55 protein-coding genes (1 of these 55 running past the window's edge) are annotated in these 57,671 nt (G+C 56.2%); 34 read left to right on the top strand and 21 right to left on the bottom strand.

Annotated features, from left to right (window positions below; translation table 11 throughout):
* The 3 genes from lon to Q7U76_05880 all read right to left on the bottom strand — a co-directional run.
* Window positions 1-2,083, bottom strand: partial view of an endopeptidase La gene (gene lon, locus Q7U76_05890; GenBank protein ID MDO8355901.1) — the 5' portion only. Its footprint begins 308 nt before the window's first position; the window shows 2,083 of its 2,391 coding nt (coding positions 1-2,083); the start codon lies at window positions 2,081-2,083; its stop codon lies beyond the left edge, outside the window.
* 146 nt (window positions 2,084-2,229) lie between these two features.
* The gene (locus Q7U76_05885; protein MDO8355900.1) at window positions 2,230-4,248 is read right to left on the bottom strand and encodes a hypothetical protein; all 2,019 of its coding nucleotides are present in this window, start codon (window positions 4,246-4,248) and stop codon (window positions 2,230-2,232) included.
* 28 nt (window positions 4,249-4,276) lie between these two features.
* Window positions 4,277-5,455, bottom strand: coding sequence for a class I SAM-dependent RNA methyltransferase (locus Q7U76_05880; protein MDO8355899.1), 1,179 nt, complete (start codon window positions 5,453-5,455; stop codon window positions 4,277-4,279).
* 29 nt (window positions 5,456-5,484) lie between these two features.
* Between Q7U76_05880 and Q7U76_05875 the strand changes: the two genes are divergently transcribed.
* Window positions 5,485-6,024, top strand: coding sequence for an NUDIX hydrolase (locus Q7U76_05875; GenBank protein ID MDO8355898.1), 540 nt, complete (start codon window positions 5,485-5,487; stop codon window positions 6,022-6,024).
* Between the two features lie 196 nt (window positions 6,025-6,220).
* Here the strand turns inward: Q7U76_05875 and Q7U76_05870 are convergent, their stop codons facing one another.
* The 4 genes from Q7U76_05870 to Q7U76_05855 form a co-directional block, all read right to left on the bottom strand.
* Window positions 6,221-6,535: an iron-sulfur cluster biosynthesis family protein gene (locus Q7U76_05870; GenBank protein MDO8355897.1), complete on the bottom strand. Its 315-nt coding sequence runs from the start codon at window positions 6,533-6,535 to the stop codon at window positions 6,221-6,223.
* On the bottom strand, window positions 6,532-6,795 hold the full coding sequence (locus Q7U76_05865) for a type II toxin-antitoxin system RelE/ParE family toxin (GenBank protein ID MDO8355896.1): 264 nt from the start codon (window positions 6,793-6,795) through the stop codon (window positions 6,532-6,534). Before Q7U76_05865 ends, Q7U76_05870 begins: the two co-directional genes overlap by 4 nt.
* A 7-nt stretch (window positions 6,796-6,802) precedes the next feature.
* Window positions 6,803-7,006, bottom strand: a complete 204-nt coding sequence (locus Q7U76_05860; GenBank protein MDO8355895.1) for a hypothetical protein — start codon at window positions 7,004-7,006, stop codon at window positions 6,803-6,805.
* Window positions 7,007-7,231: 225 nt separating this feature from the next.
* Window positions 7,232-7,558 (bottom strand): PilZ domain-containing protein, encoded by a 327-nt coding sequence (locus tag Q7U76_05855; protein ID MDO8355894.1) that lies wholly within the window; start codon window positions 7,556-7,558, stop codon window positions 7,232-7,234.
* Between the two features lie 392 nt (window positions 7,559-7,950).
* Between Q7U76_05855 and Q7U76_05850 the strand changes: the two genes are divergently transcribed.
* The 4 genes from Q7U76_05850 (at window position 7,951) to Q7U76_05835 (ending at window position 10,415) form a co-directional block, all read left to right on the top strand.
* Window positions 7,951-8,448: a peptidylprolyl isomerase gene (locus Q7U76_05850; protein ID MDO8355893.1), complete on the top strand. Its 498-nt coding sequence runs from the start codon at window positions 7,951-7,953 to the stop codon at window positions 8,446-8,448.
* 110 nt (window positions 8,449-8,558) lie between these two features.
* Window positions 8,559-9,278 carry an A/G-specific adenine glycosylase gene (locus Q7U76_05845; protein ID MDO8355892.1) on the top strand — a complete coding sequence of 240 codons (720 nt, stop codon included), beginning with the start codon at window positions 8,559-8,561 and terminating at the stop codon, window positions 9,276-9,278.
* A gap of 19 nt (window positions 9,279-9,297) precedes the next feature.
* The gene (gene mutT, locus Q7U76_05840) at window positions 9,298-9,681 is read left to right on the top strand and encodes an 8-oxo-dGTP diphosphatase MutT (GenBank protein MDO8355891.1); all 384 of its coding nucleotides are present in this window, start codon (window positions 9,298-9,300) and stop codon (window positions 9,679-9,681) included.
* A gap of 17 nt (window positions 9,682-9,698) precedes the next feature.
* Window positions 9,699-10,415, top strand: coding sequence for a 3'-5' exonuclease (locus Q7U76_05835; protein MDO8355890.1), 717 nt, complete (start codon window positions 9,699-9,701; stop codon window positions 10,413-10,415).
* Window positions 10,416-10,421: 6 nt separating this feature from the next.
* Here Q7U76_05835 and Q7U76_05830 read toward each other — a convergent pair whose 3' ends face one another.
* The 3 genes from Q7U76_05830 to miaB all read right to left on the bottom strand — a co-directional run bounded on the left by Q7U76_05830 (window position 10,422) and on the right by miaB (window position 13,346).
* Entirely contained in the window at window positions 10,422-11,339 is a 918-nt protein-coding gene (locus Q7U76_05830) for a hypothetical protein (GenBank protein MDO8355889.1), read from the bottom strand.
* Window positions 11,340-11,412: 73 nt separating this feature from the next.
* A complete protein-coding gene (locus Q7U76_05825; GenBank protein MDO8355888.1) occupies window positions 11,413-11,544 on the bottom strand; it encodes a hypothetical protein in 132 nt (43 codons plus the stop codon).
* A 431-nt stretch (window positions 11,545-11,975) separates the two neighbouring features.
* Window positions 11,976-13,346 (bottom strand): tRNA (N6-isopentenyl adenosine(37)-C2)-methylthiotransferase MiaB, encoded by a 1,371-nt coding sequence (miaB, locus tag Q7U76_05820; GenBank protein ID MDO8355887.1) that lies wholly within the window; start codon window positions 13,344-13,346, stop codon window positions 11,976-11,978.
* 148 nt (window positions 13,347-13,494) lie between these two features.
* Here miaB and Q7U76_05815 point away from each other — a divergent pair, with 148 nt between their 5' ends.
* Together Q7U76_05815 and Q7U76_05810 are read left to right on the top strand one after the other, a co-directional pair.
* Window positions 13,495-13,902: a hypothetical protein gene (locus Q7U76_05815; protein MDO8355886.1), complete on the top strand. Its 408-nt coding sequence runs from the start codon at window positions 13,495-13,497 to the stop codon at window positions 13,900-13,902.
* A 137-nt stretch (window positions 13,903-14,039) separates the two neighbouring features.
* Window positions 14,040-15,308, top strand: a complete 1,269-nt coding sequence (locus Q7U76_05810) for an MFS transporter (protein MDO8355885.1) — start codon at window positions 14,040-14,042, stop codon at window positions 15,306-15,308.
* Here Q7U76_05810 and Q7U76_05805 read toward each other — a convergent pair.
* On the bottom strand, window positions 15,303-15,599 hold the full coding sequence (locus tag Q7U76_05805; protein ID MDO8355884.1) for a hypothetical protein: 297 nt from the start codon (window positions 15,597-15,599) through the stop codon (window positions 15,303-15,305). The two genes, Q7U76_05810 and Q7U76_05805, sit on opposite strands and share 6 nt — an antisense overlap.
* A 166-nt stretch (window positions 15,600-15,765) precedes the next feature.
* Between Q7U76_05805 and Q7U76_05800 the strand changes: the two genes are divergently transcribed.
* The 7 genes from Q7U76_05800 (at window position 15,766) to Q7U76_05770 (ending at window position 23,778) form a co-directional block, all read left to right on the top strand.
* The gene (locus Q7U76_05800; GenBank protein ID MDO8355883.1) at window positions 15,766-16,137 is read left to right on the top strand and encodes a DUF4359 domain-containing protein; all 372 of its coding nucleotides are present in this window, start codon (window positions 15,766-15,768) and stop codon (window positions 16,135-16,137) included.
* Between the two features lie 337 nt (window positions 16,138-16,474).
* On the top strand, window positions 16,475-20,014 hold the full coding sequence (locus tag Q7U76_05795; protein MDO8355882.1) for a vitamin B12-dependent ribonucleotide reductase: 3,540 nt from the start codon (window positions 16,475-16,477) through the stop codon (window positions 20,012-20,014).
* A 230-nt stretch (window positions 20,015-20,244) separates the two neighbouring features.
* Window positions 20,245-20,652, top strand: a complete 408-nt coding sequence (locus Q7U76_05790) for a hypothetical protein (GenBank protein ID MDO8355881.1) — start codon at window positions 20,245-20,247, stop codon at window positions 20,650-20,652.
* Between the two features lie 63 nt (window positions 20,653-20,715).
* Entirely contained in the window at window positions 20,716-21,078 is a 363-nt protein-coding gene (locus tag Q7U76_05785) for a hypothetical protein (protein MDO8355880.1), read from the top strand.
* A gap of 42 nt (window positions 21,079-21,120) precedes the next feature.
* Window positions 21,121-21,531, top strand: coding sequence for a hypothetical protein (locus Q7U76_05780; protein ID MDO8355879.1), 411 nt, complete (start codon window positions 21,121-21,123; stop codon window positions 21,529-21,531).
* 2 nt (window positions 21,532-21,533) lie between these two features.
* Window positions 21,534-22,211 carry a septal ring lytic transglycosylase RlpA family protein gene (locus Q7U76_05775; GenBank protein MDO8355878.1) on the top strand — a complete coding sequence of 226 codons (678 nt, stop codon included), beginning with the start codon at window positions 21,534-21,536 and terminating at the stop codon, window positions 22,209-22,211.
* A gap of 283 nt (window positions 22,212-22,494) precedes the next feature.
* Window positions 22,495-23,778, top strand: a complete 1,284-nt coding sequence (locus Q7U76_05770; protein MDO8355877.1) for a hemolysin family protein — start codon at window positions 22,495-22,497, stop codon at window positions 23,776-23,778.
* Here the strand turns inward: Q7U76_05770 and ligA are convergent.
* Window positions 23,771-25,798: an NAD-dependent DNA ligase LigA gene (gene ligA / locus Q7U76_05765; protein MDO8355876.1), complete on the bottom strand. Its 2,028-nt coding sequence runs from the start codon at window positions 25,796-25,798 to the stop codon at window positions 23,771-23,773. The genes Q7U76_05770 and ligA overlap by 8 nt on opposite strands.
* A gap of 221 nt (window positions 25,799-26,019) precedes the next feature.
* On the opposite strand from ligA, the gene Q7U76_05760 reads away from it, so the two are divergent.
* From Q7U76_05760 to trpA, 8 genes are all read left to right on the top strand, one after another.
* The gene (locus Q7U76_05760; GenBank protein MDO8355875.1) at window positions 26,020-26,673 is read left to right on the top strand and encodes a LysM peptidoglycan-binding domain-containing protein; all 654 of its coding nucleotides are present in this window, start codon (window positions 26,020-26,022) and stop codon (window positions 26,671-26,673) included.
* Between the two features lie 12 nt (window positions 26,674-26,685).
* Window positions 26,686-28,182 carry an anthranilate synthase component I gene (gene trpE / locus Q7U76_05755; GenBank protein ID MDO8355874.1) on the top strand — a complete coding sequence of 499 codons (1,497 nt, stop codon included), beginning with the start codon at window positions 26,686-26,688 and terminating at the stop codon, window positions 28,180-28,182.
* Between the two features lie 113 nt (window positions 28,183-28,295).
* Window positions 28,296-28,859 (top strand): aminodeoxychorismate/anthranilate synthase component II, encoded by a 564-nt coding sequence (locus Q7U76_05750; GenBank protein ID MDO8355873.1) that lies wholly within the window; start codon window positions 28,296-28,298, stop codon window positions 28,857-28,859.
* A gap of 24 nt (window positions 28,860-28,883) precedes the next feature.
* Window positions 28,884-29,897: an anthranilate phosphoribosyltransferase gene (trpD, locus tag Q7U76_05745; GenBank protein MDO8355872.1), complete on the top strand. Its 1,014-nt coding sequence runs from the start codon at window positions 28,884-28,886 to the stop codon at window positions 29,895-29,897.
* 7 nt (window positions 29,898-29,904) lie between these two features.
* Window positions 29,905-30,726 carry an indole-3-glycerol phosphate synthase TrpC gene (gene trpC / locus Q7U76_05740; protein MDO8355871.1) on the top strand — a complete coding sequence of 274 codons (822 nt, stop codon included), beginning with the start codon at window positions 29,905-29,907 and terminating at the stop codon, window positions 30,724-30,726.
* Between the two features lie 10 nt (window positions 30,727-30,736).
* Entirely contained in the window at window positions 30,737-31,369 is a 633-nt protein-coding gene (locus Q7U76_05735; GenBank protein ID MDO8355870.1) for a phosphoribosylanthranilate isomerase, read from the top strand.
* 243 nt (window positions 31,370-31,612) lie between these two features.
* Window positions 31,613-32,806: a tryptophan synthase subunit beta gene (gene trpB / locus Q7U76_05730; protein ID MDO8355869.1), complete on the top strand. Its 1,194-nt coding sequence runs from the start codon at window positions 31,613-31,615 to the stop codon at window positions 32,804-32,806.
* The gene (trpA, locus tag Q7U76_05725) at window positions 32,803-33,621 is read left to right on the top strand and encodes a tryptophan synthase subunit alpha (protein MDO8355868.1); all 819 of its coding nucleotides are present in this window, start codon (window positions 32,803-32,805) and stop codon (window positions 33,619-33,621) included. The genes trpB and trpA overlap by 4 nt, the downstream gene beginning before the upstream one ends.
* Window positions 33,622-33,730: 109 nt before the next feature.
* Here the strand turns inward: trpA and Q7U76_05720 are convergent, their stop codons facing one another.
* The 7 genes from Q7U76_05720 to lnt all read right to left on the bottom strand — a co-directional run bounded on the left by Q7U76_05720 (window position 33,731) and on the right by lnt (window position 41,948).
* A complete protein-coding gene (locus tag Q7U76_05720; protein ID MDO8355867.1) occupies window positions 33,731-34,333 on the bottom strand; it encodes a hypothetical protein in 603 nt (200 codons plus the stop codon).
* Between the two features lie 22 nt (window positions 34,334-34,355).
* Window positions 34,356-35,462, bottom strand: coding sequence for a conjugal transfer protein TraF (gene traF, locus Q7U76_05715; GenBank protein MDO8355866.1), 1,107 nt, complete (start codon window positions 35,460-35,462; stop codon window positions 34,356-34,358).
* Between the two features lie 193 nt (window positions 35,463-35,655).
* Entirely contained in the window at window positions 35,656-36,327 is a 672-nt protein-coding gene (locus Q7U76_05710) for an ABC transporter ATP-binding protein (protein ID MDO8355865.1), read from the bottom strand.
* Between the two features lie 23 nt (window positions 36,328-36,350).
* Window positions 36,351-37,631 carry a lipoprotein-releasing ABC transporter permease subunit gene (locus tag Q7U76_05705; GenBank protein ID MDO8355864.1) on the bottom strand — a complete coding sequence of 427 codons (1,281 nt, stop codon included), beginning with the start codon at window positions 37,629-37,631 and terminating at the stop codon, window positions 36,351-36,353.
* Window positions 37,628-39,115 carry a lysine--tRNA ligase gene (lysS, locus tag Q7U76_05700; protein ID MDO8355863.1) on the bottom strand — a complete coding sequence of 496 codons (1,488 nt, stop codon included), beginning with the start codon at window positions 39,113-39,115 and terminating at the stop codon, window positions 37,628-37,630. Before lysS ends, Q7U76_05705 begins: the two co-directional genes overlap by 4 nt.
* Before the next feature lie 31 nt (window positions 39,116-39,146).
* Window positions 39,147-40,296, bottom strand: a protein-coding gene (gene prfB / locus Q7U76_05695; GenBank protein MDO8355862.1) for a peptide chain release factor 2 whose coding sequence is annotated in 2 segments (ribosomal slippage) — window positions 39,147-40,226 and window positions 40,228-40,296 — 1,149 coding nt in all. Because the reading frame shifts where the segments join, the coding sequence is not laid out codon by codon here.
* Between the two features lie 17 nt (window positions 40,297-40,313).
* The gene (gene lnt, locus Q7U76_05690; GenBank protein MDO8355861.1) at window positions 40,314-41,948 is read right to left on the bottom strand and encodes an apolipoprotein N-acyltransferase; all 1,635 of its coding nucleotides are present in this window, start codon (window positions 41,946-41,948) and stop codon (window positions 40,314-40,316) included.
* A gap of 212 nt (window positions 41,949-42,160) precedes the next feature.
* Here lnt and Q7U76_05685 point away from each other — a divergent pair, with 212 nt between their 5' ends.
* From Q7U76_05685 to Q7U76_05665, 5 genes are all read left to right on the top strand, one after another.
* Window positions 42,161-42,751, top strand: coding sequence for an OmpA family protein (locus Q7U76_05685; protein MDO8355860.1), 591 nt, complete (start codon window positions 42,161-42,163; stop codon window positions 42,749-42,751).
* Between the two features lie 68 nt (window positions 42,752-42,819).
* Window positions 42,820-43,440 carry a hypothetical protein gene (locus Q7U76_05680; protein MDO8355859.1) on the top strand — a complete coding sequence of 207 codons (621 nt, stop codon included), beginning with the start codon at window positions 42,820-42,822 and terminating at the stop codon, window positions 43,438-43,440.
* A gap of 94 nt (window positions 43,441-43,534) precedes the next feature.
* The gene (locus Q7U76_05675; GenBank protein ID MDO8355858.1) at window positions 43,535-43,864 is read left to right on the top strand and encodes a PilZ domain-containing protein; all 330 of its coding nucleotides are present in this window, start codon (window positions 43,535-43,537) and stop codon (window positions 43,862-43,864) included.
* Between the two features lie 338 nt (window positions 43,865-44,202).
* Entirely contained in the window at window positions 44,203-46,263 is a 2,061-nt protein-coding gene (locus Q7U76_05670) for a DNA topoisomerase VI subunit B (protein MDO8355857.1), read from the top strand.
* Between the two features lie 8 nt (window positions 46,264-46,271).
* Window positions 46,272-47,378 (top strand): DNA topoisomerase IV subunit A, encoded by a 1,107-nt coding sequence (locus Q7U76_05665; GenBank protein MDO8355856.1) that lies wholly within the window; start codon window positions 46,272-46,274, stop codon window positions 47,376-47,378.
* Between the two features lie 38 nt (window positions 47,379-47,416).
* On the opposite strand, the gene Q7U76_05660 is transcribed toward Q7U76_05665, so the two are convergent.
* A complete protein-coding gene (locus Q7U76_05660; GenBank protein MDO8355855.1) occupies window positions 47,417-47,641 on the bottom strand; it encodes a hypothetical protein in 225 nt (74 codons plus the stop codon).
* A gap of 298 nt (window positions 47,642-47,939) precedes the next feature.
* Between Q7U76_05660 and Q7U76_05655 the strand changes: the two genes are divergently transcribed.
* From Q7U76_05655 to Q7U76_05630, 6 genes are all read left to right on the top strand, one after another.
* Window positions 47,940-48,203, top strand: a complete 264-nt coding sequence (locus tag Q7U76_05655) for a thioredoxin family protein (protein ID MDO8355854.1) — start codon at window positions 47,940-47,942, stop codon at window positions 48,201-48,203.
* Window positions 48,204-48,218: 15 nt separating this feature from the next.
* Window positions 48,219-48,383 carry a hypothetical protein gene (locus Q7U76_05650; GenBank protein MDO8355853.1) on the top strand — a complete coding sequence of 55 codons (165 nt, stop codon included), beginning with the start codon at window positions 48,219-48,221 and terminating at the stop codon, window positions 48,381-48,383.
* 119 nt (window positions 48,384-48,502) lie between these two features.
* Window positions 48,503-51,706: a PD-(D/E)XK nuclease family protein gene (locus Q7U76_05645; GenBank protein MDO8355852.1), complete on the top strand. Its 3,204-nt coding sequence runs from the start codon at window positions 48,503-48,505 to the stop codon at window positions 51,704-51,706.
* Window positions 51,699-55,049: a UvrD-helicase domain-containing protein gene (locus Q7U76_05640; protein MDO8355851.1), complete on the top strand. Its 3,351-nt coding sequence runs from the start codon at window positions 51,699-51,701 to the stop codon at window positions 55,047-55,049. The genes Q7U76_05645 and Q7U76_05640 overlap by 8 nt, the downstream gene beginning before the upstream one ends.
* A 13-nt stretch (window positions 55,050-55,062) precedes the next feature.
* On the top strand, window positions 55,063-55,467 hold the full coding sequence (locus Q7U76_05635; protein MDO8355850.1) for a tetratricopeptide repeat protein: 405 nt from the start codon (window positions 55,063-55,065) through the stop codon (window positions 55,465-55,467).
* Window positions 55,468-55,488: 21 nt separating this feature from the next.
* Window positions 55,489-55,875, top strand: a complete 387-nt coding sequence (locus Q7U76_05630; protein MDO8355849.1) for a metallopeptidase family protein — start codon at window positions 55,489-55,491, stop codon at window positions 55,873-55,875.
* A gap of 180 nt (window positions 55,876-56,055) precedes the next feature.
* On the opposite strand, the gene lgt is transcribed toward Q7U76_05630, so the two are convergent.
* Window positions 56,056-56,844, bottom strand: a complete 789-nt coding sequence (lgt, locus tag Q7U76_05625) for a prolipoprotein diacylglyceryl transferase (GenBank protein ID MDO8355848.1) — start codon at window positions 56,842-56,844, stop codon at window positions 56,056-56,058.
* Between the two features lie 360 nt (window positions 56,845-57,204).
* Here lgt and Q7U76_05620 point away from each other — a divergent pair, with 360 nt between their 5' ends.
* On the top strand, window positions 57,205-57,465 hold the full coding sequence (locus tag Q7U76_05620) for a YtxH domain-containing protein (GenBank protein ID MDO8355847.1): 261 nt from the start codon (window positions 57,205-57,207) through the stop codon (window positions 57,463-57,465).
* Window positions 57,466-57,671: the final 206 nt, after the last annotated feature.

Genomic DNA, 57,671 nt, shown 5'->3' with positions numbered 1-57,671 from the left:
ATGCGAGTGCGGTGGCCATGGTGATACCGGCCGATGGTCCGTCTTTCGGGATGGCACCGGATGGCACATGGATATGCAATCCGTTCCGCTTGAAGCGGGAGATATCGAGTCCCATGCTTTCCGCATGGGACCAGAGGTAGCTTCGCGCTGCGCGGGCAGATTCCTGCATGACGTCTCCCAATTGACCGGTGATCGTCAGTTCATGGCTGCCGGGGAGCAAGGTGGTCTCGATATAGAGGACATCTCCACCACTCGGAGTCCAGGCTAGCCCTGTGGCCACGCCAGGCGGCAAGACCTTGCGCGCTTCTTCCGGCATGAAACGCTCGGAGCCGAGCCAATCGGGAAGGACGGTCGGCTGAATGGACACAGGGACTCGCTCCTGACCCTCTGAAAGCTCCGCGAATGTCAGCGCAACCTTTCTGGTCAGGCGACCGAGCATCTGTTCGAGTTGGCGCACGCCGGCCTCACGCGTGTATCGGCTGATGACGAGATTCAAGACCTCATCCGACAGCAGGGCTTGGGTTGCATCTAAGCCTGCCTCCTTGAGCCGTCGCGGCCAGAGGTAGCGAATGGCGATCTCTGCCTTCTCCCGCTCGCTATATCCCTGAAGCCGGATGATTTCCATCCGGTCGAGTAGCGGCTGGCTGATCGTATCCAGCGTATTGGCGGTCGTAATGAAGAACACCTTGGACAGATCGAACGGGAGATCCAGGTAATGATCGCGGAATGTATGATTCTGCGCCGGATCCAGAACCTCCAGTAAGGCCGCAGCCGGATCGCCGCGGAAGTCGCGGCCCATCTTGTCGACTTCGTCCAACATCAAGACGGGGTTATTGACGCCGGCGCGGCGCATCGCCTGAATGATTCGTCCAGGCAGGGCTCCGACGTAGGTTCGGCGATGACCCCGTAATTCCCCTTCATCATGCACTCCACCCAGGCTGAGACGTTCGAACGTCCGTCCCATGGACCGGGCAATGGACTGGCCCAGGCTGGTTTTGCCCACGCCAGGAGGTCCGACGAGGCAGAGGATGGGGGCTTTGGCTGTGGGATTTAATTTCAGCACGGCCAAATGCTCGACGATTCGTTCCTTCACTTCTTTGATGCCGTAGTGATCCTCTTCCAGGACCTGACGAACCTTGCTCAACTCTAAACGGTCTTCCGAGGATTTCTTCCAGGGAAGCTCCATGACCAGTTCGAGATAGGTCCTGAGGACCTGATGGTCCGGCGAGGAAGGAGACACCTTGGCTAACTTGGCAATCTCCCGCTCCACTTCTTTGCGTATTGGGTCGGGAAGGTCGGCCTCCTGAATTTTCTTCTTCAGTTCAGAGACTTCGTTCTCTTCTCCCTCGCCTTCGCCGAGTTCCTGCTGAATGGCCTTTAATTGTTCGCGGAGGACATACTCTCGTTGGGTCTTCCCAATCTTGGCTGACGCCTCATTGGTGATTTTGTCCCGCAATTGCAGGATCTGGATTTCTTTCGATAGCGCGCCATAGAGCGATCTCAGCAGCTCGATCATGGATGAACTTTCGAGCAGCTTTTGTTCCTCTTGCACCGTGAGATTGATGAGTGAGGCGATGCGATAGGCCAGGGCCACGGGATTATCCTCGTTGCTGAACGCCGCCGCGGCTTCCTGAATACCGGGGGCCTGAATCAAGCGAGGCAGGTCCGTGACCAGTTCCTGGATAGCCCGATGCAGGGCCTGGACTTCGGTGCCCTCATCGGTTGGGCGATCGATCTGCCGGGCCTGGACGAGCAGAAAGGGTGTCGTCTGCTCGACCTTGATCAATGCGACACGCTCAAGACCCTGCACGAGCGCATGGATGGTGCCGTTTTCAGACCGGCCAATTTGTTTCACGATGGCTTTGGTGCCGATCGTGTAGAGGTCTTCGCGCCCCGGCTCTTCTGTCAGGGGATCGCGCTGTGCGACCACGAGAATCGTCTTCTCCTCTGTCTTCATCGCTGCCTCGACGGCAGCCATGGACCGTTCGCGCCCGACGGTCAAGGGCATCATGATCCCGGGAAACAGCACGGTGCGTTTAATGGGAAGGACAGGTAGTTGTACGGTCAATGTTTCATGATTCATATGGCATGATCCCTTCGCTCGGCCGGTGAAAGGAAATGAGATGTATAAGCGGTAGATAGCGTCCGTCGAGATGAAGTCAAGAGGAGGGATGAGGAAGTCTTGGCAACTCGTCGAAATCGTGGAGGGAGATTAGGATTCGTTCATCTTCAGCGATCGACGAAGACTCCACCTTGGGGATAGAAAAACAGTTTTCCATCGCCGGGACGAGTCTCGGCCGATATTGAAGGATCGGATAACGTATAGCTGTCGTTGCCCTCAAGGTCAAAGAAGCCTGCCGCACTTTTCTCCGAGGAGTCTCCCACCCCGGATTTGGCCTGGTATTGGTCGGCGCCTCCCTCGTCGATGAAGAGCCCCCAACTTGTATAGTCGGCTCGCCCAAGACCGGTCGAGCGGTCGAAGGCATAGGTGTCGTGGCCCGTGCCGGCATCGATCATCAGGCTCACGCTGCTATCCCACGCGACTCCGCCGTTATAGAAGGGGCCGGAGGAGCCATAGCGATCGTCTCCATGATGGTCGATGAAGAGGCCGACTCCGAAGTGCGCCGACGCGCCATGCCCATACCGAGCGGCCTGATGTTCGTCGTGACCCGCTAAGTCCAATTTCATGCCGGTGCCGAAAAAGTAGCCATGCCCTTGCGAAAAGTTGGCGCTCTCGTAATGATCCTGGCCTTGGATATCCAGCAGGAGTCCCCATCCACCGGCGAGGTTGTACGGTTGCCACTCCACTTTCTTTGTCAGAATCCGTTGTCCCGCTCCAGCGCCTAGTCCGAAGCAGTCGTACTGATAGAGGGGATCGCCGGGCTTTCCCGTGGGTGCGTCTTGGGCATTGTAGGCGCTGGGATAGGTGCCGCCGCACTGATAATGGTCGTCGCCGGTGACGTCGATGACGGCGCCGACACCCAAGGGACCGCCGAACCCGATGGCGAAGCCATGGCTGGTATACCGGTCGTTCCCTGCGGCATCGAGCAAGAGACCGAGTCCCCCAATGGCTGCGCCCTGGGTCAGGCGATTGCCCATATAGACATCGTTGCCCTTCGCGTCGAACAAGATCCCGAGACCTCCGAATCCCGCGCCTCCCGATCCCATGTCGAGCTGGTAGACATCGTCTCCGGCATGATCGATCAACAGGCCTACCCCCAGCCTGCCGGTAGCCAGTCCGAGCGGCGCTCCGTCATAGGTGTCGTCTCCGTTGAGGTCGATGACGACGGCATTTCCCTGATCTTCGTCTGTCGATGAGGCAATCATGCCTCGATAGAGATCGTTGCCGCCCACATCGATAATCAGGCCGATGCCCTTTCCCAACTCATAGGAATTGGGTCCCGGGCCACCAATGACGATCAGTCCGTAGGATGTTTCTTGAACGAACAGCACGTCGCCGGTCACGCCGTGCGGAGCGGAGGACGCGGGGAGGGGCGTTGTCCAGGCTGCGGCGACCTGGTGCAGCCAGCGCTCATTGGCCAGGCGAGCGAGTACCTGGGCTGCCGCAATGAGGCTGGCATAATCCACCTGTTCCTCAAGCAGTTGGGTAAACCGGAGATCGGCTTTGATCCGAGCGCCCGTCTGCTCCGATAGACTTGAAATCTGCGGGATGTAGTGTTTCGCCATCGACGCGGCATGCAGAAACAGGAAGTGCCGCTCTGCCTCGGTGAGATTCGTCAGCGCTTTGTCTCGATGGAGTGAGGCCTGTTCCAAACTTTCGGCCATGAAGGCCAGGAGGTCTCGGCGCGCGGAGGTGGTCGGCAGAGGGACAGGCTTGTAGAATGTAGAGGTGCGATCCATGCCGGCTTCTAACAGGTCGAGGAGGGCTGGAAGATTGACGGACCCGCCTTCAGCCATTTCCGCTAATAAGAGCCCTTGATGTTCCAAATCGGTGAGACCGTCCCAGGGCTGTTGCAACGCCTTGAGCGCCAGACGGCGTTTGAATTGGGCCGGAATTTTTTCGACTGTTTCATGTGCGGCGATCAGGTCTCGATGATGGGATCCCGTCAGTTGCTCGAAGTCCTTGCGCACGGTAGGAGCCAGTCGATCGAGTGCCGAGTCCCGCATGTGGCTGGTGGGCGTGGCTGCGGAAGGTCCTGGCAGCCCGAAGAATCCTTGCACTGCGCTGCAACCGGGCAGCCAGAGGAGGAAGGGCAGGCTTATGAGCAGCCGCAGGCATCGTGTCATCGTTTCTGTCTCCAGCAGGGGAGAGGGATCATGCCTGATGATCAGGTAATGGGCTCGTTTTGCGCATCGATCCCGACACTATCTGAAACTCATAAAGACGGCATTCCAGCGGACCATTGAAGAGCGGAATGCGTTTCGATGGTGCGAGGCCGATTAACTTCGGGACTCGTAAATCGCCGGTAAAGATATAGGCGCGCCATCCATTGAAGCGCTGTTTCAGCCAGTCGCCCAGCTTGGGATAGAACGCATCAAGTTCTTCGGGTCGGCTGAGTCGGACTCCATAGGGGGGATTGATCAGGATCACGCCCTGTTCAGCTGGTGCCTCAAGGGCGAGGACGTCGCTTTGTCGCAGGCGGATATCGAACGCGACTCCTGCCCCCTGAAAGGTCCGCTGGGCGATCTTCACCGCAGCGGGGTCCTGGTCGGACGCATAGATGGCCGCCGGTACCTCTGCCAGTTGTTTCACCCGTGAGGCTTCGCGCAGATGGCCCCATCGTTTGGGGTCGTGGACGATCAAGCGCTCGAACGCAAATGTCCGCGACTGCCCCGGTGCGATCCGGCGTGCCATCATCGCCGCTTCGAGTGGGATCGTGCCGCCGCCGCACATGGGGTCGAGCAACACCTCCTTGGGCGTCCACCCGGCGAGTCGCAGCAAGCCTGCCGCCAGGTTTTCTCGCAACGGGGCCTCGACGGACACCACTCGATGGCCTCGCTTAAAGAGCGGGTCACCAGAGGTGTCCAGATAGAAGGTCACCGTGGACTCATCGAGAAACGCGTCAATCCGGAGGTTCGGGTTATGGGTGTCGACATTCGGTCTCTTGTGCCGCACTGCCATGAACTTATCGCAGACGGCGTCTTTGATACGTAGTGTGATGAAGTCCAGGCTGGTGAGTGGACAACGGCGCGCACTCACTTTTACCTTGATGGTTTGTGACGAGGTGAACCAGTCTGGCCAGGCAAGACTATAGGCGGCGCGGTAGACATCGTCTTCCGAGAGATAGGGGGCCTGTCCGACTTCCCAGAGCACGCGGCTGGCAATGTGACTTTTGAGATTGACCCAGTACATCGTGGCCCAGGGAGCCAGGAATGCGATGCCTCCGTCCGTCTTTGTGGTCATCGGCACGCCAAGGTCGTGGAGTTCCTGTTCGAGGACGCCCTCCAGCCCACTCGGGCAGGGTGCAAAGAACCGTAGTTTTGTGCTATCCATTTGCGATCACCATCCCACTGAGCTTCGCGATGAACTATTGCAGCGCCTGCGGCACGTCTGTGACGAAGAAAATTCCAGCCGGAGACAATCGTCTGCGGTTTGTGTGCGATTCATGCCAGACTATTCATTACCATAATCCGAAAATCGTCGCAGGCTGTATTCCGGAGTGGGAAGACCAAATCCTTCTCTGCCGGCGCGGGATCGAACCCAAATCAGGCCTCTGGACCTTTCCTGCTGGCTTTATGGAAATCGGCGAAAGCACCGAACAGGCAGCCGCTCGGGAGACCTTCGAAGAAGCACAGGCTCGGGTGGAGCGGATTGCTCTCTTTGCGGTCCTGAGTCTCCCGCACATCGGCCAGGCATATCTGGTCTTTCGAGGGCCGATGGTTTCACCTGAATTCGGGGTTGGTGAAGAAAGTCTTGAAGTCCAATTGTTCACGCTCTCCGCCATTCCCTGGGATGAGATCGCCTTTCCTGTGGTGAAGGAAATTCTCCGCCGTTACGTCGATGACGTCACGCGGGGCACGTTCCAGGTCCATGTGGCGAGTCTTGCGGATCGACTCACCTAGCCGCTCTTAGGATGCTGAAACAGGCCTCCAGCTTCGTTCTCGCATCGTTCAGACCCTCAACGTACCACAAGGGTACGCCTCGGTCCTTCACTCGCTGCGGCCTTGCTGGAAGGCCTGTTTGAGCATCCTGCAGGCTTGTGCCATGTGGCCGTTGATATGCTTCAATAGCCATTCCGCAACCGACTAGAATTTTTCATCAGTTCAGTGTGGGAATCGTGAGAAGTGGCCGGCTGCGGCCTTCGCCGTCATGGAGAAATCGAAATCCGCCGGCTTCGGTGTAGTCGACTGTCACCCCCTCCATCCGTGGCGCACTGCGCCGATCCACTGCTATCGTGAGACCGTCGACTTCCTGAACGTCATCATCTGGCTTGGCCGCTGCTTCCAACGTAATATTGAAGCTTAAGCGTGACTCGTCCAGGTCTCGTACGGACACGCGGACGATTGGATCTTCAGGATGGTTGACTTGGATCGATTTCAGCTTTGCGATGGCGGCAACCGTGATGGCAATCATGCACGAAGCTCCCTCTGGCGAACGATGCGGTGAATGTCGACCAGGTGATCGTTCCGATCGATGGAGTAATAAATTCGCCATTCCTCGACCGCATATTTGGAAAGGCCTGGCAGATCCGGTGTGATCGGTTCGTGCCTCAAGTTATCGATGTTGGAGGCAATCCATTTGGTTTTGTCCAGGAGCCGTTGTGCCATGGCCGGATCAAGGTTCGTCAGATCGTGGAGCACCGCTGGTCGATAGGCGAGTCGGTACCAGGCCATGATGTGCTTACCAGCGGAGCCCGAGCTGATCCGCGAGGTCTTCGCCGGAGAGTCTTTCCGTGCTGGAGAGGGATTCTTTCAAGCGGGCACGCAGCTCCTCGCTCAGCTGGAGTCCGAGGTCGGGATCGCCCAGCAATTCACGCAGGCGATCGTCGACAATCCCGCGTACGAGTTCTTTGAGTTGTGTCGGGGAAAGTTGGGCAAGGTCCATAGAGACGGAGGATACGGAGGCTGATGCCTAAAATGCAACTAGCTGGCTGTTGATAAAGGCCGCCAGCGGCGTGCTCGCGGTGCGCAGAGGCTCAACGTACTGCCGAGAGTACGTTGAGCCTCTGCGCTTGCTGCGGCCTTTCTGAACAGCCTGCGACTCTTCTGGTATGCGCATTCCCGCAGTGGCCTGGTCGTTTATCGACAATCTTGCTAGGGAGAGGGTGATCTACTGAAGGCCGGCTTTGGGTTGGAGCTGCTTGATCATGAGGCTCAAGCGGTCTTGTTGTGGGGCGGCTATGGTCAGAAACTCTACCCCGATGCCGGCGGATCCTGACCAGCGCACGGTGGCATTGTCGATCAGGATCGGTTGAGGTTCGCCTGGAATATGTAATTGGATGGCGATCTGCATGCCGGTAAAGGGGCTGATCAGACTCTCCACGCGGCATCCCTTGGCCGAAAGGTCTCGGACTGACCCTGTATGGCGGAAGTGATTCTGGTGCACTAAGGTGCTGGAGAGCGACACGGGAAACCTGGGATGTTTTCTTGTGACCATAACGGTGCTCTGCGTTGGCTTCTCTAAGCGTTGATCGCTTGGAAATGTAGCAGGGAATCCCTCCAGATAGCGAGGGGCGCCGTTGTGTCATTCAAACAGTTGTTGTCAGGCACCCAGGCATTCCTGCAAATACTAGGGAGAAGGGGTGGTTGTCAAATATATGTAGCGTTCTGATGGTTAAGGCTTGGCGCTGAGTGGAAAGCGAGAGTGGGCTATGATAAAAATCCTGGTCGCGAATCATTGATGAAGCCGGACGGCATGCAGGACCGTTCTATCTGTGGCAGTTTCTGGCTCTTCCTATTCTCAACCGAACCGCATGGAGGATTCGAGTGATGGCACGATTGGCATTCCTACGAGGCGTCTGTTCTGTGTGTGTGTTCTCTTTGGGCATCATGGGTTCTCAGGCCTGGGCCGAGGCTTCCAAGCCTGATGCCGGGACGACTGTTGCTGCCGGGACCGTCGTTTCGTTGGAATACACGTTGACGCTCGACGATCAATCCGTGCTTGAATCCAACATCGGCAAGGAGCCGATGACCTATACGCAGGGTGCGCATGAGATTGTTCCCGGATTAGAAACTGCCATGGAAGGTATGAAAAAAGGGGAACACAAACATGTCATCGTAGCTCCCGCTGATGGCTACGGACCGATTGACCCACAAGCCCTTCGAGAGGTGAAGAAGGACCTCATCCCGGTTGCAGCACAGAAAGTGGGAACCCAGCTTCAAGGGCAGTCTGGTGACGGGGCGACGGCATTCCCTATTGTGAAGGAAGTGAAAGACGATACGGTCGTGCTCGATTTCAACCATCCGCTGGCAGGGAAGACGTTGCACTTTGACGTGACTGTTCTGGCCATTACTGGGGGGCCGGTCCCAGCGCAGCCTGAGAAGTAATCGCCGGAATGAGGGTGCCTTGTGCATGGATCGATCCCACTGTGCGATCCAACGGCATTTGATTTTCGGTAGGGGCGCTTCTAAAATGCCGCCTTTGGATTGACGTTGTAATGCCCACCAGCTCTCGCTCTCGGACAACCGCTCCGCCTAAAAAGAAGGCTCGCAAGAAGTCTCTCGGCCTCGACGCGTCGCACAAGCGCCGGTTCCAGGCCAGGCTGCTGAAGTGGTACGCGAAATATGGCCGCGATCTGCCTTGGCGAAAGACCTCTGATCCCTATCACATTCTGGTCTCTGAAGTGATGTTGCAACAGACCCAGGTCGATCGGGTGATTCCGAAATACCACGAGTTTCTGGATCGTTACCCAAGCTTTGAAGAGTTGGCTGACGCACCGGTCTCGGATGTGAAGAAGACGTGGTATCCGCTGGGGTATAATATTCGGCCTGAACGGCTGCATAGTATCGCTTGCGAGACGGTTGAGCGCTATGGGGGGCAACTTCCGAGCGATGCGGAGGAGTTGCTGTCGTTCAAAGGCATTGGACGGTACACGGCAGGCGCCATTCGGTCCTTCGCGTTCAACGAAGATGCGCCGATCCTGGATACGAATGTCATTCGGGTGCTGCATCGGGTATTTATTGCGAAGGGCGACCCCAAAACGCAGAAGCCGAAGCTCTGGGAATTATCTGAAGCGCTGATTCCGAAAGGGAAAGGGTACGACTTTAACCAGGCGATCATGGATTTCGGGGCGACCTGTTGTACGGCGAGGAATCCCTTCTGTGAGAAATGCCCGATGAAACCGTTCTGTAAGACGTATCCGTTCGATCGGACGTAACCGGGGATGTCGGCTGGCTATGATGGTGATTGAGGTCGCCGCAGGTCTGATCTGTCGAGACGGCCGCTATTTGATTGCCCGGCGGAAACCGGGTGTGCATTTGGCAGGGTTCTGGGAGTTCCCAGGCGGGAAGCGCGAGGCCGGTGAAACGTTGGAAGAATGTCTGCAGCGAGAGTTGTTCGAAGAACTGAATATTCGTATCGATGTGCCGCTGCCCTTCCAGGTCATTCGGCACCAGTACCCTGAGAAAACCGTGGAGCTGCATTTTTTTCGCTGTCGAATTGAGAGCGGGGATGCCATAGCGATAGACTGCGCGGAAATTCGATGGGTCTGGCCGCACGAATTGGATGCCTTCGAGTTTCCTCCGGCAGACCGTCCGGTTGTTGAGGCGTTACAGCGTTAGATTATGGGGCAGGAATTATGAAAGTCGTTCTGGACATTGAGACGATTCAAGCGCCTCGGGAAGAATGGGCCAGGCTGGCCGGAAAAATTCCGGAGGACAATGCATTCGAACCGGCAGAGGGGAGCTACGATTTATTTACAGCCGGAGCTGCCGATGAACGACGTCGCATCGACGATGAGCAATATGCGAAGTCCGCCTTCGATGGTACGTTCAGCCAGATTGTCTGTATCGGGCTATTGGAGTTTTCAGACCAGCTCGAACCTCGCGGGGCGGTGGCCTGGTTTGGAGGGGATGAGCGGGAATTGCTGCGGCAGTTCTGGAGCCGATTGGCGCAGAGCCGCCCGTCGCTCTTCATCACCCATAACGGCCTGGGGTTCGACCTGCCGTTTATTCGAAAGCGATCGATGATCCATCAAGTCAAGCCGAGCGTCGAGGTGAATCTCGCCAAGTTCAGGACGGAGCCCGTCTATGACACGATGGCAGTCTGGAGCAACTGGGATACGCGCGGGTGGGTGAAACTCGATGTGCTGGCGAGAGCGCTGAACGTCGAAACGAAGTCTGGGAGCGGGTCGCAGGTAGCCGAGATGTGGGAGAAGGGACAGGGGCTCGAGCTGGCTCGGTACTGTCTTCAAGATACGTATGTGACGTATGCCTGTTATTGCCGGATGAATTTCCGGCAGCCCCTGTCCAGCGAAGTGGTCTTACTCCAACCGGAATTGCTGAACGTCGGTTGAGGAAGGTTAGCGCGTCTGGGTCGCCTCAGCTGTTTTCTTTTTCGGCGCCGGTTTTGCCGATACTTTGGTCGACGTCATCGCTTTCATTTCCTCAGCTCGTTCCCGTAGTTCACGCTTCATCCATTCTGATTCCTTGCGCAGCATATTGATCTCGGTATCCTTCTTGGCAAGCGCTTCTTTCACTTTCCCCAATTCACCGAGCTGCTGAGCGGTCAGCTCGCTCTCGCTCATATTGGCCGACACTGTCTGAGCTTTCGCCGGAGCGGCTGCCGTCATGGGCGCCAGGGGAGCGCTCGGCGTAGCTTTCGCGATTGGCATGGCGGCAGGCATCGGCGTCTTGGCCAATGCATGATAGTCGATGACCATTGAGAGGGCCCCGGCGGCGCCACCAGCGGCATAGGCCGGAGCTGGTTCGATGCGAGCCATGGACTCAGGAAGGAACGCTGTCAACTTGGCGCCCGTTCCTATGGTGAGGTAGATTGATCCTTTCGAGACATACAGACTGCCCGTGGTGGGTTCAGAGCCTGACCCTGCCGATGAGGATACGCGGAACCTGACAAGTTGTTCAGGTTTCGCTTTTGATAAGCCTTGTGCGAGCAGGGGAGAAAGAAACTCTGTATCCTCATCGCTGAACACTCTCATCGGCTTGCTGCCACCAGCGGACATTTTCGAAGTTCCGCTCATGCCGTCATTGCCGTAGATCCCTTTCACGATTTTTGTAATGGTCTGTTGATCGATCACTGCCGGATGGCTGGCTTCAAACGACCAATCGGTCACTTCCTCCAGGGTCACGCTGCCCTTTGTATTGTGCGCCAGTTTTGTCCCGCCGGCACAGCCGCTGATGGCTAGGGTAAGAGCGGCAATTCCGACGAGGCCATTCAGGACAGAGTTCTGCACATTCCTTGGTCTGAGGTCGTTTGTCATCGAGGCGCTCCTTCTTTCAGGACTGGTGTGTGGGTCGATTGCAGCGAACCGCGATGCTTCGACGGCGTCGGAACTACCAGATTCCCAGGCCCATTAATGTCACGCTCAGCGCAATCCATCCGAAGAGTCCCATCGCAATGATGGTCTCAAGGCTCGTGGAGGCATCTGCTTTTTCGTTGGCGCTGTGATGTCGATTCTCGATCATGGCTCTTCTCCAGGGAGTGAGTGTGGAAAATGCGTATACGTGATTATTTGTAAAGCAAAGGCTATGCCTTCATAAGGCAGGGAAGCTGGTGCAAGAGGTGAGTGAGGGTCTTAAAAGAGGAATAGGGCGAGGATGTCCCCTCTACCCATCAAGTAATTAGACAACGTATTAGGCGAGATAATATTCGTAATATATTGATACAGTTAATGTTTATTTGTTCACATGGGATGATGTTTCTTGCAGGATGAGAAGGTGGAATGGTCTGCTTCTTTATGGAAATTTATTGAGAATGGGAAGCGAGTGGGCAAAATATACTTGCTTCGTAGAGGAGTTAGATGGCCTGTGGTGGAGGCAGATCTCGTACAGCGGTGTTCGTTTTTGGAGCCGTACCTTGCCGAATAGTCTTTGGGGAAGGGGACGACCGGAATGATTTAATTCACTGGCGGACGTTCTGCGTACAAGGTTGTGGACGACGCATCGTAAATGGCAAGGGAGAGCATGTCTCCCGGCTTGGAAGGTACTGCGCCCTTATCCCAGATAACTGTGATGTTGCCATCTGATTTGCCCATGCCTTGTGCGGCTGAGCGTTTGGCATCTCCCTCGACCAAGATGGGGAGAGTGCGCTTGAGATATTCCCGGTTCCGTTCGTAGGAAATGTTCCGTTGGAGGTCGAAGAGTCGCGTCACACGTTCAGTCTTGACCGAATCGGGAACATCGTCAGGGAACTTGCGCGCCGCGATGGTGTTCTTTCGTTCGGAATATTTGAAGATGAATGCCGAGTGAAACCGTATGTCTTCAAGAAGCCGGTACGTCTCGGCAAAGTCTTCCTCGCTCTCCCCACAGAAGCCTCCAATGATATCGGTGCTGAGGACGATGTCGGCTTGCAGGGTGCGGATACGGTCGACCAAAGTGCGACACTCGTTATTGGTATAGGTGCGATTCATCAAGCCGAGGATGCGGTCACTGCCGGATTGAAGCGGCAAATGAATTTGCTTGCAGATACGGGGATGCGACACGACGGCCTCTAACAATGATAGCGGAAAATCTTTGGGGTGCGGGGACGTGAATCTCACCCGTTCGATGCCCGGTACATCCGCGACGGCCGTGATCAATCGCGCAAAATCCCAGTTGTCGAATCGATATGAATTGACGTTTTGTCCGAGAAGCGTGATCTGTTTAAACCCTTGCTCGGCGATCCGTCGAGCTTCCTGCACGATGCCCTCCGGGTCACGGGAGCGTTCCCGCCCTCTCGTATAGGGAACCACACAGAAACTGCAGAAGTTGTCGCAGCCTCGCATGACGGCAATCCAGGCATTCACCTTGTCGTTTCGATCGGGTATGACATCGTGGTAGGTCTCATATTCTGAAAGGTCGACCGCGATTCCCTTTTGATCCTCTCCTTCTGCTTGGGAGAGCATGGCGTTTCGGATCAGCATGGGCAGCTGGCGATAGGCATCAGGGCCGGCGAGCACATCCACGAGTGGCTGGATGTCCGTCAGCTCCTCTTTGAGGTTTTGAGCCATACAACCCAACACCCCTATGACCAATGGGCGTTGTCGCTTGAGTTTTTTGAGCTCAGATAAGTGTTTGTAGACTTTGTTGTGGGCATTCTCGCGAATGGCGCAGGTATTCATGAGAATGACGTCCGCGCGTTCCCGCTCGTCGGTAAACACAAATCCATCCTGTTTCATCAGCGAGCGAACGAGTTCCGAGTCGTACTCGTTCATCTGACAACCGAAGGTTTCAAGGTGAACCTGGGTTGGTGCGATCGTGGGCTTCATCATTTCGAGAGGTTTGATCATAGATGCGCCATTATAGGAAGATCTTCGTGATAGGAGCAAGGCGCGTTAGCGAATAGGCGGCATTGTGACTTGGCTTCGGTTGAAGGGCTTCGTATCCCATGGTAGGATCTTGTCCCTCGTTGCCAGCTCACTATACCGTGAGTCTTTTGTGACACCTTCACCGTTGGTCGCTTCCATTCTTACCTTCTTTCTATTCCTCCTCCCTGGGGCTGGAGGGTGGACGAAGGAAACCCTGCCCATCGAGCCGGATCTCAGTACCAGAATCGAAGAACATTACGATCACGAAGCCCGGCTCTTTCTGATGCTTTATTCTCTGCATGGGAACGGCACAGTCGATTATGTCACCGGGCGTCTCGTGCAGGAATATTCCAGGAGTAGTTACGGCAATCCTGTCTATCAGACTGAGGCCTATCCCTTGTTCTATTGGTGGAACCACACCATGTATAACGATCCGGAGCAGGATGGGGTGAATGGCAATGAACGGGTCTATCAGGAAAATATGGAATTCGATATCTCCCGCTATAAGCCCTGCAGCTTCAACGGGCAACCCTGCTGAGTTTCGATGTGCGACTGCGTGACAATTGCGCCTCGGCCCATGGCTAACGTTTTCCCGCCAGACATTTTTTGAGAATCTCCGAGTCTCTCTTCTCTTCCGATGATATGCTACGCCCCCATGCCTATTGAAACGACTCGATGAAAACCGCATCAATCATACAGACGCTTGCGAACCGGCGCATCGGCATCATGTTGCCTTTGGGGTTCGCCTCGGGGTTGCCATTGGTGCTCACATCCGGGACTCTGCAGGCCTGGCTGACCGTTGTCGGCTTCGACTTGAAGACCATCGGCATCTTTACGCTCGTCGGGCTCCCATACGCACTGAAATTCTTGTGGGCTCCGCTGATGGATCGTGTGGTTCCTCCCTGGCTGGGACGCCGCCGTGGATGGATGCTCATGATGCAGCTTGGTGTCGCGCTCGGCTTGGCGGCTATGGCGGTGACGGGTCCCGGTGACCGTCCTGAGATACTGGGAATGCTGGCTCTCGTGGTGGCGTTCTTCTCCGCCTCACTCGATATCGTGTTCGACGCCTATCGGACCGATCTGCTCTTACGGCCTGAGCGGGGATTCGGTGCAGCCGTGTGGGTGAATGGTTATCGATGTGCGTTGTTGCTGGCGAGTGCGGGCGCCCTCCTATTGGCCGATCATATTGGATGGCAAAATACCTATTTGTTGCTGGCTGTACTCATGGCAACCGGAGTGGTCACGATCCTCGTGAGTCCTGAACCGCATGAACCAGCTGCTGCACCGGCAAGCCTGGCTGAAGCAGTCGGTGGACCACTGAAAGAACTTTTTGACCGCCCGGGGGTGCTCGGGCTGCTGGCCATCATCGTCCTCTACAAGGTTGGAGACGCCGTTGCGGCCTCACTTCAAACGGCATTTCTGATAGGAGGGATGGGTTTTTCTGTCAGCGAGGTCGGGTATGTGAAGGGTCTTGGCCTCGTGGCCACACTTATCGGCGCATTGGCTGGGGGCGTCGCCATGGCCAAGCTCGGGATGGTCCGGTCGTTGCTCCTCTTCGGTGTCTTGCAAGCGGTCTCAAATCTTGGATTTATGTGGCTTGCCTGGATGGGGAAGAGTTACGCGGCACTCACGACATCCATTCTCGTCGAGAATGTCACCGGAGGCATGGGCACCGCTGCGTTTGTCGCACTGATCATGTCGCTCTGCGACCATCGGTATACGGCAACTCAGTTCGCGTTGCTCTCTTCCCTCGAAGCGCTCGGACGGGTGTTTTCCGGTCGCCCGTCGGCCGCCTTGGTCGAACTGGTCGGCTGGACACAGTTTTTTTTCTGGTCGTTTCTCATCGCCCTGCCCGGTATCTGGCTGGTGTGGGCGCTCCGTGTGCAGTTACATCAAGAAGCCGGTCGCGATGCGCGAGCCAGAGCCGGCTCAGCCGATCTATGACGATTGGATGCGGCGCTGGAGGAACAAGACGAACAGCATGAGTGTCGGAAGGGGCGCCAGGACGAAGGGCACGAGCCAGACCCAGACATTCTTCCCGCGCATGCGGGCTTGGTCGATCATCCAGACAAACACCCATGCAATCAAGCCGACATAGTTAAGGGCCATCCAGCGCGTCGTATGAATCTTGAGGCCGCTCGTGCTGTCCGGAGCTGCATTGAAGAGAAAGACTCCCAGCATCAGCACAAACAGCCCCAATAACGTTGCGACAAGTTGCTTGCTCCAAACAAACATGATGATCCTCCTGATACAGGCCATGTGCGCAGCGTTATTGCCGCAGCAGATATGCGGAGCGTAGGCTAATCATGCGACTATCGTTTGTCAAAGGGGAATAGCGCACTGCCGCTTCAATTGAGCCCGTCACGAACAGGGCTTGGTCGTCATCAATCTGAGGATTTCAATGAGTCTCCTGCGTTTAATCCTGCTGGTTGTGGTGCTGGCTGCCAGTGTCGTGCTGGCACAGACGAACCCCACCACGGATCACTATCTGATCTTTGTCCAAGCCGAACTTGCGAAGGCCATGGATCGCATGGATCAATCCACTCCCGAACGGGAAGGGGCGGTGGTCAGAAATATCTTTCGTCGGCATAGCCAGGAGTTGCTCAATAGCATGGTGCGACCTCATACGATCCGTCACAATTGGGGGCTCTTCAGCCGGTTTGAAACCACGGTGTTGGGTACTCGGGTTGTGGTCATCGGCATCGGTAATCACTTCATCCCAGTTGAAGGGGTCGATGAAGCTATTTTGGCCCTCGGACGCCGCGTATTTTAATTTTTCCTCCATAGGAATTCCTCAGCCCTTAAAATGACCGGTATTTTGGGTCAAAATACTGTGGATAAGTCGGCCTAAATCCCCGATAGATGGCGATTCTCAATCGTTTGCAGTTATCCACAGGCTTTCCTCTGTTTCCCCAGCCACCCACTACACTTGGTGTTGACAATTCATCCTGATCGCTATATGTAGATGCTCCTTAGATAGATCAAGCATCAAGACACCAAAATTTAGGCGTTCACCGCATATCAGCCTGATCAAGATTGAAGCTTAATTGTTCCTGTTGGGGATCGAGAGCAGTCCCACACCAACTACGCAGACTGGGGGAGGGAAAATCGTGAGAATAGAACGCCGATTTACACATCGCGGACAAAGTCCCTATGAAGGCCTGCCGTTTTCGAAACGTTCGTCGGAAATTCGCAACCCCGACGGATCGACCGTGTTCAAGTTGGAGAACATCGACATTCCGGAGCCCTGGTCCCAGCTCGCGATCGACATTCTCGCGCAAAAATATTTCCGGAAAGCCGGAGTACCCCAGCATGATGAGCAGGGCAATCCGATCGTCGGTCCGGACGGCAATCCGAAATTGGGAGGGGAAAGCGACTCCCGGCAGGTTTTTGAACGGCTTGCCGGTTGTTGGACTTCCTGGGGCAAAAATTTCGGTTATTTCAAGACGCCGGAAGATACAGAAGCTTTTCATGATGAGCTCTGTTACATGCTCGCGCATCAGATGGTTGCGCCGAACTCTCCCCAGTGGTTTAACACGGGGCTGCATTATGCCTATGGGCTTTCAGGGCCTGCACAAGGGCATTACTACGTCGATCCCAAGACCCGTGAAGTCGTCAAAGCCACCAATGCATTCGAGCATCCGCAACCGCATGCCTGCTTCATTCAGTCCGTTGACGACGACCTGGTCAGCGAGGGCGGCATCATGGACCTCTGGGTGCGAGAAGCGCGCCTGTTCAAGTACGGATCAGGGACCGGCACCAACTTCTCCAAGCTTCGTGGCGATGCCGAACCATTGTCCGGCGGCGGCCGTTCGTCCGGATTGATGTCCTTTCTGCGCATCGGCGATCGTGCCGCCGGCGCGATCAAGTCAGGCGGAACGACCAGGCGGGCTGCCAAAATGGTCTGCCTCGATTTAGATCACCCCGACATCGAAGAGTTTATCAATTGGAAGGTCGTGGAAGAGCAAAAAGTTGCCGCAATGGTAACCGGCTCTAAAATCTGCGCCCAACGTCTCAATGCCGTCCTCAAGGCCTGCCATGTCGTCGATAGCGCCGGTCAGATGAAAATCGAGATCGATGCCAAGCAGAATCCTATCCTCAAGGAGGCATTGGCCGCTGCTCGGCGCGATGCCGTTCCGGAAGCCTATGTCCAGCGGATGTTTTCCTATGCGCAGCAGGGATTTACGCATTTTTCGTTTCATGAGTACGACACGAATTGGGACGGCAAGGCCTACCAGACGGTCTCCGGCCAGAACTCCAACAACAGTGTGCGCATTCCCAACGAATTTTTTGCGGCGTTAGAGGCGGATAGCGATTGGCAGCTGAAGCGCCGGATCGATGGCAAGGTCTCCAAGACCCTCAAGGCACGGGACCTCTGGGACCAGATCGCTTGGGCCGCCTGGATTTGCGCAGATCCCGGTACGCAATACGACACCACCATCAACGAATGGCATACCTGTCCCGAGGATGGCCGTATCAATGCCTCCAATCCTTGCTCGGAATACATGTTCCTCGACGATACGGCATGCAATCTGGCCTCGCTCAATCTCGGTCAATTCTTTTCAACCGACGCCCAATTCGAGCTGGAGAATTTCCGCCATGCCGTCCGCCTCTGGACGGTCGTGCTGGAGATCAGCGTACTCATGGCATCGTTTCCCAGCCGTGCTATCGCCGAGAAGAGTTTTGAGTTCCGGACGTTGGGGCTTGGTTATGCCAATTTGGGCACGGTGCTGATGCGGCAAGGCATTCCCTACGACTCACCAAAAGCCTTGGCGATCTGCGGCGCCTTGACCGCCATCATGACCGGCGAGGCGTACAGCACGTCCGCTGAAATGGCTGCAGAGCTGTGGCCGTTCCCTGGTTATGCCAAAAACCGCGACGCGATGTTGCGTGTGATCCGCAATCATCGGCGCGCCTCGTACAATGCCGCTCCGGAAGAATATGAGGATTTGACGATTACCCCGATTGGGATCCAGCCGGAGCATTGTCCTCCCGAGCTGCTCGTCGCGGCCCGCCGCGCATGGGACCGTGCCCTTGAATTGGGGACGGCCTATGGATATCGCAATGCGCAGGTGACGGTCATTGCCCCCACAGGCACGATCGGACTCGTGATGGATTGCGACACGACCGGCATCGAGCCGGATTTTGCGCTGGTGAAATTTAAGAAATTAGCCGGCGGAGGCTACTTCAAGATCATCAATCAAAGCATACCCGAAGCCCTCAGAACATTGGGGTATACCGAGTCTCAGATTTTGGATATCGTGAATTATTGCGTCGGACGGCAAACCTTGCAGACTGCACCATTTATTAACCATGAGGCTTTGAGGCAGAAGGGGTTCGACGACGCCGCACTCGCACGAATGGAAGGCGGATTGGCGCAGGCCTTTGAGATCCAATTTACCTTTAATAAGTATGCGTTGGGTGAGGATTTCTGCCGGGAGAAGTTGGGATTCACCGATGCACAATTGGCGGAATCCAACTTCAATATGCTGCGGGCGCTGGGATTCACACAAGAGGAAATCGCTGCGGCCAATGACTATTGCTGCGGCACCATGACGGTGGAAGGGGCACCACATCTCAAAGCCGAGCACCTTCCGATCTTTGATTGTGCCAACCGTTGCGGCCGGATCGGTCAGCGGTATATCGCTGTCGATGCGCATATCCGCATGATGTCGGCGGCACAACCCTTCATCAGCGGCGCCATCAGCAAAACGATCAACATGCCGGCCGATGCGACATTGGAAGAAGTGAAGTCCTCCTATTTGTTTGCCTGGAAGAGCATGGTCAAGGCGGTGGCGCTGTATCGCGACGGCTCAAAGTTGAGCCAGCCGTTGTCGGCCTCAACCGACAGTGGCAAGACGATTGAAACCTCGTCAGAAGTGCTATCGATTGCGGAAAAAATTACCGAACGCGTGATGGTCCGGTATCTCGCAAAACGGCGACCGCTTCCGACCAGGCGGAATGGGTACACGCAGAAAGCCGTGGTGGGAGGGCATAAGCTCTATCTGCGTACGGGTGAGTATGAGGACGGGACGTGCGGCGAGATCTTTCTGGATATGCACAAGGAAGGGGCCGCCTTCCGCAGCCTCATGAACTGTTTTGCGATTGCCATTTCACTCGGTCTCCAGCATGGCGTGCCGCTGGAGGAATTCGTCGAAGCCTTCGTGTTTACCCGCTTCGAGCCGAATGGGCCGGTTAAGTTGAACGACCGTATCAAGATGTCCACGTCGATCATCGATTATATCTTCCGGGAGCTGGCGGTGACCTATCTTGACCGCTATGACTTGGCACAGGTCAAGGAAGAGGATCTTCGAATGGATTCGGTCAAGAAAGACGAGCAGGATCCTGAATGCGTCGAGGAGGAAGCCACTCCTGAAACGCTGGCATCGACCTCAATCAGTACGGAAATATTTCCCGCACGAAGAGGCGCCGCGCCTCGCCATAAGAGCAACGGCCATGGAAATGGCCATGCGAGCGTCTCCCACACCGTCGAACTGAAGCGGGAAACCTTGACCTTGACCGCCATCCAAATGGCCCGTCAAAAAGGTTATGAAGGCGATCCCTGTTCCGAATGTAAGCAGTTCACCATGGTACGGAACGGAACCTGTCTGAAGTGTGAAACCTGCGGGACCACGAGCGGCTGTTCATAATTTTGCTATCCAAATAAAGGAGCCTTTAAATGGGAACCCGCGAAAGTAATTGGACTTGTTGCAATCGTGTAATCCTTAAGTGGGATAATCAGCGACAACAACCTGTGAATCCTGGTCCTAGTGTAAGGCATGAGGGTGGGCACTGGTTAGTTCAATGTCCAGTGTGTGGAAAGACTAAAGTCCTCGGCGTGCTTAATCCCTTGAGTTTGACGTAAACGAGAGATGAGCCTATGAGCACGACACTACGTGAACAAGGCATCGAAACCATTCATGACCAGGTGGTCAGTCTGGTTGCCCAGCGATGGGCCAAGGCCTTTCATTGTAAGGTCACCATTCACACCAGTCTTGAGCAGGATCCCTGGGCGGATCCTCAGCAGCAGTGCGATATCGTCGGCTGGCAGGTGAGTTCTACCGGGAATACGATGGAATGGATGGCTGAGGTGGAAACCGCCGACTCAGTTGGGGATCCTGAGACTCTGTTGAAGTGGAAGCAGGCGATGGGTCACGGTATTCCATTTTATCTGTTGGTGCCACGCGGCTTCAAAGATTCGGCACAGAAGCTGGCTGAAGGGGTTTCTGTCCATTGCAGTGGTATCTACGAGTACACGTTTGTGAACGATCTCTGTCAGGTGCTCTGACCGATAGCCTGCTCAACGGTGCGGAATGTTGTTTCGCGTGGTCGTCGTATCGATGGAGATGAGATGAGTTTCTTGAGCCTTCTTCCTCAAATCAATGTTCCCGCGATCGAGCCCAGAGGCTCCGACGACTCCTGTCAGGCAGAACAATTTGTGAATCGGCTGAAAGCCCGCCTTGCAGAAATGCAGCGGGACCTTGCCACGCATGAACAGCTGGATGTGGTTGCCTTTCTCCCTTCTGGTCAAGCGATTTCCGTGGAAGTCATGGGCTACGACAATCCGGCACTCGTCACCCTGCAAGGCCAGGAGCAGGGGAGCGGCAAATCCTGTACATTGCTTGCACATCAATCATCGCTGCAGGTATTGGTGTCGATAGAAATGATTCCCTTCGGCGCTCAGCGGAAAATGGTGAATTTTGAAACTCGCTGAAACGATCATCTTCACCTACCACGATGTCACGGAGTAACCCCCATGCCCACAACAACACAATTGGTCATTAGCGGAAAGAGCAAGCCAGGCGTCATTGCCCAAGTGGCCCAGGTTCTCGGAGATGCCAAGGTCAATATCAAGGCATTTTCTGCTCCGGAGGTCATCGGAGCGGGAAAACTGAGGCTCTTGGTTGCCGATCTGGAAGGAGCCCGTGCGGCATTAAAAGCGGCGAAGATCAGATTTACTGAAGAAACGGCGCTGATCTTGAGTCTGACGAACAAGCCAGGGGCTCTCAGGGAAGTGGCGGATTTGCTGACGAAGGCGCGCATCAATATTAAATGCGGTTATTGCACGCCCTCCCGCGAAGGGAAACGTGCCATCGTAGTCCTGACTGTCTCACATACAGCGAAAGCGCTTACCGTCTTGCAGGATCAATCGCTCGACGAATTCTAGTCATGTCTTGCCGACCTCAGGCCTGCTGCGCTCGTTGGCTGGTTCTTCTTCTCGTCACCCTCCTGGCCGGTACCATGGCCGCTTGTGGAGGCACTCCCAAACCGGTCTATTTCCCCGGCTATCCGATTGGATTTGTCGAACGAGGCGTCGCCTCGTGGTATGGACCAGGATTTCATGGGAACAAGACCGCAAACGGTGAACGATATGATATGCATCAGCTGACGGCGGCTCATCGGACATTGCCGCTTGGCTCCATTGCGGTGGTTCGATCGCTGAGTACCGATCGACAGGTGACCATCCGCATTAACGATCGGGGTCCGTTCGCGAGAGGTCGTGTGCTCGATCTTTCACTCGCAGGGGCGCAAGCGCTCGGGATGACCGGAGCAGGAACCGATCAGATTGAATTGCGGGTCGTGGGGTATCAAGGACGAGCAGCCGATATGGGGGTCTTGCGGGTACAAGTCGGGGCGTTTTCCGATCAGCAGAATGCGTTTAATCTGTTAGAACGGGGCAAACATCTCTACCCGGGAGGCAGAGTCCAGACGGTTGATCTGCCTGAAGGAACACGATATCGGGTCCAGATCGGTCAGTTTTCTACGGAGGCCCAGGCAGAAGCTGCCGCATCTCATCTCGATTCCGTCCTAGGGCTCCAATCCTTTATCTTTCGCGACGACCCGTAGTACCAGTTTCAGCAAACTCGCCATTCCAATTCTTCAGCTATTCTGCGAACATGCAACGCAACTATTTGATATTGTGACGTGTTTGCATCATATGCTTGCTCGCCACTCCGTCCTATGATACATGTAGAGTCCAATGGATACAGGTCCTATAGGTCCCTATCACGTTACTCCGTTCTCCCACATCTCACATTGCTGGTCTACGGCGATAGGGGATAGCCCCTGGGCCTTCTTGCATTCCTGGCCGATCAACCGGGTCGGACCCTTCTAAAATAGATTGCAACCTATGGACGTGCTTATTCTCTTAGCCCTTATTACTATTTCAGCCGTGATATCTACGGCTGAAATCGGTTTCTTTGCTGTTAATGATACGAAGCTGCGGGCGCTTGTCCAGAATCACAATAAACGGGCAAAGATGGCCCTTCAGCTGCGAAGTGACCCGCAGAGGCTGCTCGCCACGATACTCATCGGTGACCGTCTGGTCAGCACGGCTATTCCTATGTATGCAGCCTTCCTGACCTTGAACATCTTCGAGGGGGAACGGACATTTTTTAACGATTCCGTCGCAGTAGTCGTTGGGTTGCTCACATTTGTATTGCTTGTCTCCGTCGACGTCATTCCAAAGACCTTGGCGGCGAAGTTCGCCATACCTGTGACGTTGAACATGTCCTATCCTATCTATGGGGTCGAGCTCCTTCTTAAGCCGCTTCTCTTCGTGATGGTTCCGTTCATCCATAAACTTACCGGAGGGAAGGGCCTGACGCTTCCTCTAGTCACGGAAGAGGAACTGAAGATCATGCTGGAAGAGGGGGGGAAGGCCGGGGCGATTGAGGTCGAGAAGGTGCAGATGATCAAGAACGTCTTCCAGCTCAAAGACATCACCGCTGAAGACGCGATGACCCCTCGCCTCTATGTCTTCTCCTTGGATGGGAACCTGCGCCTGAAGGAGGCCCAAGAGCTTCTCTATAACTCGAAATATTCACGGATTCCCGTATATGACGGGACGTTGGATAACATCACGGGCATTCTGTACAAGACGAGAGCACTCACTGAGCTCGCCAAGGGGAGGAATGAGGCCAAGCTCAAGGATATTGCCTATCCGCCGCTGTTCGTGCCGTCCGGCAAAACCGCAGACGACCTGATGAAGCAGTTTCAGCAGGAGAAACGCCATATGGCCGTCGTGGTGAACGAGTTCGGTGGCGTCATGGGGATTGTCACACTTGAGGATCTTCTCGAAGAAGTGGTCGGAGAGATCATGGACGAAACAGACATCACCGAAGAGCTGATCAAGCGGCTAGGGAAGAACCATATTTTGGTTCACAGCAGGACCGAAGTGCGCAAGGTCAACGACTTCCTGAAGGTCGATCTCGGCGACGAAGCGGTGACGATCGGAGGGCTCATTCAGCAGGAACTTGGGAGAATTCCCAAGGTGGGAGAAGAAGTGCGGATCGCCAACTGTCGAATCCTCATCCATGAAGCCGAGCCTCGATCCATTCGAAGTGTCCAAATCTTTCGTGAAGAGAAATCCCCGGCCCACGTCGAATCCCAGAACCTCGACCTCGTCAGTTAGATTGGCCCTTCTCCTCTCCAATCAAGGCGCCGAACTCCTGCTCCGTCAGAATCGATACCCCCAGTGTACGCGCTTGATCCAGTTTGGAGCCTGGGTCCCGTCCCGCGACCACATACGATGTCTTTTTACTCACACTTGAGGCGACGCGCGCTCCGGCCGTTTCAACGGCTCGTTGTGCCTCATCTCGTGTGAAATGATCCAGCCCGCCGGTAAACACGAATGTCTTTCCCGCGAGCGGGGATTCCATTCGATCACCTCGGGCCATGCCCGGTGCGATCTGCAGCCCCAATGTTTGGAGTTGTGCGATGGCTTCTCGATTGCGTGGCTCAGACCAATAGGCCACCAAGCTGTCTGATATCTCAGGGCCAATTTCACGAATCTGCAGAAGCCGTTCCCGATCCGCTGCCATGATCTCTTCAAGAGACGTGAACTCACGGGCCAGGACTTTGGCGATATGTTGTCCGACTTGTCGAATCCCAAGTCCCATCAGAAATCGATCGAGGGAAACGGCTGTATTGCCCGCAATCGACTCCACGAGGGCGGTGGCAGACCGATCGGCGAACCCCTCAAGTCGTACGAGATCTTCCTTGGTTAGGCGATAGAGATCGGCGAGGGATCGTAGCAGTCCCTCGTCAACCAGCTGCGCCACAGTCTTCTTTCCTAAGCCTTCGATGTTGAGCGCGTGCTTGGACGCAAAGTGTTCGATTGCCCCCTTCAATTGGGCGCCACAGACCAATTGACCGGTACAGTAGAAATAGGCACCCTCGCGGCCGACATTCGATCCGCAGACCGGGCAGTGATCCGGTATTAGAAAGGGAGCGCTCCGTTGCTCATTGGGGATGGGGACACGCTCAGCAATGGCGGGAATCACATCGCCGGCCCGTTCAACTTTGACGGTATCCCCGATCCGAATATCTTTTCTGGCGACCTCATCGGCGTTGTGTAAGGTGGCTCGGCTGATGGTGACGCCACCGACTTCCACCGGTTTCAAGAGTGCGACGGGTGTGAGGGTTCCGGTTCTCCCGACAGACACGACGATATCCTGTACGACGGTGATTTCCTTGCGCGGGGTAAATTTATAGGCGAGGGCCCAGCGGGGGCTGCGAGATTTCATTCCCAGGCGATGTTGCCAGTCTCGGCGATTCACTTTCACCACTACGCCATCGATTTCATAGAGCAGCCGATCCCGGATCGATTCTGTTTCCCTGTGAAAGGCTATCACGTCGTCGATCGAGGCACAGAGTCGTCGATGCGTCGGCACCGGGATCCCCCATCTGGCCAATTGCTCAAGCTCCTCCCAATGTGTGAAAGGTGCGGGTGTGGAGAGGGCCATGATTTCATAACAGGTCACAACCAATGGGCGGGTCGCGGTAATCGTGGAATCCAATTGCCGGAGGGAACCAGAGGCCGCATTGCGTGGATTCGCAAAGGCGTCGTCGCCCCGTTCGGTGATCCGTCGATTCAAGGCTTGGAAATCATCGAGGCGCATGTATACTTCGCCCCGTACGACAAGATGGTCGGGGAATCCGGACTGCGCTTGCAATTGCAGCGGGAGCGAACGGATCGTTCTCAGGTTGACGGTCACATCCTCTCCGGTCGTTCCGTCGCCCCTGGTCGCTCCACGGGTGAACATTCCATGGTCGTAGACCAGTTCAACCGATAACCCATCGAACTTTGGTTCCGCGCTGTACTCAACGGACGGGGTTTCCAGTTCGCGTTTCATCCGTTGATCGAATGCTTGAATCTCCTCCTGATCGACAATCGAGTCCAGGCTGAGCATCGGCTGCTCATGGGGAATCTTGATCAGCGACTCAAGCGGTGGCGCGCCGACCCGTTGGGTCGGGGAATCGGGCGTGACGAGTTCCGGATACGCTTGTTCCAGATCGATCAGCTCGCGGAATAGACGATCGTAGTGAGAATCAGAAACCTCCGGACGATCCTTGACGTAGTAGAGATAGTCGTGGCGTCTGATTTCGTCTTTGAGCGCGATCAGTCTGGCAAGGATGTCGGCGTGGGCCATAGGGCTTGGATGGTAACGAACAGAGGACGTGACGGTTTCGAACCGTACCATAGGGGTAGGGAGTGGGTCAAACGACGAAGGTGCCATATTCGCTTTGACTTTCGCTGCGTTAGACATTATTCTACTGCTTCTATTTGAGTCGTTTTTTCATTGCATGGCAGCCGGTGTCTACTTTCTGCTGCGAGAGGGCGAGTCCCTCACGACTGTCAGAGGAGGTATCCATGAAAGAGGAGAATTACGTGATCAAGTCAATGTCCAGATCCATCTATCACGGTGTGACGATCGTCTGTGGAATGCTCGTATTGAGCGGATGTGTGATGGCCGAAAAGTATGAGGCGGAAAAGGCGCGCAGCCTGAACTTTCAACGTCTGTTGGCCCAGGAAGAGAAACGAACCGGCGAACTGGATAATGAAGCGAAGCGGGGCAAGAAAGAACTGATGGAGTTTGAGGCCAGAAATCGGGAGCTCACGGCGCAGGTGCAAGCTGTTCGGGAGCAAATGGCCCGTGTGCAGGAAGAAGCCGAAGCGATGAAGGAGTCTGCGCTGCTGGAACGTAAAGCCAAGGCCGATATGAAACGTGCAGCCGCGCCTGGGCGCAAGGCGCTGCCGGTTGAACCGGCTCTGGATACGACCGATACCGTGGACCTGAGCGCGACAGCTCTCGGGGGTGCTTCCGAGGTTCCGGCTGTGCCAGAGGCAGTCGCGTCGTCGATGGGAAGCTTGCGATCGCCCACGGTTCATGTCGTGAAGCCTGGCGAAACGCTCTACCGGATCAGTCGGAAGTATGGCGCCACTGTCGACAAGGTCAGGAAGTGGAACAAGCTGCCGGACGACATTATCGAAGTAGGACAGAAGCTCATTGTAGGCCAAGAATAATAGGACGATACCGTGGCGCCGCCGCAATACTCGCTCAGCCTCGACCAATTTCGGCAATATGCCGGAGAGGGTAACCTCATTCCGCTCTATCGAGAGATTCTCGCGGACTATGAAACCCCCGTCTCCGCCTTTTCAAAAATCGATCATGGCCCTTCAGCCTACCTCCTAGAGTCTATTGAGGGGGGGGAGAAATGGGCTCGTTATTCCTTCCTCGGCAGTGGTTCGCCCGTTGTCGTCTACGAAGATCGGGGCGACCTGGTTGTCGTGCAGGGCACACGCAAGAAGCGTATTCCCAGTCGTGGAAATCCGCTTGAACGACTGCGTGAGATGATGGAGGGTTATCGCCCGGTGACGGTGCCGGATCTACCCCCGTTCGTCGGAGGTGCCGTTGGATATCTGAGCTACGACATGGTGCGTACGTTCGAGGACATGGCCGCCAGGCAGAAGGATCCTCTGAATCTGCCGGACTGTGCCTTCCTGCTCACCGATACCATGCTGATCTTCGACAATGTCGCCCAGAAGATCAAAGTCGTATCCACTGCGCATATCACGGCGAAGGGGGAGCGTGGCCTCAAGGCCGCCTACCGATTAGCCACGGAACGGATCGAGCGCATGATCGCGCGGCTGAAACGTCCGCTTCGCCGTACTCGTCCGCATCGCCGCCGGAAGCCGGTGACGTTTACGTCGAATATGAGCAAGGCAGATTTTGAAAAGATGGTCGTGCGGACGAAAGAATATATTCGGGCCGGCGATATCGTCCAAACTGTGGTCTCTCAGAGATGGGAGACCAACCTCCAAGCGCCGCCGTTGCAACTCTATCGCGCATTACGTGTGGTGAATCCTTCTCCCTATATGTATTACCTGCGTATTGCAGGGGTTGAGCTGGTCGGTTCCTCTCCGGAGACCCTCGTCCGTTGCGAAAACGGTGTCATCTCTCTTCGTCCCATTGCCGGCACGCGCCGCCGCGGAGCGACGCCGGAAGAAGATCAGCAGATGGAGAAGCGGCTGCTGGCCGATGAGAAGGAACGGGCCGAGCATGTCATGCTCGTGGATCTCGGGCGGAACGATGTCGGACGCGTGGCGAAAGCAGGGTCGGTCGTGGTGGATTCACTCATGCACGTCGAGCGGTATTCGCACGTCATGCACATCGTCTCGAATGTGACAGGGCAACTGGATGAGTCGAAGACCTCGTACGACGTGTTGCGGGCTTGTTTTCCTGCCGGTACGGTCTCCGGCGCGCCGAAGATTCGCGCGATGCAGATCATCGATGAACTCGAGCCTACCAGGCGCGGGCCCTATGCCGGCGCGGTGGGGTATCTCAGTTTCTCCGGCAACATGGACATGTGTATCAACATCCGCACCGTCGTCGTCAAAAAGCACCAGGCCTTCATCCAAGCCGGGGCCGGCATCGTTGCCGATTCGAATCCTGAACATGAATATGAAGAGACCTGCAACAAGGCCCAGGCCATGATGAAGGCCGTCCAATTGGCCGAGCAGGGACTAGAATAAGGGAGCGAATAGCTGATGGCATATAGCGCATAGCACGAAGAGGTGGGAACGAGGTCGATTCCTGGCGATCTTAACCATCAGCTATCAGCCATACGCCATAGGCTCTTTTGATTATGCTACTGATGATCGACAACTACGATTCCTTCACCTATAACCTGGTGCAATACTTCGGGGAGCTTGGTGAAGATGTTCGGGTGTTTCGTAACAATAAGATTACGATTGAGCAGATCGAGTCGCTGAAACCCAGCCGCATCGTCATTTCTCCAGGGCCCTGCACGCCGATGGAAGCGGGCGTATCGGTTGAGACCATACGGCATTTCGGCGGACGCCTTCCCCTCTTGGGCGTCTGCCTGGGCCATCAATCTCTGGCCGTGGCGTTTGGCGGTGACGTGGTCCGAGCTGAACGGTTGATGCATGGGAAGACGTCGAAGATCCGGCATGACGGGAAAACGATTTTCTATCAGCTCCCCAATCCCTTTGATGCCACTCGCTACCATTCCCTGATCGTGAAACGCGACACCCTCCCGTCCTGTTTTGAGATCTCCGCCGAGACGGCGGAGGGGGAAATCATGGGATTGCGCCATCGGTCATTGGGCATTGAAGGGGTGCAGTTTCACCCAGAGTCGATCCTCACCACGGCGGGGAAGGACCTCCTCCGTAACTTCCTGAAGTTGTAGGAAGGTCCGCCTGGTTTCCCAGCCATGATCAAAGACGCAATCGCCAAACTTGCCGACCGCTCTTCTCTCACCGAGCTAGAAGCCGAATCGGTGATGCTGGAGATCATGGAAGGCGCAGCGACTCCGGCCCAAATTGCCGCCTACTTGATGGGGCTTCGTCTCAAAGGAGAAACCGTCGAAGAAATATCCGGCTCTGTGCGGGCGATGCGAGCCAAGGCTGTCCGCATCGCCATCGGAGATCCCCTCACTGTGGATACCTGTGGTACGGGCGGGGATGGCGCGCATACGTTCAATATTTCCACGACGGCCGCATTTGTCATCGCAGGGGCAGGCTTAACCGTGGCGAAGCACGGGAACCGTTCGGTGTCATCCAAGTCTGGAAGCGCGGACGTCCTCTCGGCGTTGGGCGTGAAGATCGATCTGCCGACCGAGCGGGTGGCCGATTGTATCAATGATGTCGGCATCGGCTTTCTCTTTGCCCCGCTCTACCATGGAGCCATGAAACATTGCGCCGGTCCTCGACAGGAGATGGGCATTCGAACCATGCTGAATCTTTTAGGCCCGTTGACCAATCCGGCAGGAGCGACCATCCAAGTGCTCGGCGTCTATGAAGGACGATTGACCTCTCTGTTGGGAAACGTCCTCATGCATTTGGGATCGCAACATTGCTTTGTCGTCCATGGGATGGACGGACTCGATGAGATCACCCTGACCGCAAAGACACAGGTGTCAGAGGCCAAAGGGGGCGTGTTGTCGAACTATCTTCTGAACCCGGCGGATCTTGGATTGGCACTGGTCCAGGCTAAAGAGCTTGCAGGAGGGACGTCACAAGAGAACGCGATGATCACGCGTGACATCCTTCAGGGGCGTAAAGGCTCAAAACGGGACATCGTCTGTTTGAATGCCGCTCCGGCTCTTGTCGCTGGGCGCAAGGCGGAAAATCTTCAAGATGGATTCCGCTTGGCTGGTGAGGCCATCGATTCAGGCGCCGCAGCCGAGAAGCTGGCGCGCCTCATCGCATTTACGAATAGGGGATGACGGTCTCGTGATTCTTTCTCGTATTCTGGAGCATAAGAAAGCTGAACTCAGGCATAAACAAAGCCGTGGGTACCTCTCTGAGCTGAAGAAAAGAATTCAGGACGCGCCAGGTGTATTAGGCTTCGCCGTCGCCCTCGAAGCGACAAAAACGGCTGGCAGCCCGTCGCTGATCGCCGAAGTCAAAAAAGCCTCGCCTAGTCTTGGTCTCCTCCGGCCCGAGTTCTCCGAACGGTTTAATTACCTCGAGATTGCCAAGACCTACCATGCCCATGGCGCGTCGGCTCTATCCATTTTAACCGACAAGGATTTTTTTCAAGGCAGTCTCGATTATCTTCGCGAGATCAAACAATCGGTGCCGATGCCTGCCCTGAATAAAGAGTTCATGGTCGAAGAGGTCCAATTTTACGAGGCGCGTGCCTACGGAGCCGATGCAGTCCTGTTAATCGTCGCAGCATTGGAACGGCAGCAATTAATAGACTTCTATGCGCTCGCTCGCGGGTTAGGGCTGGATGTCTTGATCGAAACTCATCATGAGCGAGAACTCGACACGGTATTGGAGCGTGTCCCGGACGCGCGGCTGATCGGTATCAACAATCGCGACCTGAAGACCTTCACGACCGATCTTGGAGTGACACTGCGGTTGGCCAAACGGATCCCGGCTGACAAGCTGATCATCAGTGAAAGCGGGATCCACACACGTGCTGATGTCGGACGGCTCGTTGAAGCCGGTATCCATGCCATGCTCGTCGGAGAATCGCTCATTCGCGCAGAAGATACGGCGGCCAAGATCCGAGAGCTGATGGGAACACCGGATTCATCACATGTCTAATATGTCCTATATTGCCAAAGTGAAAATCTGTGGCATCACGAGCGCTGAGGACGCGAGGGTTGCTGTCGAGGCCGGTGCCGATGCCCTCGGCTTCATTTTTTATCGGAAGAGCCCTCGATACATCGAGCCTGCGGTGGCCCGGCTCATCATTATGAGCCTGCCTCCCTTGGTGACCCCTGTGGGGGTTTTCGTCAACGAAGAGCCTCAAGCCGTTCGGAATGTCATGGACGATTGTGGCCTCGCATTCGCCCAGTTGCATGGGAACGAAACCGCGACCTATTGCCAGGAGTTAGGCCGTCCGATCCTCAAAGCACTCCGTGTGAAAGACCGGAGCGCATTTCTTGCGCTGGCGGAGTATCGTGGACGGGCCGGCGTTCGAGGGTTCGTGCTGGACGCCTTTTCCGATCAGGCCTATGGGGGCACCGGACAGGTGATCGATTGGCAACTCGCCGCAGAAGCCGCCAAGGCCGCGAACATCCTCCTGGCCGGAGGGCTCACTCCTGACAATGTCGGGAAGGCTATCCAGGCCGTGCAACCCTATGGCGTGGATGTCAGCAGCGGTGTGGAACGTGAGCCCGGGAAGAAGGATCACGAGAAAGTGCGCGCATTCATTCGCGCTGCCAAGGTTGTCTCTCAAGCCTAGCCCCGTTTATACTGCGGGACTTGGCAGGATGCTGAAAAAGTCTTCCAGCTTCGTTCTCGCGTCGTTCAGCCCCTCAACGTACCCCCGAGGGTACGCCTCGGGCCTTCACTCGCTGCGGCCTTGCTGGACGAGCTTTTTAATCATCCTGATGGATTAGTGTATGACTTCCAGACCTGGGTCATTGAGGTCATAGTGCACTGTAGCTCTTTCTCTGGATCCTGCTAAACGAATGTGAGGGTGACGATGGGCGCAGTTCCCAACAAACAAGGCCGCTTCGGTGCCTACGGTGGACGGTATGTTCCTGAAACACTCATGCCCGCGTTGCTTGAGTTGGAGGAGGAATATGCCCGTGCAAAAAAAGACCGGCGCTTCCAGTCCGAGCTGGCCTATTATTTAAAACACTATGTCGGTCGACCCACCTCGCTCTACTTCGCGCAACGACTCACCAAGCGCCTGGGTGGCGCGAAGATCTATTTGAAGCGTGAAGACCTCTGTCATACCGGAGCCCATAAGATTAATAACGCAATCGGGCAGGGACTGTTGGCTCAGCGGATGAAGAAGCCGCGCATCATCGCTGAAACAGGCGCCGGGCAACATGGCGTGGCGACGGCAACCGTTGCGGCGATGTTCGGGCTGCAATGTGAAATTTATATGGGAACCGAGGACATGCAGCGCCAGGCGCTGAACGTCTTCAGGATGAGATTGCTCGGCTCGACCGTGACCGGTGTCGATGCTGGAAGCCGCACATTGAAGGATGCGATCAGTGAAGCCATGCGGGATTGGACGACGAACATCCGCACGACGCACTATATTCTCGGTTCAGTGCTTGGTGCCCATCCCTATCCCATGATGATCCGGGACTTCCAATCCATTATCGGGCGAGAAACCAGACGACAGATCTTGGCAGCAGAAGGCCGGTTGCCGGATTGCCTCATCGCCTGCGTCGGTGGCGGCAGTAATGCCATGGGACTCTTCCATGCATTTATCAAAGACAAGAAGGTGAAGATGGTGGGCGTCGAGGCGGGTGGCCTGGGGGTGGCGAGCGGAAAACATGCCGCGCGTTTTGAGGGAGGCAAGCCGGGCGTCTTACAAGGCACCATGACCTATCTACTCCAGGATGAAGATGGACAAATTAATCTGACGCATTCCGTGTCGGCCGGGTTGGATTATGCCGCAGTCGGCCCCGAACATAGTTATTTGCGGGATCAAGGCCGCGCGTCCTACACCTCGGTGACCGATGATGAAGCGATGGCGGCGTTCGACTTACTGGCGAGAGAAGAGGGGATCATGCCGGCTCTCGAAAGCGCCCATGCCATTGCATACACAGTGAAGGCGGCGCCCTCGATGAAGAAGAACCAGATCCTGGTCGTGAATCTCTCCGGTCGTGGCGATAAGGATGTGCAACAGGTCGCGAAGATGCGAGGAATCACGTTATGACATCGAGACTGGACCGAACCTTTGCGCAACTTCGGCTGAAGGGGGAGCAGGCCCTCATTGCGTATGTCATGGCAGGCGACCCTTCACTGGAAGAGACAGAACAACTGGTCGTGGAGTTAGAACGTGCCGGAGCCGACATCATTGAACTGGGTGTTCCATTTTCAGACCCTATCGCCGATGGTCCCGTGATACAGCAGGCAGCGGAGCGAGCGTTGCGCAGCGGGACGTCGCTCCGCAAGATCCTTCCCATGGTGACCAGACTGAGGACCAAGACTCAGATCCCATTGGTCTTGATGGCCTACTACAACAATATCCATGCATTCGGTCCTGAGCGGTTTTGCCATGAGGCGGTCCAAGCCGGTATCGATGGGCTGATCGTACCGGATATGCCGCCGGATGAAGCGGGCCCCCTCAAAGGCCCTGCAGCAGCAGCAGGGCTTCAACTGATTTTTCTCCTTGCTCCCACGAGTACGGCTGACAGGAGGAAATTCGTGGCGCGCCAATCACAAGGCTTCGTGTATTACGTGTCGCTCACCGGGATCACCGGCGCAAAACTGTTGAACGTGGCCGATGTGGGGAAGAATGTCGAGAAGATCAGGAAGGTGACGCAGGTGCCGGTAGCGGTCGGCTTCGGGGTGGCGACACCGGAGGATGCGGCCAACGTGGCAGCCATTGCCGATGGTGTCATTGTCGGCAGCGCCATCGTGAAGCAGATTGCCGCGCACCAGCAGAAGCCGGATATGGTCAATCAGGTCGCAGAATTTGTCCGCTCATTGAAAACAGCGATGAACGCATCGCTGGCTAAGGCCCGCTAGTCGTCGACTCCACGCATCTCCGTATGGAAGGCCCGTATCGGCGCTTCTCGATCTCAGAGGCCTGTTAGACGCTTCAACTGGGACGAGAAGAATTCAGGCGGGGCTGGAACTATCGTTTGGCTTGGGGAGGCATGGCCTTAATCATCTCTGCCGCCAGCTCTTTCGCAATATCTTTTAAATTCGGACGATAGAACATGTAGCTGCTCGACCGTTCATGGCGTGCCTTCCAGACAGTGGTGCCGGTTGTGGCATCGACAAGACGAATGCTCAGGCCTACTCGTCCGACATTATCGCCTTCCTTGCGCATGTATTCCCAGGAATTCACCCGGACGACTAAGAAGGAGTCCACGTTCATCGCCTTGCCCAACTTCAGCGCCGAGTCCTTGTCGGACTGGCCGGTCATTTCCAGACGTGAAAAGTAGAAGACCAGGGCATCGAACGCTTCCTTGGAAGCCTGGAAGATATCCGTTACATTTTCTGGAGACACAACGCGCTCGATATTGGCAACCTTATTCAGCGCACCGGATAAGACTTCTTGAATATCCTCGCGTGCGCTGTCGTATTGGCTGGCCATGGGAGGGAGTACCGCAATGGCTTGAGGCCGGAACATTCTCGCCCCTGGTCCTTCCCAGACTTCCTGCAGGCCGCCACAGCCGGCAATCAGGAGCGGAAGTACACAGAGGAGGATGGCACGTCGTAGGTGATGCAGCATGAACATGGGTTCAGTATACCATTTAGAACGTCAAAGAGAGAGAGCCGGAGACGAGGGCTCCCTTTTCGCGAAAATCGTATCCACCCCCGACGTCGACACGCAGCGCATAGACCCGTAGGCCAAGCCCTGCAGTGGGGGTAAAGGGAGTATTGGCATCTTTCATGTTTTTGAAACCGCCAACCCGAAAGGAAAGAAACTCGGACAAAATGGTCTGTTCCGCACCAAGGCTCAAGACCTGACTCTTCACTCCTGGCACAAAGGTCTTATTTGCCGTGGCATCGACATCCGCAGTTAAGGTAAGAGAAGAGTAGGGGTTGATGGCCATACCGCCGCGAATTTGCGGTTCCAGCTTCAATTCTCCACCGCCAGCGGCATTAAAGGTCGGTTGATTGATGTCTTTTGCCACCACGGCAAATCGAAGCCATGAGGAGGGGCGATAGATGGCACCCACGTCGATTCCAAAGGCCGTCGAAAGTGTGGACTTTCCAAAGTTGTCCGTTACCGATACGTCGGTTCCTCCGGTGAGTGTCGTACTCCCATTGTAGGAGGCGCCTTGTATGATTTTCCCTGTCACGCCGATAGCAAATGTTTTATCGGAAAACGCGTAGGCATATGAAAATGCCAGCTGTCTGGCTTCGAGACCACGGAGCGCCATTTGCCCGGCAATACTAATAAGAGTATTAACCCCACCAGGCTGAGTGGCTTGCAGAGGAGTAGACACAAAGGCCCCTCCAGTTGCGACATCCGAGACGTTAAATCCAAAAGCATGTTCGCCCAAATGGCCTTTGAAATATAGACCTGCTGATCCATTTAACGAAACTGTGGCACCAGGCTTATTGATTCGAGCTGTAATGTCTTGGGCCTTAGCTAGATTGGCTTGTGAGGTGTCGGACGTGTTGAATTTCTCAAGATCGTGCACCGCATCAGCGATGCCGAGACGATCGATTACCTGAGCTCCGCCTAGAATTCTGATATCCACCGTCTGCGTCATGGCCAAGCCGGCCGGGTTCCAATAGGTAGCCAAGGCATCCGTTGTCACGGCTACACCCGCACCACCCATACCCATGGCGCGAGGACCCACCGTGACGAATTCCACTGCACATACTTGTGTGGGAATTGCCAAGATCATTAGAGACGCAACCCTGTACAGCCACCGCGAGTAGATCATTGAAAGCCACTTTCAAGGAGTTGAGGTATTTTGCTGAGTCTATTGGATGAAACAGCTCTCGTCAAGGTTAGACGAGGGGACCCTCGCGCAGGTAAACGGGGGGATGGTGCTGTCTCGGGAGTAGGAGCGAAAAGATCAAATGCTCTGGGCGGTCTTAGACGATCTGGCCGTCCTGCATCTGTATGATCCGGTCGGCCTGACCTGACAGCTTATCGTTATGGGTCACGATGACGAAGGTCGTTCCGCGGGCCTTGTTCAGCTCACGCATCATCGCAAAGAGGGCATCGCCCGTATGCGTATCCAGATTTCCAGTCGGTTCATCGGCCAACACAAGATCAGGCTTCTGCAAGAGGGCCCGTGCCACTGCCACGCGTTGCTGTTCTCCACCGGACAATTCACCAGGCTTGTGATGCAGGCGGGATCCCAGCCCGACTTCCTGTAACAAGGCGATGGCTTCAGGTTCGATATCTGCTTGTTGCCGTCGCTGGATCAGGGCCGGCATACAGGCATTCTCAAGTGCGGTGAATTCCGGCAGGAGGTGGTGAAATTGAAAGACAAACCCGATCCGCCGATTCCGAAATTCTGCCTGCTCATTTTCCGACATCTGAAACATATCCTGACCGTCGAAGTGGACCGTGCCTGTCGTGGGCCGATCGAGCATCCCGATAATATGGAGGAGCGTGCTTTTTCCGGCTCCCGACGCCCCGACGATCGAGACGAGTTCGCCTCGTTGAATGTCCAGGTTGATGCCTTTCAGCACCGTCAGCTCATTCCCGCCCATGACAAACGTCTTCGAGAGATCAGTGACACGAATCATAGACACCAAGAAGGCTAAGTGGTGAGACGAGTTTACTCATAACGAAGGGCGGCCACCGGCTCGAGTTTGGCTGCCTGACGAGAGGGGAGAAGTGTCGCGGCAAAGCTGATGAGGATTGCCGAACCGGCAACCAGGAGCACATCGGAGGCCAACACGTGCACGGGGATGCGTGAGATGTAATAGACCGTCGGATCGAAGGTCCAAAACGTTTGGATCAACCAGAGAAAGGCATAGCCAAGCGGAATGCCGATGGCGGTGCCGGTTAGTCCGATGATCAGTCCGTTCAGCATGAAGATCCGGCGAATACTTTTCTTCGTCGCTCCCATCGCTTTCAAAATGGCGATCTCTTTTTGTTTTTCGGTCACGATCATCGTGAGTGTGCTGACGATGTTGAACGATGCCACGATGGTAATCAGGACCAACAGGAGAAACATCATCGTCTTCTCAAGCTTCAAGGCAGAAAAGAGGTTGCGGTTCATCGCCATCCAGTCTCGCGCCCCGTAGGTAAATCCCAAAGCATGTTCCACTGATCTGGCGATTTCATCGGCCCGAAAGACGTCGGTCACCTTGATTTCGACGCCCGTGACCGAGCCGTTCATGTTGAAAAACTTCTGCGCCTCGGCGAGGTCGATATAGGCCAGAGAGGAGTCGTATTCATACATGCCGGATTGAAAAATGCCGGCGACGGCGAAGGTCCGGATCTTCGGGACCATGCCGATGGCGCTAATGGGACCGGCAGGAGGAGAGACGACATTCACCGTATCCCCCATAAAGGCGCCGAGTCGTAACGCGAGTTCTTTTCCCAGGATAATACCGGGCTTTTCCGTTTCAACCGGCGTTCCAGTTGGATCGTCAGCCGGTGGTTGCTTGATTTTGATTGGCTTCTGGAGATCGCTCAACTCACCTGTCGAAAGATTCTTGGCCAGCTCCGTGACTTTCCCTTCCCGCTGAGGGTCGATCCCTCTGATCACGACACCCTGGACGCCGGATGGCGTGGTCAACATGACTTGCTTCAGGATGAAGGGGGTTGAGGCGACCACATCCGGCACGTCCTGTACCTGTATGGCAACCTTGTCGTAATCGATCATCCCGTCTTTCATGCGATCCTGCACGATGATATGGGCCGTCGTGCCGAGAATCTTGGCCTGGATGTCCTCTTTGAAGCCGGTCATGATGCCAACGGTGCCGATCAAGGCCGCCACGCCCAGCGTAATGCCCGCGATCGACACGAAGGTGTTGAGGGAAATCGTCCGGTTGCGCCGTTTGGCCCGCAAGTAGCGGAGCCCGACAAAAATTTCGTAGGGAACGGTCATTGTGATTTCTCAGGTCTCAATTGTGGAAAGAGGACGACATCGCGGATGGACGCTTGGTTGGTCAAGAGCATGATTAAGCGGTCGATGCCGATGCCTTCGCCGGCGGTCGGTGGCATGCCGTACTCCAAGGCGCGCAGAAAATCTTCGTCGACCAGATGGGCTTCTTCGTCGCCGGCTGCCCGTTGCGCCGCTTGCCCTTCAAATCGTGACCGTTGATCCAGGGGATCGTTCAACTCTGAAAACGCGTTGGCGATTTCCCGGCCTGCGATATAGAGCTCGAACCGGTCGGTCAGAGCCGGGTTCGAGTCCTTGCGTCTGGCGAGCGGAGAAATTTCGATCGGGTAGTCGGTGATGAACGTCGGCTGAATCAGACTCGGTTCGACCGTTTCCTCGAACAGTTCGTTCACGATGTTGAAGAGCGGCCATTTGGGATCGACCGCGATGCCCAGTTGTTTGGCCGCGGCAATCGCTTGATCCTTATCCTGCAGGACGGAGGGATTCAGGTTGTTCACTTCCAGGATCGACTGATGATAGGACCAGCGGCGCCACGGAGCCGTGAGGGTGATTTGTTTGCCCTGATAGTCGATCACCGTGGTACCAAGGACCTGTTGTGCCAGGGAGGAGATGAGTTCTTCAGTGAGGACGATCAAATCCTGATAGTCGGCATAGGCCATATAGAACTCGAGCATCGTGAATTCAGGGTTATGAATCGTCGAGATGCCTTCGTTCCGGAAGTTCCGATTGATTTCGAACACACGGGGGAAGCCGCCGACGATCAGCCGCTTTAAATAGAGTTCCGGTGCGATGCGGAGATAGAGATCGACCCCGAGGGCATTATGGTGTGTGACGAAGGGTTTGGCCGCCGCGCCTCCTGGAATCGGATGCATCATCGGTGTTTCGACTTCCAGGAATCCTCGTTCGATCAAGAAGGCGCGGATGCCGGCGATGATTCGGCTGCGCGTGGCGAAGATGCCATGGACCTCGGGATTGGAGATCAAGTCGACATAACGCTGCCGATAGCGGGTCTCCACATCCGTCAAGCCATGCCACTTTTCCGGAAGCGGTCTGAGGGCCTTGCTCAAGAAGGTCAGTTGGGTGACCTCGACCGTAAACTCATTGGTCTTGGTGCGAAAGAGGAGACCTGTCACACCGATCCAATCGCCTAGGTCGAGCTGCTCGGCGACACGATAGGCTTGTTCAGTGAGATGGTCCTTCTTGAGATAGACTTGCAGCCGGTCCGATCCATCCTGCAGGACCGCGAAGCCGGCCTTGCCGAAGCGGCGCAGCGCGACAATACGCCCCGCAAATGTGCAGGAAATCTTTTCTTCTTCCAGGACCTCTTTGGTCTTTTCTGAATGGAGCTTGATCAGTTGGCCTGCACGATCCTTCACCTCGAATCGTGTGCCCCAGGGGGCCACGCCTGCCTCACGCAGGACATCGAGCTTCTTGATCCGTTGCTGCTGCTGTTCGTTCAGTTCGTCCATCATGTGCACCTTTACCAGTTCGTACTCGCCGTCAGTTCTCGAACTCGTCCATGTCAGCCTGCTGATAGCTGAGTGCGGTTTTCCCAAGCTGCTTCATCTTTAAATAGGCCTCGATGAAGCCGTCCAGATCGCCATCCATGACGGCGGCGACCTGGCCCACTTCATGCCCGGTCCGGTGGTCTTTCACCATTTGATAGGGCTGGAACACGTACGAGCGAATTTGGCTGCCCCAGGCAATGTCTTTCTTCTCGCCCACGATGGCGTTGAATTCCGCCTCTTTCTTCTTCAGTTCCAGTTCGTAGAGACGGGCTTTCAGGACCTTCATGGCGCCATTGCGATTTTGTAGTTGCGATCGTTCGTTCTGACATTGAACGACGATCCCGGTCGGCAGGTGGGTCATACGAATGGCGGTCTCGACCTTATTCACATTCTGGCCACCGGCGCCGCCTGCCCGAAAGGTATCGATTCTGAGGTCTTTGTCTTCGATGACGAGGTCGATCTCCTCGTCCACCTCAGGATAGACGAATACCGAGGCAAAAGAGGTATGCCGGCGCTTGTTGGCATCGAAGGGCGAGATGCGAACCAACCGATGGACGCCTGCCTCAGCCTTGAGATAGCCATAGGCATAGGGCCCCGTCACGGACAAGGTTACGCTTTTCACTCCGGCTTCTTCTCCAGGAATCAAGTCCAACGTCTCGATTTTGAACTTCTTACTTTCCGCCCAACGGACGTACATGCGGAGCAGCATCTGTGCCCAGTCTTGCGATTCCGTCCCGCCGGCACCGGGATGAATCGCCACAATGGCATTGTTGGCATCCAGTTCGCCGGACAAGAGAAGTTCAAGCCGCAGGGCGGCAAGCTTCGGCTCGAATTGGTCGAGTTCGGCTGCCAGTTCCTTCAGAAGTCCGGTGTCGTTGGTTTCTTCCGCGAGCTCCAGCAAAGCGCCGATATCGTTCATCTTCCCATCGATCTCGCGCCACTCTTGCAGCTCGCGCTCGATCGTGGATTTTTTCCGGCTGATCTTGGCGGCTTTCTGCGCGTGGTTCCAAAAGCCAGGCTGTGAGGTCTGTTCTTCCAGATGTGCCAACTCGGTCGTCATGCGAGCGAAGTCAAAGATGCCCCCGTAGTTCCGATACCGATTGTCCAACGGCCCGAACGCGAATCCGTATCTCATCCAACATGGAGCGATCCTTTCACATTACACCGGTGTGGCAGCCACGGTGTCTGGCTCAGGTCCCTTGGTCCTGAAATAGCTGAACAGGCACAACAGCAGGCAGATTATCACACAGCCATACGCAAACACATCCCCGTGGCGGCTGTAAAATGTATGCGGGCGCCAGACCTGCATCGTGCTTCGAGCGGTTTGTTCTGTGAAAATCGGCGTCGCTTCGACGATGCGCCCGAACGGATCGATGAAGCCGGAAATGCCTGTGTTCGCGGCGCGGGCAAAGGCCAGATGATTCTCGACCGAACGGAATACCACCATCGCAAAATGCTGTGAGGGCGCAGCCGAGCGGCCGAACCAGGCATCGTTCGTGATCGTCACAAGGAACTCCGCCCCATTCGCAGCGAATTGCCGCACGAGATCCGGGAAGATCACTTCGTAACAGATTGCCACGCCGAATTTGACCGGTCGCGGCGATGACCCAGACGTGCCTGCCGCCGCCGCTTGCGGCTTCGGTGTCACGGTCAGAATCGTGGGACCAGGCCCCGCTTCGAAATCGCCGATGCCTTCGACCAGTTTGTTGAGAAAAAACAGGAGCGAGGATTTCAGTGGAATATATTCTCCGAAGGGCACCAGATGATGTTTGTCATATCGACCCAGGAGCTGGCCGTCTGGTGCGAGAAGATACGCACTGTTCAGCAGATAGGGATGCCGATCGGGATAATACCGTACGGCAGGGCTTCCAAATAAGATCGGAGCCTGAGCCCGATTGGCCAGTGCGATGAGTTGAAGTTGATAGACCGGCTCATGCTCAAAGACGAAGGGAGTGGCGGCCTCCGGCCAGATCACCAAGTCGGTGGCACGACCCAGCTGTCCCGTGAGCCGGTCAAACCGTGCGAGGGTCTCCTCCCGATAGGCGGTATCCCACTTCACGGCTTGATCGACGTTCGGCTGCACGACTCCCACGCTGATGGATGAGCGAGGGATATCGGAAAATGGCGCTCCAGATAATGTCCGAAGCCCATATTCCCATGAGAGCGTGACCAGCAATGCCGTCATCGCGACGAGTTCCCAGGGAAGTTTCGCCGGACGGAATCCCCGCAGCAGCGGCATCAGCCAGGACAGGAGTTCGGCCAGTGCGACATTGACAAGTACAATCAGAAAGGAGACCCCATAGACTCCCATGTGATCCGCAATCTGAATCACTTCAATCGTACGATATTGCGAATAGCCGAGGAGGCCCCAGGGCATGCCACTCAGCGCATAGGTCCGGATCAGTTCCAGGCTCACCCACAAGCAGGGAACGGCAAAGAGACCATAGCGGGGAATCAGGGTTCGGCACCAGACGGCCCCGGCTGAATAGAGCCCGACATAGAGGCCGAGGTAGGCCGTCAGCAGCAACATGATGCCGTAGCTGATCACCAGGGGAACCTTCCCGTAGGTGGTCATGGCGGTCACCACCCAGGCCATCATCCCGGTAAAGGCAATGGTGCCGCTGAGCCAGCCGATCCAGAACGCTTGTTGTTTGCTCTTGCCGTCCAAGGCCCAATGTAACGGCACGAGGGCGATCCAGGCCATCAGACCGAGGTCGTAATTCGGGAAGCTCAGCGGGAGGAAGAGTCCACTCGCGCCGGCAAGGACGAGTGAACGCGCGAGGGAATGGGTCATGAACCGCACCTTAGCGAAAGCCGTAGAGGGATGCAACTTCCTGGTCTCCTGATTGGACTCGATCCAGCGCCGGATGGGAAGGGGAAAGATTATGGGTTGACGGGCTCCGGCTGAGTACCTATAAATAGAGAGGCATGACAATCTGTTCGCGATCACGCCGAATATGATGAAACCGTTCAACCAATGATCATGTCAATTTGAGGAGGCCCGTCATGGATCGTAGCGTCATCAGCCTGTCTGTCACTGTGAGCCTCATGCTCCTGTTCGCGGGCTGCTCCGGCAAACAAGTGGCTTCGTCATCTGGAGATCAGTCCTCCAAGTCCGGCCAGGGTAAGAGCGAGTCGATCCAACCGGATGCGATCAAGACGATACCGATGGAGCGATCGCTCGACCGGTCATCCGGTAGCGGGACGATTCCTGCCGGTAGCGCTTCATCCAATCCCTCGCTCCTGTCCGGAGTTGCGTCGGGCAGCAATGCGCTGGGTGACGTGTTTTTTGAATACGATCGTTTCCAAATCGACAAGGATGCCATGCCTATCCTCGATAGCAATGCCCGCTGGCTTCGTGCCAATGGCAGTAAGACGGCGCTCATCGAGGGCCATTGCGATGAGCGGGGGACTCTCGCCTACAACCTCGTGTTGGGTGAGAAGCGGGCGCGCGCGGCCAAGAAATATCTTCAAGATCTTGGCGTCCCGGCCGCTCAGCTCCAGATCACGAGTTACGGGGAAACGAGACCCTTCTGTGAGCAGCAGAACGAAGAATGTTATCAACAGAACCGCCGGGCGCATTTCGTCACGAAATAAACATGGGTCGGTACAGTCGCAGGCCCCACGCTCTGCGCCAGACCATTATCACCACGAAGGAGGCATCTGTGAAGCACTCGCACATCGTCGGAATCGGGCTCCTCGGAATCGTCTTGACGGCTGGTTGTGCAGGCAAGGGCGAACGCATCGCCCTCAAAGTCCCTATGGCATGCGGGGCCGATGAGAAGGCGGTTGCGAGGAATGCCGCAACCGTTTCAATTCAGCCCTTTGAGGACAATCGCACAGACCGGTCACTGCTCGGCACCAGACACCATCTCTGGGGAGGGGAGAGTCACTTCAGTCTTCCGAGCGGCACGCTCGGCGATGCCACGGCACAGGCCTTTGCCGACTATCTCAATTCGAAAGGCTGGAATGCGACCGTTGCCAAAGGCACCGGAGCCACAGGGGCCGACATGACGATGACCGGCAAACTGGTCGATGTCGGCGTAGAAGCGAAGAGCGGTATGGGGCAGACGACTCTCAACGCCAAGAATCGGATGGTAGTCCAAGTCAAGAACCACGCTGATGGGAGTCAAGTTCTCGAGACGTTAACCAGCACAGGAATCAACCAGGTGTTCTGGTTCGATCCGGAGGATGCGCAGGAATTGCTCAACGAACTCTACAGCAAGAATTTCGAAAAGTTCGTCGCCGATACCAAACTCGATGGCAAGATCCTCAAGCTTAAGTAACCGAATGGTCGCTGCTGAGTGGGAAGCTTGCGATGCGGGGATCGGTCCTCGCGATCGCAGCAGAGTCGTTTCGAGACAGGAGTCTTGAATCAGCATGGAACGTCGCCAACACAGGCGGGTGCCGGTACAGGTGCAGGGGTTCTTGTTGGGGAACTCGCATGAAACCGAAGCGGTGACCCTCGACTTGTCGGTCGGTGGCGCCAAGTTCGACTGCGACCTTGAAGTTTATCCCGGCAAGGTGATCCGTGTGCGACTCATCATTCCGGGGTCTGAAGAACCGGTTTCGATTGCGGATGCACGGGTCCAGTGGGTTGGAGAGGATACGTTCGGAGTTTCGTTTCAGAATGTTCATCCTGGCGAACTGGATGAGTTGGAGCAGCTCATCGATGAATATGAAGAGGCCGAAGGCGGAGGTCACGCATAATTGTGCCAATGCTTGACTCACTCCCATCGGGGGAATATCGTATCGCTGTGGGGGGAGCTTAACGCCCCGAGGGAATATGGTTCATCAGGGGATCGAGCGTTGGGATGGTGTGCAAGCCCAGCTTGACTGGGAAGCCTAAAGTCCCGCCGAGATTTCCGCCGTACCTATGCTGTCCTCGGTAGGTGCGCGCTCCTCCCACCCTAACCACTCGCATAGATCTGTTGATGGTTTCCCCCATCTCATTGCTGCATTCTGGCCAATGCTCTTGAGCCTCTGCTGCTCCCCACGGCCTCTGTCGAATGCCGCTCGGTTTGTCACCTAACGTTTCGAGAGGATGAATGGCCAAGCACAAGGGAACGGTATCTGCCACGAAGCCGATATCTCCATCGAAGAAACCGCCTCAACCATCCGCATCCAAGAAACCCGATTCTCGTGTGGCCCCGGCCGTCACGGCGGTTGAAATGGGCGCCAGGCAGCGAGAGATTTCCGTTTCCGAGTTCTTCACGAAAAACCGGCACCTGCTCGGGTTCGACAATCCGCGCAAAGCCCTGCTGACCTGCGTCAAGGAGGCGGTCGACAACGCGTTGGATGCCTGCGAGGAGGCTGGAATCCTTCCTGAGGTCACGGTGCAATTGGAAGTCGTGGCCATCGGAACGTCGGCTGTACCGTCCGCGAGTCAGGCCACCCGGTTTAGGATCACTGTGACGGACAACGGCCCTGGTATCGTTCGCCAACAGATCCCACGAGTCTTCGCTAAGTTATTGTACGGCTCAAAGTTTCATCGCCTCCGGATGAGTCGAGGCCAGCAGGGGATCGGTATTTCAGCGGCGGGCATGTACGGACAGCTGACGACGGGTAAGCCGGTGAAGATCATCTCGCGGACCGGTTCAAAAGCGTCGGCGCATTACTTCGAAGTGCAGATCGATACGAAGAAGAACGAACCGCTGGTTCATGAGAACAAGCAGATCGAGTGGGATCGGCCGCAAGGCACGCAGGTAGCGATCGAAGTCGAAGGCCGTTATCAGAAGGGCCGCGCGTCGGTGGACGAATATCTCGAACAGACGTCGATTGCCAATCCGCACGTGAGACTGATCTATCGAACGCCGGAAGGCGAGACGAAGGACTATCCTCGCGCCTATCACGAGCTGCCGCCCTCGCCGAAGGAGATCAAGCCGCACCCCTATGGCATCGAATTCGGGATGCTCCTCAAGATGCTTCAGGAGAGTAAGAGCGCGACCCTTTCGAGCTTTCTGGAGAGCGAGTTTTGCCGGGTGCCGCCTGCGCTCGCAGATGAGATGTGCAAAGCGGCGAAGGTCTCGCCCAAGGCGAAGCCCAGGGACGTTCGCGGCGCGATCGCTGAAACGCTCTATCACACCATTCAAGCGACGAAGATCATGGCTCCCCCGACCAATTGTCTGTCGCCTATCGGTGAGAAAGCGATTCTCTCGGGCCTCTACAAGCAGATCAAAGGGGAGTTTTACACTGCCGTGAGCCGTCCTCCCGCCGTCTATCGTGGCAATCCCTTCATCATCGAAGCAGGCTTGGCCTTTGGTAAAGCGCCTGACAGCGCGACGAAACCGGAGAAACAGGCGATGCCGTTGGCCGAAGGGGAGGAGGAGGAGGGAGATTCGGAGCTGGCGCGAGTGATTCGCTACGCAAACCGGGTCCCGCTGCTCTATCAACAATCGTCCTGTGCGACCGTTAAAGCGGTGCTTGCCACGACCTGGCGCAACTATGGGATCTCCCAGTCGCGCGGGGCCATGCCGGCAGGGCCGATGGTGATCTTCGTGCATATGGCTTCCGTGTGGGTTCCTTTTACGAGCGAGTCCAAGGAAGCGATTGCCGAGTACGACGAGATTCACAAGGAGATCACCTTGGCGCTCCGCGAATGCGGGCGGCGACTCGGACTGTTCCTGCGCCGGCGGGAGCGCGCAGCCAGTGAGTTCCGGCGGCGCAATATTTTCGAACTCTATATCGAGGAAGTCGTCGAAGCCTGTAACCGGTTGAAGGGTGGGAAACTTCCCACTGAGAAGTTGAAGGCGCAATTGCAGAAAATTGCCTCCTCGCGGACCGGCGGTATCAAGACGGATGAAACGCTCGGCAAGACAGGCGCTGGACCGGAAGGTCTGCCGCACTCGATTATTGTCACAGCGGAAGGCCTCGAAGGAGAGGTGCCACCTGTGGCAACCAGTGTCGAGGGTGTTGCTGTCAAAGAGCCGTTGACCTCTACGAATTCAAGCCGGACCGGCGCGACGAAGCCGAAGCCGAAGCCTGACAAGAAAAGAGCTACGTCGGTCGCACAGGCTCCATCGGCTCCGAAGAAGAGCGTATCCGTAAAGAAGCCAGCTGGCACAAGCCGCGCAGGTCGCACGGTTCACAGATCACGAACGCGCACATAGGATCACGCATGGCGAAAACGAAATTGACAAGGAATGGGGCGGTTGAAAAGAAATTGATCGGCCTGGCCGATCTGGTGATCGCCGCCGCGCAGCAGGCCAAAGATCCGACGATGACGATCCCGATTCGCGCTCTCTCGAACGTGACGTTTAACGAGCGCAAAGGCCTGCTCGAGATGGGAAAGAAGAAACAGGCGCGTTCGTTCTTCAACGTGGGTATGGCCAAAAAATTCATGCAGACCATACTTGTGGCGGACGCCCTCTCCGAACTCCAGCGCGCGGAACTGACGACCTCGCTCAGAGAGATCTATTACCGGACCAAACATACCATTCAGGACTCGAACGAGAATACGTTCGATACCCAGGACGAATCGGACCCGATCATCGAGGATTTGGAAGTGTCGCTCGCGGCGCTTCGTGAAGAGTTGCATGTCCGTGCGGAGAACGGTGGAAGTGTCGTCGGCCCGCTTGTGCTTGGGGACGACGGCGATCGCGTCGATTGCGCCAAGCTGGGGAAAGGCGGCTACTCGGTCCCGTCGATTGTCGAGCCGGAGTATGTGGAGATCCGTCGTTGCACGGCGGATTTTGTGCTGTTGGTTGAAAAGGGCACGCAGTGGAACCGTCTTTCTGAAGACAAGTTCTGGCGGCGGTATAACTGTGTGCTGCTGACAGGAAATGGGCAACCCCCACGCGGGGTGCGCCGCTTGGCGCGGCGGCTGCACGAAGAATATCGGCTCCCGGTGTACGTCTTGGTCGACAACGATCCCTGGGGGTACTATATCTATTCCGTCGTCAAGCAGGGCTCGATCAATCTGGCCTTCGAGAGTGAACGCATGGCGATACCCAAAGCCAAATTCATCGGTCTTTCCAGTGCCGACCCTGAACGGTACGAACTTCCGCGGAACGTCGGGATCAAGCTGAATGACAAGGATATTGCCCGCGCGAAAGAACTGCTCAACTATCAGTGGTTCCAGAAACCGGCCTGGCAGGAGGAAATTAAGCGGATGCTTGCCAGCGGACTGAAGTATGAACTGGACGCCCTCGCCAACAAAGACTTCCAGTATCTCACGAAGAAATATCTTCCGCGGAAACTGAAAGAGAAGGATTGGCTGGACTAGCCCAATCCTTCTCTTTCAGCGTGTCTCGGACGCAGGAGTTAGCTCGGTGGCAGCATCATGTAGAGACCGACCATAATGATCGGCGCTGTGACATACATCGCTTTCTTGCCGAAACTATCGTAGACGCCATAGATCAAGATTGCGGCCATGAACGTGAAGTAGAGCTGTCCGATTCCTCGATACCCCGCACTGTGTTCCACCGCCAGCGCGAGTGTGGGCGATCCCAGGATCAGTACGGCTAAAAAGGTTATCAGTCGGTTCATGTGAATCTCCTTCTCGATGAGGTTAAGGCCCATGGGGTCATGTCGGTAGCGGCGACTGCTGCACAGACAACAACGCCCTCATGGCGATGGGCACCACGAGGGCGTAACGTTCTTTTCGAACAGACTTGGCATGGTCAGGCAAAATTGGGCTAACAAGGGGTCACGATATACCTCTACGATACATGGACAGCGCCACCATGCTGCGCCTTCCACTGAGGGAAGTCAAACGACCGCCTCTCCCTTGCTTGCTCCCCCGTTCGACCCGGTGTTAAGATCCCGCAGCTGTTGGAGGGAATCGATGCCGAACATTGTGCTGTTAGTCTCGCCGAGCTGTGGGGCTTGCCCGTCGGCGAAGAGTCTCTGGAAGCAACTTCGAGTCAAATATAGTTTCGGCTATCGAGAGGTGGATATCACCACCGAGGATGGACGGAGCCTGGCCGATCGGCATTCGGTGAGGGCTGTGCCAGCTACGATTATCGATGGGCGATTGACGTTTGTCGGGGTGCCCAGTCGCGAGAGTGCCGAGAAGGCCTTGCTGCTTAAAATGAAACCGCGCGACTAAGAGAAAGATCCTCCCATGGTTGATGACGACGACGACGATTTTGAATTACCCGTGCTCCCGGTCCTCGATAAGGGGCCTCCGCCTGAGTGCCCGATGTGCGGTGAATCGATGGGATTCATCGATGGCGGCTGGTGCTGCGTGGATTGTAACGGCGAGTTGTTGGGGCCTGAAACGGGCTAAGACGAGGTTTGCGGCTAGGGGCTAGGGGCGAGAGATGACGCACGCACTGTCCGTCCGAACTCTTCTCTAGTAGTTCCCCTTTTGCCCCTTGCCACGCACCTTTTGCCATATCCTCAAACATGCTTCGCATCGTCACCGGACCTTTTCATCCAGCACTTGATCGTGCCTTCGTCGAGGATATCCGCTCCTGTAAGGCCGATCATCCATTTGCTCCGCTCGCCGTCATTGTCCCCTCGGCCGCTCTCGTCGAACAGCTGAAACAGTCCCTCACGCATCACGAGCCGAGAGCCTTCCTCAATATCCATTTCCTGACGTTCCACCAGCTTGCCCTCCGATTGCGTGATGATTGTGCGGGGGCGGCCGAGGCCGGTTCCGCTTCTCCCTTGCAACTGGTCGATGATTTCTTCTTCGAACAATTGGTGCGGCAGGTGATTCGGCGTCAGCTTCCCGGGCTCGAGCCGCTCACGCGATTGCCGGCTTCACCAGGAACGTGGAAAGGTCTGTGGGCGACAGTCCGCGACTTGAAAGATGCGGTGGTCGAGCCGGCGACTGCCTTGAACGCGCTCTCGGAAGGGGTATTCGAGGAAGACGATCGAACCTGGCTCCGTGCACTGTTCACCCTGCATGCCGCAACCATGGAGGCCAGCCGATCGCTCGGGATTGGTTCCCCCGATGACCTGGCGGCCACACTCGGACGGGATCTCTCCGGTTCTCCGTTCCTTCGTGGAATGCAACGCCTGTTCTACTACGGCTTCTACGACCTCTCGCAGGTCCAGCTCTCGTTTTTTGAATCGGTAATCCGTGCCGCCCCGACGACGCTGTACTTTCCGCTACAGAACTCCCCGGCCTATTTCTTTGCGCGCCAATTTTTCGAGCGTCATCTTCTTCCACTAGCGAATAGCCATGAGGATCGGAGCGGGAAAGGGGACCCCACCGCCACATTGGAACGGGTCGAACTCTCCGTCACACATGTGATCGGGGTCGAGGAGGAGTTAGCGACAGTCTGTCGTGAGATCCTGACCTTGGTCGAGGTGAACGGCTATCGTTTCGACGAGATCGGTGTGGTGGCCCGCACGCTGGAGCCTTACCAGGCCAGGCTGCAATCGGTGTTCGATCATCATCTGGTGCCATTCACGACAACGGCAGGGAAGCCGCTGTCGCGTGAACCATTGATCAAAACCCTCTTGCGCCTAGCCTCGCTCCCGCTGAATGATTTCGACCGTTCCGCCATGCTGGATGTGGTCACGTCGCCCTTCTACCGTATACCGGGATCCGATTCCTCGACAGGCGATTTTCGGCCAGATATCTGGCGTTCCCTCGTTTACACCTTGGGTATTACGAAAGGGGCGGCAGAGTGGAGACGGTTGGCGGAGTCGGCCAGTTCGTCGATTCTCCACGATGCAGCGGCAGCGCGTGACGAGTACGACCAGACAAGAGGCGAGACAGGCCAGGCTCCTCAGCTCACGTATTTGTGGGAGCTTGTGTCGCGATTGATTCAGGATTGCCAGGCGCTCCCGGCGGAAGGATCAATCGGCACATTGACCGAAGCCTTCTTCATGCTGGTGCAATCTCATGTGCCTGTGCCTGGCCTGTCAGACGTGTCGTCGCGTGAGTCACCCGAACCGTCCGATCTCACCAAGATTGGTTCGCTAATACGATCCGTGCTGGACCGGCTGCGTGAATTGGATCCGCTAGGAGGGGACCTCTCGTGGAGGGAGTGGGTTGAATTATTCCAACGGGTATTAGACGAAACCCGCATACCGATCGATGAGGAGCGGCACCAGGGAGTTCAGGTGCTGGATGCCATGACGGCTCGTGGCAGGACCGTCCGAGCGCTCTTTGTGCTTGGCATGAATGAAAAACTCTTTCCGCGATATGTCCGTGAAGACCCCTTTCTGCGTGACCGCCAACGCGTCGTGTTGGAATCGACATTGGGCTATAAGATCGATGAGAAGTTAGCCGGGCATGAGGAAGAAGTCCTGTTATTTGAACTCCTCAGCCGTTCGGCCACCAATCGACTGTATCTGTCGTACCAGCGAGCCGATGAAGCAGGGCGAGTCATGGCGCCGTCCGGCTTCATTGCCATGGCGATGCGCGATCCACGATTTGTCGGAAAGCCGGAAGAAGCGGTCCCTCGACGGCTGACTCAGCGGATCAGTGAGCAGCCCTCGATTCAAGACCTCTTACCGGCCGAGGAGTTGACCCTGGGTTGCCTCTTGCAGGGCCACGATGCAGGACCGGTACTTGAGGCCATGGGGCGGGACCAGCGTCTCTTTGAGCAGGGCCTCGCAACCCTGAAGATCATTGAGCGGGAATCCCCGGAGCTCGGTCCGTTCGACGGGATCATCGGAGCGCAGGCCGCAACGTCACCGGTTGCTGCGAGACGGAGTTTCTCGCCGACAGCGTTAGAACGCTATGCGACCTGCCCCTTCCAATATTTCGCGGATAAAGTTCTCAGGTTGGAGCCTGTGCGACGGCTTCAGCAGGACCATCTGCCTCCCTTAACGATCGGGAGCCTGGTTCATGAATCCCTTCGGCTGAGTTATGAGAGACTGGTGTTGCTCAAGTGGCCTGATGGACCGCTGACCGAGGCCATGGTGCGATCCACGGTGCATGAAGCCGTCCTCGATCGCTTTGCCGCCCATGCTGCAAGCCAGGGGACGGGGCACGCGTTACTCTGGACCTTGGCCTGTGAGCAGGTGACAGAGTTGGTGTCGGCCGCAGTCGCCTCCGATCAGGCAGAATATCTGGCAACCGGATTCCGTCCCGTTGCGTTTGAGGCGGCAGCTCAAGGAATCGTCCAGTTGGAATCCGATGGGCCAGCGGTTTCCCTGAAGATTCACGGGACCTTGGACCGTGTCGATTATCGGTCTGAGCCGCTGGCGCTTCGTATCGTGGACTATAAATTTAAGCAGGGAAATGAGATCAGCCCTGTGGATCGAAACCTCGCCCTGTCGGCGGTGCGCGGATTCCGGCTGCAACCACCGCTGTATGCTCGCATGACGCTGCCGTCGCTACCAGCCGCAGCCGAGGTGCAATTGCTCTTTCTGGCTCCGCAATGGAAGCAGCAGATTTCCCGCTCGACGTTTGAGGCCGGACTCTGGACCGGCCACACCGGTGCTCTGATCGGGCAGACCCTCTCCACATTGATCCAGGGTATCGCGAACAGAGAATTTTTTATTCTCCCCGATGGCTATTGCGACTACTGCGAGTTCTCCGGTGCCTGTCGACGCCATGATGCCATGGCCTGGTGGCGTTCCTATCGTTCACCACAGGCCCGAGTCTTACGCAAGTTGAGAAAGCAGAAAGTACAGGATGAGTGAGTCGTTGACATTGACGGACTCCCAGGATCGGCTCCTGGCAGAGACCACGTGGGATCGTAATGTCGTGGTGGTGGCAGGAGCCGGAACCGGCAAGACCACGATCCTCGTTAATCGCATCCTCAACTTGCTGCTGAGAGAGCCGAACCCCTTGGCCATCACGGAGGTTGTCGCCCTCACCTTTACTAATAAAGCCGCCACTGAAATGAAGCAGCGGCTCCGTGCGCAGCTCCTTCGCCTGACTGAGCAGGCCGATGATCTGAGCGCCACCTTCCGGACCCGTTATCATCTCTCGGCTGAACAAGTGGCCGAGCGGGCCAAGACGGCGCTTGAGCAGATGGAGAAGGCGCAGATCGGCACCTTGCATAGTTTCGCCGCGCACCTCCTGCGGCTCCATCCGCTAGAGTCTGGAGTAGACCCATCATTTCAAGAGGATGACGGGTCTCGCTTCAAGGAACTGTTTTACTCAAGTTGGGATCGTTGGCTGGACGATGAGCTCGGATCAGACGGACCACAGCATGCCCGCTGGCGGCTGGTCCTTGCCGGGGCCTCCCTCGACGATCTCCAGCAGTTTACGGCCGCTCTCGCCGGGGACTTTGTCGATCTGGATGAGCTGGAACGTCAATGTCGATCCGACTCTCTGGATGGCGCCTTTCGTGATTGGGTTGTGGCAACCCATGGTCGTGCGACCACGATTCTTGCTGCACAGGATCGACCTAAACGGCGTAAGGCGGAACAGATGCTCGCGGCAGCGGTGCAGTTGCTGGCACTCTTGCTTGAGAGAGGGCCGTTAAGGCTCGATGACTTGGCTCAGGATGAACGGGCTGTTCTGGAGAAAGATCTGGGGAAGCCGCCTGCCGGATGGGATGAAGGTACGTTCCAGGAGACGGCATCGATTATCGGACTCGCTCAACAACTTCTGACGGTGAACCAGGCCTACTTTCAAGAGGTGGTCACGCTCGTCCGGCCATTTCTGGATCAGGTCCGCCAGGGGTTTCACACCTCCGGGTGGATCGCATTTGACGGGTTGCTGGCTCGAGCCAAAACCCTCCTGCGCGACCATCCGGCTGTCCGCGCCAGGATCAAGCAGACCTATCGTGCGATTCTGGTCGATGAGTTTCAGGACACGGATCCGGTCCAGTACGAGATCATCCTCTACCTCGGTGAACGGGCTGGCAGCCATCAGACTGCGTGGCAAGACGTCGACTTGGAACCGGGGAAATTATTTATCGTGGGGGATCCCAAACAATCGATCTATGCCTTTCGCCGGGCCGATATCGAAGCCTTCGAACGGGTCGTGGAGAAAATTCGAGCGGGCGGGGGAGGCGTCTATTCCCTGGTCACGAACTTTCGCAGTGACGGGGCTGTGCTCGATGTGGTGAACAATGTCTTCGACCGGCTCTTTCACGCGACGGAACATGTTCAACCGGCCAATGAACGGCTGGCCGCAAGGCCTCTACGAAAGCCGGAAGTCTCAGTCTCGGGGGCGCAACTTCGACTGGTCACGCCGGGAGAGGACGAAGAGGAATTCGATGTGCAGACCGCAACCAGGGCGGAGGCGGAAGCGCTGGCGCGTTGGCTGAAGGTGGAGCTTCTCGTCGGTACGACCGTCACAGATCGCGACCGCCGCGAAGGCCCGCTCCAACCGGGCCACATTGCCCTGATCTTCAGAAAGTTGACCCAGGCACAGGTCTATCTCGATGCCCTTCGTCGTTATGACATTGCCTATATCACCGACGGGGAAAAACATTTCTATCGGCGGCAGGAAATTATCGATGTGGTCAACCTCCTCCGGGTCATCGACAACCCGCACGATACGATAGCGTTAGTCGGGGTCTTACGCTCACCCCTGGGCGGTATGGCGGACGGGGACCTACTGGCTCTCCAACAGGTAGAGGGGTTGGACTATCAGCAACGAGAACGGCTGTCGGGCTGGAACCATCCCCAGGCGAAGATGGTGACGCAGCTCTACGAGCGATTGGCCGAGCTGCATCAGCTCGCGCCTGTGAGGCCTGTGCCTGACGCCATTGATTTGATCTTCGAACGATTGCCGGTTCTCGAGTTGGCCGCGGCATCGCTCCACGGTGAGCAAGCCGTAGCCAATTTACGAAAGACCAGAGATATGGCCGAAGCATTGGCCGACCGTCCCCATCTGACGTTGACCGGGTTCGTCGACTTAATGATGACCAGGGTGGATGAACAGCCCGATGAGGCAGAGAGCGCGTTGGCCGAGGAATCACTCGACGCCGTTCGAGTGTTGACCATCCATAAGGCCAAAGGATTGGAATTTCCTGTGGTCATTCTTCCCGGCCTGCACCAGGGTTCCAAGAATCTCCGCAAGGGACCGTCCATCCATCATGATTGGTCGAGTCGCTGTTATAGCCTGCAGATGGGAGGCCAGTCGAACCTCGGAGCCCTGCTGGTGGACATGAAGATGGCGGCGCGGGAAGAGGCAGAGCAGAGACGACTGCTCTATGTCGGGATGACCAGGGCGCGGGATCTGCTGGTGTTATCAGGTGGACAGACCAGCAAGCCGGGACATGACACGGTCCTTTCTCTGCTCGGTGAGGCACTATCGGGTGAGCCGACGTCATCGATGGATGGGCAGATTTGCATCGGAACAAGCCGCCTCACGCGTGTCATCACGCAGGCCACGGTGGCCGCGAGACGTCATAAGCCGGAGCCGCGATTGGCGGTCGCTCCTGCTCCTGCCCTTGGCCCGATTCTGATTCGTCGCCAGGCGCGGCAGGTCGAGTGGGAGCAGCGCCGAATGACGCCGCGACGACTGACTCCGTCTGGTCTGGTAGGTAGCAAGCCCGAGACCCAGTTGCCTCGGACGGTCTCTACGCGTGATGCTGATCTGGCCCGCTTGATCGGAGTCTGTGCTCATGCGGTGCTCGAACAGTGGGATTTTACGAGGCCTCGTTTCGACATCGGTGTGGTGATTGAACAGGCCTGTCGTCGTTATGTCGCACAGGATCATCCTCAATTGATGGCTGCCGTGATGGAGGATCTCACCGATCTTTTTGAAAACTTTCGTTCAGCAGAGCCCTACGCAAGGCTGCAACGTGCGACGGTGCTGGGACGAGAAGTCCCTTTCGTCATGCCTGTGGGAGAGGATCAGATGATGGAAGGGGTGATAGACGTGATTTACCGGCTTGACGACCGGATCTGGATTGCCGACTATAAGACGGACGATGTGGCAGCGGCTGATGCCCAGACCAGGGCCGATCGCTATCGGTCCCAAGCGGACAGATATTCGCGTGCCGTCGCGAGTGCGTTAGGTTTGTCGTCTCTTTCGTTTCAGTTTATTTTCTTACGGCCAGGTATCGCCGTGAATGTCTAGGAGGAGGCTGCTCATGAACGCCAGATTTGTCAGTGTCATTGCAGTATGGTTCCTCACAGCTTGCACAAGTCCGCTATCGAAGCCGCTCACAGTATTGCAGGCTCCTGCAGGAGTCTCTCCTGTCGTGGCAACGCAACTCGATAAGGGCAATGCGTTGTTCGCAGAGCAGAAGTGGGCCGAGGCTGAGCAGATCTATCGTCAAGCCATCGCCACCGAGCCGACATTGGCTGAAGCACATTATAATTTAGCGGCGACTCTTCATCGTGCAGGCAAGACCGCCGAAGCCAAGAAGCATTACATGGAAGCAGCGAGTCTGGCCCCAGGGAACAAGGTTATCTGGGATGCACCGCCCCTTCGTGCGCGTACCTTCAACGATGACCTCAGCAAGAAATCGTATCTAGATCCTAAGCCCTATTAGCCATCGCGAGGAATTCCTGCGATGTCACGTTCCCCACGGCCATTGTCTGTTTCGCCGGAAGAATTCGAGGCCTGGATCCAGGAGGCGCTCGCTGAATTGCCGCCGCCATTTGCATCGCTCGCCGAAGAAGTCTCCATCGTGGTCGAGGAAGAGCCTTCTGTCGAAGTCCTGAAGGATCTTGAATTGGAATCAGAAGACGATCTACTGGGGCTGTATCAAGGGATCCCGATCGACGAGACCTCATTCTTCCAGCCCGGCGGTGAGCTTCCGGCCCGTATTGCCATCTATCGAGGGCCAATTTTGCGCCTCTGCCGGACTAAGGCCGAAGTGATTCTTGAGGTTCGCGACACGGTGGTCCATGAACTGGGACACCATGTCGGGCTCGATGACGAGGAGATGCCGTACTGACAGGATGCTGAAAAAGTCCGCCAGCGTCGTTCTCGCCTCATCGAAATCCTCAACGTACCCCTGAGGGTACGCCTCCGGTTTCGACTCGTCTGCGGCCTTGCTGGACGGTCTTTTTGAGCATCCTGAGGCTAGATAGCCTCACACTCTGCGGAATAGTGAGCCGAGAGTCTTGGTCGTCTACTAAGTCAGTCGTGGCGCTCGGCGCTGATAACCGAGGACAAGCATGAAGACTCCAACCAGGATCATGGGGAAAGAGAGAAGCTGGCCCATTGAGAAAGATCCTAGGACGAATCCGAGGTGTGCGTCCGGCTCGCGAAAGAACTCCACGATCATCCGGCAGACGCCATAACCGCCGATGAATCCCCAGAAGAGGGTGCCAGGAGGCGGCATCGTCTTCGCGATGATCCATAAGACGGTAAATAACAAGATTCCCTCAAGACCTGCCTCGTAGAGTTGAGAGGGGTGGCGGCAGGCAGGCCCTCCATTTGGAAACACCATGCACCAGTCGACATCGGTAGCTCGCCCGTACAATTCACCATTGATGAAATTGCCGAGCCGCCCAAACCCGAGCCCGATCGGGGTGGCGGCTGCTGCTAAATCTGCGACGGTGTAAGCAGGAATGCCCTGGCGTTTACTAAACCAAAATAATGCGACGATGACGCCGAGTAGGCCTCCGTGGAAGGACATCCCCCCCTCCCAGACTGCGAGGATTTTGATCGGATGCTGTGAGTAGTATGAAAAGTTATAGAAAAGCGTATAGCCGATCCGCCCTCCGATGAAGACCCCTAACGCAGCCCACACGACCATATCGTAGATTTGATCTTTTGTGAGGGGCAGTCCCTTCGAACTCACTCGACGCATAATCAAAAAATAGGCGCCCGTCAGTCCGATCAGATACATCAGACCGTACCAGCGAAATTGGAGCGGCCCCAGCTCAAGAAAGACGGGACTGATGGAGGGGTAGGGGATTGCGTGCAAGATATTCATGTATGCCTCATGTGGCCTGTTGGCAGGATAATAGGTGAGGATCTTGATCATTGCAAGCACGTGGATGAACGACGGGGAATATGCCTTCTGATCGTTGCTAGAGGCCAGTTTGCGGCCACTGATACTTTCGTATGTTGGTTTTCTGTCACGCCTGTGTTGCGATCTGTGAGGAAAACACAACTGAGAATTAATGACTCTTAATCATCGGGCGAAGACAGCATCGAATTGTGGGATATTTTCGTGGTTATTCGTCTGGCATGGTTACTGCTGAAGAGCATATACATGACTGTGCAGCGGGCCGACAATCATGTTTCTCATTTAACCGTTTCAAGGAGGTTCACCATGTCAGACCAGGGACGTCAGGTCGCAAAGGTTGCAGCGTTGGTGGCAGGTGGGGCGGTGATCGGAGCGGGGATTGGATTACTCTTTGCGCCGCAAACGGGAGTTGAAACCAGGCGTGATGTCGGTCGTTATGCGAAGAAGGCCCAATTACAGGCGACTCGCTGGGGCCGATCGGTCCAATCCGGGGTGAAAGAAGTGATGGATCGCAGCAAGGCTCTTATCCAAAAGGACGAGCAGAGACCGCGGATTGAAGCGGTCTAATTGAAGCGGTTCGCGCAGCGAAGAAACTGATGGCGCAAACAGCTTGTAGTCTGGCTGTTTGCGCCGCAACACTGGCCTTGACCGACCTGGACCCCGATGCTAGAGTCCGGCCACTGCGGCTTTTGCTGCCGGAGTGGCGAAATTGGCAGACGCAAGGGACTTAAAATCCCTCGGTTCCAAAAGGACCATGCCGGTTCAATCCCGGC

It is taken from the genome of Nitrospirota bacterium, assembly GCA_030645475.1.
Lineage (GTDB): Bacteria > Nitrospirota > Nitrospiria > Nitrospirales > Nitrospiraceae > Palsa-1315.
The sequence above is the reverse complement of the archived record's forward strand: the minus strand, read 5'-3'. Positions and strand labels throughout refer to the sequence as shown.

Coding starts and splice junctions, on each gene's coding strand:
- Q7U76_05855 (MDO8355894.1), bottom strand. CDS start 7,558: ATGGTCACAAGAAAACATCCCAGGTTTCCCGTGTCGCTCTCCAGCACC.
- Q7U76_05800 (MDO8355883.1), top strand. CDS start 15,766: ATGAGTCTCCTGCGTTTAATCCTGCTGGTTGTGGTGCTGGCTGCCAGT.
- Q7U76_05635 (MDO8355850.1), top strand. CDS start 55,063: ATGAACGCCAGATTTGTCAGTGTCATTGCAGTATGGTTCCTCACAGCT.
- Q7U76_05620 (MDO8355847.1), top strand. CDS start 57,205: ATGTCAGACCAGGGACGTCAGGTCGCAAAGGTTGCAGCGTTGGTGGCA.
- Q7U76_05770 (MDO8355877.1), top strand. CDS start 22,495: ATGGACGTGCTTATTCTCTTAGCCCTTATTACTATTTCAGCCGTGATA.
- Q7U76_05880 (MDO8355899.1), bottom strand. CDS start 5,455: ATGGATAGCACAAAACTACGGTTCTTTGCACCCTGCCCGAGTGGGCTG.
- Q7U76_05885 (MDO8355900.1), bottom strand. CDS start 4,248: ATGACACGATGCCTGCGGCTGCTCATAAGCCTGCCCTTCCTCCTCTGG.
- Q7U76_05720 (MDO8355867.1), bottom strand. CDS start 34,333: ATGCTGCATCACCTACGACGTGCCATCCTCCTCTGTGTACTTCCGCTC.
- Q7U76_05685 (MDO8355860.1), top strand. CDS start 42,161: ATGGATCGTAGCGTCATCAGCCTGTCTGTCACTGTGAGCCTCATGCTC.
- mutT (MDO8355891.1), top strand. CDS start 9,298: ATGATGGTGATTGAGGTCGCCGCAGGTCTGATCTGTCGAGACGGCCGC.
- Q7U76_05705 (MDO8355864.1), bottom strand. CDS start 37,631: ATGACCGTTCCCTACGAAATTTTTGTCGGGCTCCGCTACTTGCGGGCC.
- trpB (MDO8355869.1), top strand. CDS start 31,613: ATGGGCGCAGTTCCCAACAAACAAGGCCGCTTCGGTGCCTACGGTGGA.
- ligA (MDO8355876.1), bottom strand. CDS start 25,798: ATGGCCCACGCCGACATCCTTGCCAGACTGATCGCGCTCAAAGACGAA.
- Q7U76_05785 (MDO8355880.1), top strand. CDS start 20,716: ATGAGTTTCTTGAGCCTTCTTCCTCAAATCAATGTTCCCGCGATCGAG.
- miaB (MDO8355887.1), bottom strand. CDS start 13,346: ATGATCAAACCTCTCGAAATGATGAAGCCCACGATCGCACCAACCCAG.
- Q7U76_05645 (MDO8355852.1), top strand. CDS start 48,503: ATGCTTCGCATCGTCACCGGACCTTTTCATCCAGCACTTGATCGTGCC.
- Q7U76_05675 (MDO8355858.1), top strand. CDS start 43,535: ATGGAACGTCGCCAACACAGGCGGGTGCCGGTACAGGTGCAGGGGTTC.
- Q7U76_05790 (MDO8355881.1), top strand. CDS start 20,245: ATGAGCACGACACTACGTGAACAAGGCATCGAAACCATTCATGACCAG.
- lnt (MDO8355861.1), bottom strand. CDS start 41,948: ATGACCCATTCCCTCGCGCGTTCACTCGTCCTTGCCGGCGCGAGTGGA.
- Q7U76_05665 (MDO8355856.1), top strand. CDS start 46,272: ATGGCGAAAACGAAATTGACAAGGAATGGGGCGGTTGAAAAGAAATTG.
- Q7U76_05660 (MDO8355855.1), bottom strand. CDS start 47,641: ATGAACCGACTGATAACCTTTTTAGCCGTACTGATCCTGGGATCGCCC.
- Q7U76_05640 (MDO8355851.1), top strand. CDS start 51,699: ATGAGTGAGTCGTTGACATTGACGGACTCCCAGGATCGGCTCCTGGCA.
- Q7U76_05630 (MDO8355849.1), top strand. CDS start 55,489: ATGTCACGTTCCCCACGGCCATTGTCTGTTTCGCCGGAAGAATTCGAG.
- Q7U76_05805 (MDO8355884.1), bottom strand. CDS start 15,599: ATGTTTGTTTGGAGCAAGCAACTTGTCGCAACGTTATTGGGGCTGTTT.
- Q7U76_05860 (MDO8355895.1), bottom strand. CDS start 7,006: ATGGACCTTGCCCAACTTTCCCCGACACAACTCAAAGAACTCGTACGC.
- trpA (MDO8355868.1), top strand. CDS start 32,803: ATGACATCGAGACTGGACCGAACCTTTGCGCAACTTCGGCTGAAGGGG.
- Q7U76_05850 (MDO8355893.1), top strand. CDS start 7,951: ATGGGTTCTCAGGCCTGGGCCGAGGCTTCCAAGCCTGATGCCGGGACG.
- Q7U76_05870 (MDO8355897.1), bottom strand. CDS start 6,535: ATGATTGCCATCACGGTTGCCGCCATCGCAAAGCTGAAATCGATCCAA.
- Q7U76_05760 (MDO8355875.1), top strand. CDS start 26,020: ATGAAAGAGGAGAATTACGTGATCAAGTCAATGTCCAGATCCATCTAT.
- Q7U76_05655 (MDO8355854.1), top strand. CDS start 47,940: ATGCCGAACATTGTGCTGTTAGTCTCGCCGAGCTGTGGGGCTTGCCCG.
- Q7U76_05865 (MDO8355896.1), bottom strand. CDS start 6,795: ATGGCCTGGTACCGACTCGCCTATCGACCAGCGGTGCTCCACGATCTG.
- Q7U76_05845 (MDO8355892.1), top strand. CDS start 8,559: ATGCCCACCAGCTCTCGCTCTCGGACAACCGCTCCGCCTAAAAAGAAG.
- Q7U76_05810 (MDO8355885.1), top strand. CDS start 14,040: ATGAAAACCGCATCAATCATACAGACGCTTGCGAACCGGCGCATCGGC.
- Q7U76_05780 (MDO8355879.1), top strand. CDS start 21,121: ATGCCCACAACAACACAATTGGTCATTAGCGGAAAGAGCAAGCCAGGC.
- Q7U76_05825 (MDO8355888.1), bottom strand. CDS start 11,544: ATGATCGAGAATCGACATCACAGCGCCAACGAAAAAGCAGATGCCTCC.
- Q7U76_05670 (MDO8355857.1), top strand. CDS start 44,203: ATGGCCAAGCACAAGGGAACGGTATCTGCCACGAAGCCGATATCTCCA.
- trpD (MDO8355872.1), top strand. CDS start 28,884: ATGATCAAAGACGCAATCGCCAAACTTGCCGACCGCTCTTCTCTCACC.
- Q7U76_05875 (MDO8355898.1), top strand. CDS start 5,485: ATGAACTATTGCAGCGCCTGCGGCACGTCTGTGACGAAGAAAATTCCA.
- lysS (MDO8355863.1), bottom strand. CDS start 39,115: ATGGACGAACTGAACGAACAGCAGCAGCAACGGATCAAGAAGCTCGAT.
- Q7U76_05830 (MDO8355889.1), bottom strand. CDS start 11,339: ATGACAAACGACCTCAGACCAAGGAATGTGCAGAACTCTGTCCTGAAT.
- Q7U76_05835 (MDO8355890.1), top strand. CDS start 9,699: ATGAAAGTCGTTCTGGACATTGAGACGATTCAAGCGCCTCGGGAAGAA.
- Q7U76_05650 (MDO8355853.1), top strand. CDS start 48,219: ATGGTTGATGACGACGACGACGATTTTGAATTACCCGTGCTCCCGGTC.
- Q7U76_05775 (MDO8355878.1), top strand. CDS start 21,534: ATGTCTTGCCGACCTCAGGCCTGCTGCGCTCGTTGGCTGGTTCTTCTT.
- Q7U76_05750 (MDO8355873.1), top strand. CDS start 28,296: ATGCTACTGATGATCGACAACTACGATTCCTTCACCTATAACCTGGTG.
- traF (MDO8355866.1), bottom strand. CDS start 35,462: ATGATCTTGGCAATTCCCACACAAGTATGTGCAGTGGAATTCGTCACG.